The following is a 43,015-nucleotide window of genomic DNA, read 5'->3' as shown; positions in this document are numbered from 1 at the left end:
GCTCTGGCGCCAGCCTTTCAACCAGCTCGGCCTGTTGCTCGAGCCCGACGGCCAGGGACGCCGGCGCCTGAGCGTCCGGGCCGAGCAGGCCGAAGGCGAGGTGTGGTGGGGCGGTGAAGGCCCGGTCCGGGCCGAGCTGGCACGGTTGTGGCTGAACCCGGCGCCAGGTGACGAGCGGCTGGGCCGGCAGGCCGACGGCATCAGCCCGGGACAACTGCCGGCGCTTGAGGTCGACTGCCGGGACTGCCGCTGGCGCGAGTTGGCCCTGGGCCGGCTGAGCTTCCGGCTCGAGCCTCTGTCCGGGCAGAACGGGGTGCAGTTGCACGAGCTGAGCCTGGAGGGCCCGCTGTTGCAGGCCAGTGCCCATGGCCAGTGGCTGCAGCACCAGAGCGGTAACCTGAGCCGGCTGGAATGGCAGGGGGCGACGCCCTCCCTGCAGCGGCTGTGGCAGGGGCTGGGCCTGGACTCCCCTTTCAGCGAGACCCGGGCCAGCCTGGCTGGGCAACTGCGCTGGCTGGATCTGCCCTGGCGCCCGGACCGGGCCAGCCTGAGCGGCAGCCTTCAGGCCGAGACCGGGGCCGGGGTATTGACCGAACTGAGCGACAAGGGGGCCGGCCTGCTGTCGGTGCTCAGCATGGAGTCGGTGCTGCGCCGGCTGCGCCTGGATTTCCGCGATGTGTTCGAGCAGGGATTCTACTTCGATCGCATCAGTGCCAGCGCCGAGCTGCGGGACGGGGTGCTGCACAACGAGGATTTGCTGCTGAACGGGGCGGCCGGCGATTTGCGTGGCCGGGGGCGGGTCGACCTGGTGGCGGAGGAGCTGGACTACCGGCTCGATTTCACCCCCAACCTGACCGGCAACCTGCCGGTGCTGGCGGCCTTCGCGGTCACCCCCGTCACCGGTCTTTACGTCTTTGCCCTGTCCAAGGTGCTGGGTCCCGTGGTAGATGTATTCACTCGTATCCGTTATCGGGTCAGCGGTTCCCTGGCCCAGCCGCAAATCCAGGAGCTGGGACGGGAGCAGGAGCGCATGGAGCTGCCTGGCAATGGCGAATAATGAAGAATAAGGAGAACACCATGGAACTGGTGGCGATACAATTGAATGCCGGTCCCGAGTGGCCGGCCAACCAGGCCAGGCTGGAAACACTGCTGCGGCAACTGCCGCCGAGCCGCCCGCTCCTGGTGCAACTGCCGGAAAACGCCGTGGTGTTCGGCGGTCGGGAAGCGGCCTGGCAAGTGGCGGAACCCCTGGGCGCGGGGCCGGTGCAGGAGACCTTTTCCCGCTGGGCCCGTGAGCTGGGGATCTGGCTGGTGGTGGGCTCCATACCGACCCGGATCGAGGGCAGCGACAAGCTGCACTCCACCAGCCTGGTCTATAACGATAAAGGGGAGCGGGTGGGCCACTACCACAAGGTGCACCTGTTCGACGTGGAGGTGGCCGATGGCCACGGCCGTTATCAGGAGTCGGCCACCTATGCCTCCGGCGATGCGCTGTGCCTGATCGACAGCCCCTTCGGCCGCCTGGGGCTGTCCATCTGCTATGATGTGCGCTTTCCCGAGTTGTACCGGGCCCTGCGCGAACAGGGCGCCGAGATCCTGATGGTGCCCGCGGCCTTTACCCGGGTCACCGGCCAGGCCCACTGGCTGCCCCTGCTGCAGGCCAGGGCCATCGAGAACCAGTGCTATGTGCTGGCGGCGGCCCAGTACGGGGAGCACAGCGGCGGCCGCCAGACCTGGGGGCACTCCCTGATCCTGGACCCCTGGGGGGAAATCCAGGCCTGCCTGCCCAAGGGCGAAGGACTGATCGTCGCCCCCCTGGACCCGCAACGGCTGGCCAGGATCCGCAGCCAGATGCCGGTGGCCCAACATGCCCGCCTGAGCGCGGTTTGGAGAAACAAAGCATGAGTATTGAACAGATCAACCGCAACCTGCTGGCCCCCAACGACCTGGACATGGCTCTGCTGGATGCCCAGCTGGCTCGCTTGTGCCGGCACCAGATCGACTTTGCCGATCTTTACTTCCAGAACAGTGTGCACGAGTCCTGGGTGCTGGAAGACGGCATCGTCAAGGACGGCAGCTACAACATCGAGCAAGGCGTGGGAGTCAGGGCCGTCAGCGGCGAGAAGACCGGGTTTGCCTATTCGGACGAGCTGACCGCCGCCGCCCTGAGCCAGGCGGTGAGTGCCGCCCGCGGCATCGCCGAGCACGGTGGCGACGGTCGTTTCCAGATTGGCCGGGAGCAGCCGGTGACGGCCCGCTACCTGGGGCTCAATCCCCTCGACAGCCTGGGGCGGGAGCAGAAGATCGCCCTGTTGCAGCAGATGGACGCCTTCGCCCGCAGCCTGGATCCGGCGGTGACCCAGGTGATCGCCTCCATCTCGGGGGTCTACGAGGAGATACTGGTGCTGGCCACCGACGGCACCCTGGCCACGGATCTGCGGCCCCTGGTGCGGCTCAACTGCTCGGTGCTGGCGGAACGCAACGGCCGGCGGGAGCGGGGTGGCAGCGGTGGCGGCGGCCGGGTCGGCTACGACTATTTTCTGGAGGAGGTGGACGGTCAGCCCCGCGCCCTGGGCTATGTGAAGGAGGCGGTGCGCCAGGCTCTGGTCAACCTGGAGGCGGTGGACGCCCCCGCCGGCACCATGCCGGTGGTGCTGGGCGCCGGCTGGCCCGGGGTGCTGCTGCACGAGGCGGTGGGCCACGGCCTGGAAGGGGACTTCAACCGCAAGGGCTCCTCCGCCTATGCCGGCCGCATCGGGGAGCGGGTGGCCTCGCCGCTGTGCACCATAGTGGACGACGGCACCCTGGCCAACCGGCGGGGCTCGCTCTCCATCGACGACGAGGGCACCGCCAGCGGCTACAACGTGCTGATCGAGAACGGCATCCTCAAGGGCTACATGCAGGACAAGCTCAACGCCCGGCTGATGAAGATGGCGCCCACCGGCAACGGCCGGCGCGAATCCTATGCCCACCTGCCGATGCCGCGCATGACCAACACCTACATGCTGCCCGGCGAGACACCACCGGAAGAGATCATCAAGAGTGTGAAGAAGGGCATCTATGCGCCCAATTTCGGCGGCGGTCAGGTCGACATCACCTCCGGGCGCTTCGTGTTCTCCGCCTCTGAAGCCTATCTGATCGAGGACGGCAAACTGACCGCCCCGATCAAGGGCGCGACCCTGATCGGCAACGGCCCCGAGGCCATGAGCCAGGTGTCCATGGTGGGCAATGATCTGGCCCTGGATACCGGGGTTGGCGTCTGCGGCAAGGACGGCCAGAGCGTGCCGGTGGGGGTGGGGCAGCCGACCCTCAAGCTGGACCGGATGACCGTCGGGGGCACCCAGTAACCGGGCTGGTTAATTGTTAACCAGTGGTGAAAAGCCTTTTTCTGTGCGATTCGGGCGGGGGCAAGGGTCTAATCATTGTTGCCGCAGGTGCGGCAGCGGAATGGGAGGCCATAAAGATGAAAACCTTGCTATCGATAGCCTTTGCCTCTGTTCTTGGGTTGATGTTGATGCCGGCGCAGGCCGGAGTAGTGCTGGATATGCAGCAGCCCGTAGTGCAGGAAATGGCAACAAGGGGCGACGGTGTAGATAACCGTGAATGTGCAATACAGAAACGAATGGGTAAAAAACCGGCGGATATGTGTTTCTAGGCGCTGATGTTACCCGGTAACGTTCAACGGGAGCCGCGGCTCCCGTTGTGTTGTTCAGGGTTCCAGCTGCTGCTTGAGGTACTGGAACAGTTCCCGGTAGGCCTTGGGCGGTAGCCCGGCGGCCAGTTCCTTCCGGCCCTGGCGTGCCAGCTGGCGCAGTTTCTGCCTATCCAGCTCCCGGTATTCCGCCAGCAGGGCATCCACGCCCTTGTCCCCTTCCTTGATCAGCCGGTCCCGCCACAGCTCCAGCTTGTGGAAATGGGCATTGGCCACGGCGCTCTTGTGGTCGAAGGCGGCCAGGGCCTCCTGAATGGCGGACACGTCCCGGCTGCGCATCAGCTTGCCGATAAACTGCAGGTGCCGGCGCAGGGCTTCCCGCTTATTGCCGAGCCTGTGTGCCAGGGCGATGGCGTCCTGCAGTTCTTCGTCCAGGGGTACCTTGGCCAGCTCGCTGGGTTTGAGTTTAACCAGGGACTCGCCCAGTTGCTGCAGGGCGTGGCTTTCCCGCTTCATTTCGCTCTTGCTGACCCATTCGATCTCGTCGTCGTGATCGGGGTGCTCGTCGTGGTGGCGCATGGCGTTTCCGTTTCAACAAAGATTTACATATATAGTACCAGCTTCTCCCAAGGGGCGCAGGGGTCTGTTATGCTAACTCCAAACAGAGCCAGCGATTTCATTATGACCCCCGAAGAGATTCAAACCGAACAGAGCCAGCTCGAACTGGCGGTAGAGCAAGCCCTGGATGCGGCCAAGCGGCTCGGGGCCGAGTCGGCGGAAGTATCCATCAGCAAGCAGACCGGCCTGTCGGTCAATACCCGCAACGGCGAGCTGGAAAACATCGAGTTCAACAAGGACGGCGCCCTCGGCATCGCCGTTTACCGGGGCGGCCGCAAGGGCTCGGCCTCCACTTCGGACCTGCGTCCCGACGCCATCGCCCGCACCGTGGCGGCGGCCCTGGATATCTCCCGCTACACCACGGCCGATCCCTTCGCCGGCATCGCCGAGGCCGCGGAACTGGCCTGGGACGCTCCGGAGCTGGCGCTGTGCTTTCCCCATCCCCTGGAACCGGCGGACGGCATCGAGCTGGCGCTGCGCTGCGAGCAGCATGCCCTGGGCCGGGACAGCCGCATCAAGCAGTCGGACGGCGCCAGTTTTTCCAGCAACCTCGGCATCAAGGTGTACGGCAACAGCCATGGCTTCGTCAAAGGCTATGCGGGCAGCCGCTTCGGCCTGAGCTGCGTGCTGATCGGCGAGCAGGACGGCGACATGCAGCGCGAGTACGGCTACACCTCGGCGCGCAGCTTCGAGGATCTCTGGACCCCGGAACGGGTGGCGGACGAGGCGGTCAGCCGCACCCTGGGCCGGCTGGGCGGGCGCAAAATCGGCACCACCCAGGCGCCGGTGCTGTTCCATCCGGACGTGGCCTCGGGCCTGTTCGGCCACCTGGTGATGGGGATCAGCGGCGGCAACCTTTACCGCAAGTCCTCCTTTTTGCTCGATGCCCTGGGCACTCGCATCTTCCCGGACTGGCTCGACATCCACGAGCAGCCGCACCTGGACAAGGGCCTGGCCAGTGCTCCCTTCGACAACGAGGGCGTACGCACCCACGACCGTCATATCATCGAAGGGGGCGAACTCAAGAGCTACCTGCTGACCAGCTACTCGGCGCGCAAGCTGGGGCTGCCGCTCACCGGCCACGCCGGCGGCATCCACAACTGGCGGGTGTCGAGCAGCGGCCAGAGCCTGGAGCAACTGCTTAAGCTGATGGGCACCGGCCTGCTGGTGACCGAGATGATGGGCCAGGGGGTCAATATCGTCACCGGCGACTATTCCCGCGGCGCCGCCGGCTTCTGGGTGGAGAACGGCGAAATCGCCTACCCGGTGGAGGAGATCACCATCGCCGGCAACCTGAAGCAGATGTTTGCCGGTATCCAGGCCATCGGCACCGACGTGGAAACCCGCTCCAGCCTGCAGACCGGCTCGGTGCTGGTCGACAACATGAAGATCGCAGGGCAGTAAAGAAAGCCGGAAGCGAGAAGCTGGAAGCTATAAGAAAGGGCCTATGCGGCCCTTTGTCGTCCCTATTGCCCGCAGCTGCCTGCTGGTATCACCCTCAGATGGCATCGGGGCTGGAAAGAGGCTACAGGGATCGCCTCCGCCGACCGTCACCTGCCAGGGGGCGCGAAGCGCCTTGCTCCGCCGCCAGCATCGCGAAGCGATGATACGGCGGTTTCCGCGACATTCGGCAGGTGCGAGCCTACATGGACGTACTTGCGGCGTGTCGGCGGAGGTGGCCCTGTTGCCTCTTCTCTACGTCAAATCAGGCAGCCAGACCTTGTGACTAAAAGCCAGGCTTCCAGCATCCAGCTTTAGTTCAGCAGGATCAGCGTCGCAAGGCCCAGAAACGACAGCAGGCCGACGATATCGGTGATGGTGGTCAGGGCCATGGAGCCGGCCAGGGCCGGGTCTATGTTGAGCTTGCGCATGGCCAGGGGGATCATGGCGCCGGCCATGCCCGCCACCGACAGGTTGATGAACATGGCCGCCGCTATCACCAGGCCTATCTGCCAGCTGTCTTTCCACAGGCTGACCACCACCGCTATCATCAGCGCCCACAGCATGCCGTTGATCAACCCCACCATGGCCTCCTTGGTCAGCAGCCAGCGGGCGTTGCTGTCGCCGATGTGGCCCACCGCCATGCCGCGGATCACCAGGGCCAGGGTCTGGTTGCCGGCGATGCCGCCCATGGACGGCACTATGGTCATCAGGATGGCCAGGGTGGCCAGCTGGTCCAGGGTGGCCTCGAACATGTTGGACACGCTGGCGGCGGCCAGGGCGGTGCCCAGGTTGACGGTCAGCCAGACCGAACGGCGGCGGGCGCTGGTCAGCACGGGCGCGAAGGTGTCTTCATCGTCGGCCATCTTGGCCATGCCCATCATGGAGTGTTCCCCTTCCTCCCGGATGATGTCCACCACGTCGTCGATGGTGATGCGGCCCAGCAGGCGGCGTTCCTCGTCCACCACCGGCGCCGACAGCCAGTCGTGGCGTTCGAACAGGTTGGCCACCTCGGTGTCGGACATGGTCAGCGGAATGGCTTCCACCGAGGTGTCCATCACTTCCGCCACGGTGGCGGTGGGCGCCTGCACCACCAGGCTGGCCAGGGGCATGTCCCCCAGCAGGCGGTTGTGCTGATCCACCACATAGAGGGTATCGGTGCCGTCGGGCAGTTCGCTGTGGCGGCGCAGGTAGCGCAGTACCACGTCGATGGTCACGTCCGGGCGCAGGGTGATGAACTCGGTGTTCATCAGCGAGCCGGCGGTGTCTTCCGCATAGGACAGGGCCTGCTCGGCCCGCTGCCGGTCCTGCTCGTCCATCCGGTCCAGCACCTGGCTGAACAGCTGCTCGGGCAGATCCCGCAGCACATAGGCCAGATCGTCCGACTCCATGTCCTCCAGGGCGATGGCCAGCTTGTCCGGATCCATCAGCCGGATGATGCCGTCCCGCACTTCTTCCGACAGCTCTTCCAGGATCTCGCCGTAGTCGTCGGGATCGATCAGCTGCCACAGTACCTTGCGGCTGGGGGAGGGGGAGGATTCGAGCAGCCAGGCCACGTCGCCCGGGCGCATCTGCTGCAGCATGCGCCGTACGTGCACGAACATGCCGCTGTTCAGCGCCTGGGTGATGCTGTCCAGCTGATCCGGTGTCCTGGGGTGGTCTAATGGCTCGGTCATCCGGGCTCCGGGGCGAGGGGAGGAGGGGGTTATTCGGATTCGTTGAAGCGGTCGGCCACCAGCCGGGCCACGGCCTCCATCGCCGCCTCCGCGTCCGGGCCTTCGGCCACCACCCGGATGGCGTGACCCTGGGCGGTCTCCAGCATCAGCAGGCCCATGACGCTGTTGGCCGGCGCCTGTTTGTCCTGGTTGCAGACGGTGACGGTGGCGTCGAACTGCTGCGTCAGTTGCACCAGCTGGATGGCGGCCCGGGCGTGCAGCCCCAGCTTGTTGACGATTTCCAGATCCCGTTCAATTCTCGGCATTGCGTTTTTCCAGTGTTCTGTGTCGAAGTTGCACACTCTTGCCCATCTGCCGGAATACCCGGGCCAGCTGTTCGGCGAGGAACACCGAGCGGTGCTGGCCGCCGGTACAGCCGATGGCCACGGTGACGTAGCTGCGGTTGTTGCGCTCCAGGTGCGGCATCCAGGTGATCAGCAGGTTTTCTATCTGCCACAGGTATTTCATCACCTCGGGCTGGCCGGCCAGGTAGTCGGCCACCGGCTCGTCGCGGCCGGTGAAGGGGCGAAGCTCGGCAATCCAGTGGGGATTGGGCAGGAAGCGGGCGTCGAACACGAAGTCGGCGTCCTTGGACACCCCGTACTTGTAGCCGAAGGATTCGAACACCCAGTTCAGCTCCTTTTCCTTCTTGCCGAGGATGCGCTCGCGGATGATCTCGCTCAGATCGTGGATGCTTAAGGCCGAGGTATCGATGCGCAGATCCGCGTCCGAGGACAGGGGCGCCAGCAGGTGGGTCTCCTCCCGGATGGCCTCGTCCAGGGTCAGGCTGTGGCGGGACAGGGGGTGCAGCCGGCGAGTGTCGCCGAAACGGCGGATCAGCGCCGCGTTGTCGGCATCGATAAAGATGCTGGAGAGGGAAACGCCTTCCATGGCCCTGACTTCGGCCAGGCAGGCTTCCAGTTTGTCGGGGCTGTCGGGCAGGTTGCGCACGTCGATGCTGACCGCCACCTCGCCCGGCCTGTGCCGGCGCATCTGCACCAGATCCGGCAGCAGTTCGACGGGCAGGTTGTCGACGCAGTAATAGCCCAGGTCCTCGAGTACCCGCAGGGCCACGGTTTTACCCGAGCCGGAGCGACCGCTGACGATCACCAGTTGCATGGCGCTTGTCCTCAGGCGGAGATCATGATCTGATAGAGTTCGTCATCGCTGCCGGCCTGGCGCAACTGCTTGCATACCTGCTTGTTGCTGAGCTTTTCGGCGATCAATGACAGTGTCTTGAGGTGCTGTTTGCACTCCTGCTCGGGGACCAGCAGGGCAAAAACCAGGCCGACCGGCTGGTTGTCGATGGCATCGAACTCCACCGGCTCGGCGAAAGTGAGTAATACGGCGGTCGCCTTGTTGTCATCGCTGATACGGCCGTGGGGAATGGCGATGCCATTGCCGATGCCGGTGCTGCCCATCTTTTCCCGGGCCAGCAGGCAATCGAACAGCTGCTGGCTGCTGATGTTCAGGTGCTGGGCGGCCAGCTCGCTGATGATTTCCAGGGCACGTTTCTTGCTCGTGCAGGGAACTGCACTGCGGGTGCAGTCCCTGCTCAGTATGTCGGCGACTTCCATGGTTATTTTTGCTTGAGCTTCTCTTTGTGTTTGATGATCTGGCGATCCAGCTTGTCGATCAAGCCGTCGATGGCCGCATACATGTCTTCGTGCTGGGAGTTGGCGAAGACTTCGCCGCCGCTGACGTTCAGCTTGGCTTCGGCGATCTGCTGCAGTTTTTCCACGTTGAGGATGACGTGCGCATTGGTAATGTGGTCGAAGTGACGCTCCAGCTTGGAAAATTTGCTGTTCACATAGTCACGCAGTGAGTCTGTGATTTCCACATGGTGTCCAGTCAGGTTTATTTGCATAACGTCTTCCTTCTTGGTCTGCCTTTAAACCAGGCGTTTACGCTGATTGGAAGGGGGGATGGCCAGTGACTCCCTGTACTTGGCGATGGTCCGCCTGGCCACCTGTATCCCCTGTTCGGCCAGCAACTGGGCGATCTTGCTGTCGCTCAGCGGCTTGGCCGGGTTTTCCGCCCCGACCAGTTTCTTGATCAGGGCGCGAATCGCCGTCGAGGAGCACTCCCCGCCGTCGTCGGTTCCCACGTGGCTGGAGAAAAAATACTTCAGCTCGAACACCCCCCGGGGGGTGTGCAGGAACTTCTGGGTGGTCACCCGCGAGATGGTGGACTCGTGCATTTCCACCGCCTCGGCCACATGGTTCAGCACCATGGGCTTCATGGCTTCCTCGCCATACTCAAAGAATGCCTGTTGTTGCTCGACAATACAATTGGCAACCTTGAGCAGGGTCTCATTTCGGCTTTCCAGGCTCTTGAGAAACCACTTGGCGTCCTGCAGGTGGTTGCGGATGAACTGGCCGTCCTCGCTGTTGCGCGGCTGCCGGGCCATGGCGGCATAGGTCTGGTTGAGGCGGACCTTGGGCATGGCCTCGGGGTTGAGCTCCGCCACCCAGGCGCCGTTGCGCTTGGTTACCACCACGTCCGGGATCACGTATTCGGAACTGCTCTGGATGACGGTGTGGCCGGGCCTGGGCTCCAGCTGCTGGATCAGCGCCAGCACCTCCTTGAGTTCCTCCTCCTTGAGCCTGGCCTTGCGCTGCAGGGTGCGGTAGTCCCGGTTGCCGAGCAGATCCATGTGCTGGTTGATCACCTCCCGGGCCTGCTGCAGCCAGGGGGTCTCGGGCGGGAACTGCTCCAGCTGGATGCGCAGGCATTCCTGGACGTTGCGGGCCGCCACCCCGATGGGATCGAAGTGCTGGATGCGCTTGAGCACCGCTTCCACCTCGTCCGCCTCGATCTCCAGCTCGTCGCCGGCCACCGCCTCCAGGATATCGGGGACGTCTATGGTGAGGTAACCGGCCTCGTCGATGGCATCGATGATGGCCAGGGCGATGGCCTGGTCGGTATCGCTGAAGGGGGTGAGGCGCATCTGCCACAGCAGGTAGTCCTGCAGGGTTTCGGTGGTCTCGCCCTGGTAGACGGTGTCCTCGGCGCCTTCGGGCAGGCCGCCGCCGGCGCCCGGGGAAGCGGTATAAAGCTCCTCCCAGTTGGTGTCCATGGGCAGGTCATCGGACAGCTGGCTCTGCTCCATGGCGGTGTCGGCGGCCAGCTGTTCTTCGTGGCGGGGCTCGGCCACATCGATGCTTTCCGGCTCATCCTGCTCCAGTAACGGATTGCTCTCCAGGGCTTGCTGGATCTCCTGCTGCAGTTCCAGGCTGGAAAGTTGCAGCAGGCGGATCGCCTGCTGCAACTGGGGCGTCATGGTCAGCTGCTGGCCCAAACGTAACTGAAGAGTTGGCTTCATCTTTTAAAAAAGTCCTTCTATATCGACCGCACTGTCATGATGCGGGGCCTGCTCAGAGGCTGAATTGTTCACCCAGATAGACTTTCTTGACCTGCTCGTCGGCGAGGATCTCGGCCGGGGTGCCGGCGGCGATGCGGTGGCCGTGGCTGACGATATAGGCCCGTTCGCACACATCCAGGGTTTCCCGTACATTGTGATCGGTAATTAGCACGCCGAGGCCCCGATCGCGCAGGTGCAGTATGATTTTCTTGATGTCGATCACCGAAATCGGATCCACCCCGGCGAACGGCTCGTCCAGCAGGATGAAGCGGGGGTCGGCCGCCAGGGCCCGGGCGATCTCCACCCGCCGCCGCTCGCCGCCGGACAGGCTCATCCCCAGGCTGTCGCGGATATGGGTAATATTAAACTCTTCCAGCAATTGCTCCATTTTCTCGCCGCGGCCGGCGGCGTCCAGATCCTTGCGGGTTTCCAGCACCGCCATCAGGTTGTCGGCCACGCTCAGGCGACGAAAGATCGAGGCCTCCTGGGGCAGGTAGCCGATGCCGGCCCGGGCCCGCAGGTGCATGGGCTGGAGGCTGATGTCCTGGTCGTCGATGGTGATGCTGCCCGCGTCCCGCTGCACCAGCCCCACTATCATGTAGAAGGAGGTGGTCTTGCCGGCGCCGTTGGGGCCGAGCAGGCCGACGATCTGACCGGTGTTGACGGTCAGGCTGACGTCGGCGACCACCTGGCGTCCCTTGTAGCTTTTCTGCAGGCCCCGTGCTTTCAGTGTCGCCATGGTTCAGTCCTGGCCCTGCTCGTTCAGGTTCTGCAACTGCTCGGGCAGGAAGATGGTGGTCACCCTGTCCTGGCCACCCTGGCTTTCCGCCTCCATCTGCTCCCGGTCGATGTGGTAGCGGATGCGGTAGCCGGTGACGATGTTGTCGTTCTGGGTAAGCTTGGCATCCTGCAGCAGGGTGATGGTGCGGGCGCGGATGTCGTAGTGGATCTCCCGGGCCTCGGCGTGCACCGGCTGGCCGTTGTCCAGGATCTGCTGGTAGGTGGCCGGGCTGCCCTGGGCGGTCATCGACTGCAGGCCCTGTTCGGTGCGGATCACCACCAGGCGGTCGGCACGCACGTCTATGGTGCCCTGCTTGACCACCACCCGGTCGCTGAAGGTGACCTTGTTCTCGGCCAGTTCCACCAGCTGGCGGCCGGCGTCTATGGTCACCGGCTGGCGGAAGTCCGACTCCCTGGCCTCGGCCAGGCCCAGGCCCAGGGCCAGCAGGCCGCCCATGCTAAGGATTGAAGTAAGTTGCCCGGGTTTCATGCAGTAGTTCCACCGTTTGTTGATCAAGGATGCCCAGCAGGCCCTGGCCCTGGGCCTGGTAGTGCGGGCTGCTCAGCTGGACGTCCCGGTTGGAGCGCAGCTGGTTGTTGATGAAGTCCAGTTCCAGGTATTCGGTGGTCAGGGTTTCCACCAGGGCATCCGGAAGCAGCCCCCGGCCGACCACGTTGCCGACCATCACCGCGTTGTCGCCGGTGTTGATGATGCCTTCATCCCCCTGCAACCGCCACTGGGGCTGGCCGTCGGGCGAATAGAGCAAGATAACAGGTTTTTCCATCAGGGTCATGGACAGCGGGTCGTAGTACTCGGCGTAGTCCGCTTCCAGCCCCCGGTAGGGCAGCCCGAGCCGGTTGTACTGGATGCTGGCCAGCCCCCGGGCCACGAAATCCGGCTGGTAATCCTGTTCGCCGAGCGGGCCCGGGCCCGCGGGTCTGAGCCACTGCCAGGCGATCAGGGCGGCGAGGAAGAGGCCGCCGAACAGCCAGCTCTGGCGGCTCATAGGCTCATACCCCTGGCGTTGGCCAGTTCGCCGCGGGCTTCCAGGATCAGATCGCAAACTTCGCGCACGGCGCCATGGCCGCCATGGATGCGGGTGACGTAGTCGGCGCCCCGCAGCACCAGGGGATGGGCGTCACAGACCGCCACGCCCAGGCCGCAATCGCGCATCACCGGCAGATCGACCACGTCGTCGCCGATATAGGCCACCTGTTCCGGCGCGAGCTTGAGGGTGTCGAGCAGGGCCTTGTAGCTGTGCATCTTGTCGCCCTGGCCCTGGTAGACGTGGCGCACCCCGAGGGAGGCCATGCGCTCGCTGACGATGCGCGAGTCCCGCCCGGTGATCACCGCCACCTGGATGCCGGCGTTGAGCAGCGCCTTGATGCCGAAGCCGTCCTTGGTGCAGAAGCTCTTGTATTCCTCGCCCTGGTTGCCCAGGTAGATCATGCCGTCGGACAGCACCCCGTCCACGTCGCAGATCAGCAGGCGGATCCCGGCCAGCCGCTGCCAGACGGCGTCGGCGACGGGACCGTAAAGGCTCTGTTGCTCCATCAGATCACCCCCGCCCGTAACAGGTCATGCATGTTGAAGGCACCCACCGGCCGGTTTTCTTCGTCCACCACCAGCAGGCCGCTGATTTTTTTCTCTTCCATCAGTTTGACCGCTTCGGCCGCCAGCATCTGGGCCCTGGCGGTGGTGCAGCGGCGGGTCATGACCTGCTCTATGGTGGTGTGGTGCACATCTATCTTGTGATCCAGGGTGCGGCGCAGGTCACCGTCAGTATAGATGCCGACCAGTCGCTCCTGCTCGTCGACCACGGCGGTGAAGCCGAGCCCGGTGCGGCCGATCTCCAGCAGCGCCTCGATGATCAGGGTATGGGGGCGAACCCTGGGCACCCGGTCGTCCTTGTGCATCAGGTCGCCGACCCGCAGCAGCAGGCGCTTGCCCAGGGCGCCGCCGGGGTGGCTCAGGGCGAAGTCGTCGGCGGTGAAGCCCCGGGCTTCGAGCAGGGCCACCGCCAGGGCATCGCCCATCACCAGGGCGGCGGTGGTGCTGGCGGTGGGGGCCAGGCCGAGCGGGCAGGCTTCCTGCTCCACCCGGGTGCACAGGTGCACGTCGGCCTCCCGCGCCATGGTGGAGCCGGGATTGCCGGTCAGGCAGATGAGCTTGAGGCCGCGGCGCTTGAGCACCGGCAGCAGGGACAGGATCTCGTCGCTTTCGCCGGAATTGGACAGGGCCAGTACCACGTCGCCCTGGCCTATCATGCCCAGGTCGCCATGACTGGCCTCGCCGGGATGGACGAAAAAGGCCGGGGTGCCGGTACTGGCCAGGGTGGCGGCAATCTTGTTGGCGATATGCCCCGACTTGCCCATGCCGGTAACGATGACCTTGCCCTGGCAGCGAAACATCAGCCGGCAGGCGGCATCGAAATCCTGATCAAGATATTGATAAAGGCCGTCGATGGCCGCCTTTTCAATATCCAGCACGCGACGGGCGGTTTTACGGTAATCAAATTCGGCTGACATAGCTCTCTCCACACCTTAGGCGGCGCCATTATAGAAAAGCTCGGGCCGATAAGCGACTGGTGCGGCGAGGATTCTGGCCCCCTGGCGGCCTGGCCGGCCCTTCCCGGACAGGGGGTGGCGCAGTTCCCCAGGAAAAAGCGCCGGCTCGGTTGCCCATCCCTCGGGGAACCCATACAATTCTTTCTTTTTTTCGGGGGATCAGTTTGAGCCAGAGCCTTGTCGAGATACGGGATCTTTGTTTCAGCCATGGAGAGCGCACCCTGTACGAGCGGATCAGCCTGCGGATCCCGCGCGGCAAGATCACCGCCATCATGGGACCGAGCGGCATCGGCAAGACCACGCTGCTGCGCCTGATCGGTGGCCAGATCAAACCCGACAGCGGCGAGGTGCTGTTCGACGGCGAGTCCATTCCGTCCCTGAGCCGCTCCCGGCTGTACCGGGTACGCCGGCGTATGGGCATGCTGTTCCAGAGCGGGGCCCTGTTCACCGGCCTGTCGGTGTTCGATAACGTGGCCTTTCCGCTGCGTGAGCACAGCGGCCTGCCCGAGGCCATCATCCGTACCCTGGTGCTGATGAAGCTGGAGGCGGTGGGGCTGCGCGGCGCGGCGCGCCTGTATCCGGCCGAACTGTCCGGCGGCATGGCCCGGCGGGCCGCCCTGGCCCGGGCCATCGCCCTGGATCCGGACCTCATCATGTACGACGAGCCTTTCGCCGGTCAGGATCCCATCAGCATGGGCGTGCTGGTCAAGCTGATCTCGGAGCTGAACAAGGCCCAGGGGCTGACTTCCATCATCGTCACCCACGACGTGGACGAAGTGATGAGCATCGCCGACTACGCCTATATCATCGCCAACCGGCAGGTGGTCGCGGCGGGCACGCCGGCCGAGCTGCAGCAACACCGGGACCCCCAGGTTGTCCAGTTTTTGCAAGGCCAGGCGGACGGGCCCGTTCCTTTTCACTACCCGGCCCCCTCATTCAGAGAGTCGTTGAAGCTATGTTGATTGAATTGATCGGGCGGCTGGGGCAGCAGGGCGTGACCGCCGTGACCGCCCTGGGGCGGGCCGGCTTTATGCTGTTGCATGCCCTGCTGGGCCGTCCCCAGCCGAAGAAGCATTTTCCGCTGCTGGTGCAGCAACTGCAGGTGGTGGGCGTGCAGTCGGTGGCCATTATCCTGGTGTCCGGCCTCTTCATCGGCATGGTGCTGGCCCTGCAGGGCTACAACGTGCTGGTGGACTTCGGTGCCGAGGGCAGCCTGGGGCCCCTGGTGTCGCTGTCGTTGCTGCGCGAGCTGGGCCCGGTGGTGACCGCCCTGCTGTTCGCCGGCCGGGCCGGTTCGGCCCTGACCGCGGAGCTGGGGCTGATGAAGGCCACCGAGCAGCTCTCCAGCCTGGAAATGATGGGCATAGATCCCCTGCGGCGGGTGGTGGCACCGCGCTTCTGGGCCGGTTTCATCAGCATGCCGCTGCTGGCCTTCATGTTCAGCATCGTCGGCATCTGGGGCGCCAAGCTGGTGGGTGTCGACTGGCTGGGGGTGGACGAGGGCGGTTTCTGGTCGGCCATGCAGGCCGCGGTGGACTGGCAGGAAGACATCATGCAGGGCTTTGTCAAGAGCCTGGTGTTCGCCCTGGTGGTGACCTGGATTGCCCTGTTCAACGGTTTCGATGCCCGTCCCACGGCGGCGGGCATCAGTCAAGCGACCACCAAGACAGTGGTGCATTCATCTTTGGCGGTGCTGGGGCTCGATTTCGTGCTGACCGCCGTCATGTTCGGGTAGACAATAATGAAATACAGCAAACTGGAATTCAGCGTCGGCTGCTTTATGCTGGCCGGGATAGGTGCCCTGCTGCTGCTGGCGTTCAAGGTGGCAGGGGTGAGCCTCAACCACCAGGGGGAAACCTATACCCTCTATGCCAAATTCGATAATATCGGCGGCCTCAAGGTCCGCTCTCCGGTCAAGGTGGGCGGCGTGGTGGTGGGCCGGGTCAGCCAGATTGGCCTGGATCCCCGGGATCAGGTGCCGGTGGTGACCCTGGTGCTGAACAGGGAGGCCGGCGAATTCGCCGAGAGCAGCACCGCCTCCATCCTCACTTCCGGGCTGCTGGGCGAGCAGTACCTGGGGCTGAACCCCGGTTTTGCCGACGAGGAGATGGGCATCGGCATGCTGCGGGACGGCGACACCATAGCCCATACCCAGTCGGCGCTGGTGCTGGAAGAGCTGATCGGCAAGTTTATCTATTCCATCGGTAACAACTGATCCGTGGGACAATCCTGAGGAGTGATGATGAAGAAGATACTGATTTCCTGGCTGCTGGCCCTGGGCACCCTGTGGGCCCCCCTGACCGCCTCGGCCACCTTTTCCGACCCCTACACCCTGATGAGCGAAGTGGCCCAGAACACCTTCGATCGCCTTAACCGGGAGCAGGCCCAGATCAAGGCCAATCCCGAGCACCTGCGCACCATAGTGCGGGAGGAGATGCTGCCGGCGGTGGACGTACGCTTTTCCGCCTTCCGGGTGATCGGCAACCAGCTCAACAACACCACCCCGGAGCAACGCGAGCGCTTCGTGGACGCCTTCAGCGACTACCTGGTGGTGACCTATGCGGACGCCCTGGCGGCCTATAACGACCAGACCCTGGACATCGGCCGCGGCCGGGTAGCGGAAGGCGAGCGCCTGGTGACGGTGCCGGTGAAGGTGTTGGAGCCGAACAAGCCGGACATCATGGTGGAATTCAAACTGCGTCAGAACACCCGCACCGGCGAGTGGCGGGTATTTGACATGGTGGCCGAGGGCATCAGCCTGCTGTCCGCCAAGCAGACCGAACTGAGCGGCCTTATCCGCCAGAATGGCATCGATGCGGTAACCCGCCAGTTGCAGGACCACACCAAGAAGCCGGTCACGCCGCTGGAACGGCCTCAATGAGGCTGGAACGCGCCCTGACCCGGGACGAGCTGCCAGCCTACTGGGCGGAGCGGCGCTCCCTGTTCACCCTGGAGCGGGTGGAACTGAGCGCGGTGGAACAACTGGATTCGGTGGGCCTGGCCTTCCTGGTGCAATGGAGCCAGGCCCTGGCCGCCGAGGGCAAGACCCTGACCCTGTCGTCGCCACCGGCCAGTTTCTACCCCCTTGCCGATTTATACGGGGTCGGTTCCCTGTTCGAACTGACCGACAACCCTTGCGGGAGCAAAAATGGATCTGAATAACGAAGTCGAGCGGCTGTTGCGGGAAGCCCTGTCCCTGGACGAGCTTTATGTCAAAAGCGAAGGCAGCCATTTCGAAGTGATTGCCGTATCTGCGGATTTTGCCGACATGAGCCGGCTCAAGCGCCAGCAGGCGATCAACGGTCCCTTGATGGAGCTGATCGCCCAGAACGCCATCCACGCACTGACCATCAAAACCTTTACTCCCGAGCAGTGGGCCCGGGAGCGAAAATTTATCATGCCGTCCTGACGTAGGAGCCGAGATGGACAAATTCAAGATTCAGGGACCTTGCCGCCTGGCGGGTGAGGTCACCATATCCGGCGCCAAGAACGCGGCCCTGCCGATACTGTTCGGGACCCTGCTGTGCGACGAGGCGGTGCACCTGACCAATGTACCCCGGCTGAAGGACGTGGATACCACCCTGCAGCTGCTGGCCTCCATGGGGGTGACCGTCAGCGTCAACGGTGACGTCACCGTGCTGGCCGGGGCCGTCAACAGCCATGTGGCACCCTACGAACTGGTGCGCACCATGCGCGCCTCGATCCTGGCCCTGGGCCCCCTGGTGGCCCGCTTCGGCAAGGCGGATGTGTCCCTGCCCGGCGGCTGTGCCATCGGTGCCCGTCCGGTCAACCTGCATATCCATGGCCTGGAGCAGATGGGCGCGCGCATCCGGGTGGAGGACGGCTACATCAAGGCGCGGGTCGACGGCCGCCTGAAAGGCGCTCATATCCTGATGGACATGGTCAGCGTCACCGGCACCGAAAACCTGATGATGGCGGCGGTGCTGGCCGAGGGCCGCACCATTATCGAAAACGCGGCGCGCGAGCCGGAGGTGGTGGATCTGGCCCACTTCCTCAACGCCCTGGGCGCAAAAATCCAGGGCATCGGCCAGGATACCCTGATCATCGATGGGGTCGAGGCCCTGCACGGCGGCGATTACCGGATCCAGCCGGACCGGATCGAAACCGGCACCTTCCTGGTGGGCGCGGCCATCACCGGCGGCGACATCACCTGCCGCAACACGGATCCCCACCTGCTGGAAGCGGTGCTGGTCAAGCTGAAGGACGCGGGCGCCCTGGTGGAAACCGGCGAGGACTGGATCCGCCTCGACATGACCAACCGGGTGCTCAAGCCGGTGGACATCAAGACCGCGCCCTACCCGGCCTTTCCCACCGACATGCAGGCCCAGTTCACCGTGCTCAACGCCGTGGCCAAGGGGGTGGGGCGGGTCACCGAAACCATCTTCGAGAACCGCTTTATGCACGTGCCCGAGCTCAACCGCATGGGCGCCAATATCGAACTCAACGGCAACCTGGCCATCTGCGGCGACACCGAGCAGCTGACCGGTGCCACCGTCATGGCCACGGATCTGCGCGCCTCCGCCAGCCTGGTGCTGGCCGGTTTCGTCGCCCAGGGCACCACCATAGTGGACCGCATCTACCATATCGACCGGGGCTACGAGGACATCGAGGCCAAGCTGTCCGGCCTGGGCGGCAAGATAGAGCGGATCAAAGGCAACTAAAGCCGTAAGCTAGAAGCGATCAACTGCCCGAGTGGGCTGTTGAACAAGTAAAAAGGGAAGACAATCTTTGTCTTCCCTTTTTTGTATGTTCAGTCTGCAATAATGGGCTTCCAGCTTCCAGCTTCCAGCTTCCAGCTTCCAGCTTCCAGCGCTCGCGTCAGCGCAGCCGCTGGAAGCGGCTGTCTTCCTCTATGTTCACCTTCAGGGTCAGGCTCTGCCCGGCCCGCAACAGGGTGACGTCGATCTGGGTGCCGGGGCGGGTCTCGGCCACCAGATCCATGGCGTGGCGGGCATTGACGATGGCCTTGCCGTCGATCTCCAGCAGCACGTCCCCGGCCTGTATGCCGGCCTGCTCCGCCGGCCCGCCCGCATTCACCGCATCCACATAGATGCCGGAGCGCTCGCCCAGGTTGAGCAACTGGGCCATCACCAGTGGAATATCGGCACCGCCGATGCCCAGGTAGCCGCGGATCACCCGGCCGTGCAGGATCAACTCCTGCATGATGCGATGGGCCAGGGCGTAGGGAATGGCGAAGTTGATGCCGTAGCTTTCCTGGTGGGCCAGGCTCTGGAAGGAGGCGGTATTGATGCCCACCATCTCGCCGTAGACGTTGACCAGGGCCCCCCCCGAGTTGCCGGCGTTGATGGCGGCGTCGGTCTGCAGCAGGTCCTGGCGGCCATTGCTGTCCGGCCCCATGCTGGACAGGCCGGTGCGGCCGGTGGCGCTGATGATGCCCTGGGTGATGGTCTGGCCGACGTTGTAGGGGTTGCCGATGGCCAGCACGATGTCCCCGACCTTGGGGTTGAGGTTGGGATCCTGGGGGATCACCGGCAGCTGGTTGGCTTCTATCTTCAATACCGCCAGATCCGTGGGCACGTCGAAACCGGTGACCTCCCCGGCGATGATGCGGCCATCCTGCAAGGCCACCACCACCTGATCCGCATCGGCGATGACGTGGTAGTTGGTGAGCACATAGCCCTGCTCCGACATGATCACACCGGAGCCCAGGCCGGTGGCGCTGAGCTCGGGCGCCTCGGTGCCGCGCTGGAAGCTGCGGGTGTAGATATTGACCACGGCGGGCCCGGCCCGGCCGGCGGCATAGGAGAAGCTGGACACGCCCACCTGCTGGTTGCGCCACCAGTGCTCGAAGGGTTGGGTACGCAGCTGAGGAAACAGCAGCAGCAGCAGCACGGCCATCAACACCCCGGTAAGGGTGGACTGGAGCAGGAATTTGAACAAGGAGGCTGACCGCATGGGCTGACGTGATGGCCGTAGAATGACCCCAGCATAACATAAAGCGCCGGGGTTGGGAGTCTGCACCTGGGCAGACTCCCTTCGGCATCAAGCGGTTACCTGAGCACCAGGTAGATGGAGGAGTTGCCGCGCTGGATATTGAGCGCGATCACCGCAGGCTTGCCCTGGATGATCTGGCGCAAATCATTGAGGTTGCGCACCCGCTGGCGGTTGACTCCGATGATGATGTCGTCCTTCTCCAGTCCGGACAGGGCCGCCGGGGAACGGGCCGTGACCTCGGTGATCTTGACCCCCTGCACCGGGTCGCCGCTGCCGGTATTGGCCAGGGCCGCTCCTTCCAGGGACTCGTGCAGGGTGTTGGCCTGGATATTGGCTTCGTCGGCCCGGGTCAGGGTCACATCCACCTTCTGCTCCTTGCCGTCCCGGAACAGGCCCAGGCTCACCGTCTTGTCCGCGCCCATGGTGGCGACCTTGGCCCTCAGTTCGCTGAAGGAGCGGATCGGCTGGCCATCCAGGCTGATGATGATGTCGCCGGCCTGCAGCCCGGCCTTGGCGGCGGCGGAGTTTTCCAGCACCTGGCTGACGAAGGCGCCATGCTGGCTGCGGTAGCCGAAGGTGCGGGCCAGCTCGGAAGTGAGTTCGCCGCCCATCACCCCCAGGACGCCACGGCGTACCTCGCCGTATTCGAGGATCTGCTCGGCCAGGTTCTTGACCATGTTGGCGGGAATGGCGAAACCGATACCGATATTGCCCCCGCCCGGCCCCAGGATGGCGGTGTTGATGCCGACCAGCCGGCCTTCCAGATCGAGCAGGGCTCCGCCGGAGTTGCCGGAGTTGATGGCGGCATCGGTCTGGATGAAGTTTTCCAGGTTTTCCACGTTGAGGCCGGAGCGTCCCAGGGCGCTGATCACGCCGGTGGTGACGGTCTGGCCCAGTCCGAAGGGGTTGCCGATGGCGATGGCGAAGTCGCCGACCCGCAGGCGATCGGAATCGGCGAATTCGATCTCCACCAGATCCTTGGCGTCCACCTTGAGCAGGGCGATATCGGACTGCTTGTCGGCACCGATCAGCTCAGCCTCATACTCCTGGCCATCGATCAGGGTGATCAAGATCTTGTCGGCATCTTCGATCACGTGGTTGTTGGTGATCACATAACCCTGTTTCGCATCGATGATGACGCCGGAGCCCAGGGCCTGGAAGGGCCTTTCCTGGATCTGTTCGTCCGGCATGTTGGGGCCGAAGAAGAAACGGAAGGGCTCGGGCAGTACCTGGCGGCTGACCTTGCTGCCGGAAACCGAGATGTTGACCACGCCGGGGCTGACCTTTTCCACCACCGGGGCCAGGCTGTTGATGTTGGAGCCGGCCCCGAAGGGCAGGGCGGCCTGGGCGACAGGCAGTACCGCCAGCCCCAGGGCGAGGGCCAAGGCGGAAACAAGGGGGAGACGACCTTTCATGTGCATGCTCCTAACTCGAGAGGGTATTCAGGGAAATTGTTCAATCTGACCGGGACAGGGCGGCAAGAGTTCCGGTATGGCCACAATTACTTATCACCATTAATTGTGCCTTTTGCATGGAAGATCAAGCCTCTGCCGCCGGCTGGGGCTTGCCCGGCGGGGGACAGGGCATTTACACTGAGTCCCCCTGTCGTTTTTGTATACCCTAATGACCCCGAGCGAAAAATACCAGGCAGATCTCAGCCGTACCGATTTTGTCCGCGATGCCGCCCAGGCCATGGCCGTGTCCCACCTGCAGCGGCTGTTCGATGAGCTGAACCGGCCCCGGGAGGAGCCCAGACTCAGCCTGTGGCAGAAACTGACCGGCAAGCAGGTGCCGCAGCAGGCGATCAGGGGGCTTTACTTCTGGGGCGGCGTCGGCCGCGGCAAGACCTACCTGGTGGACACCTTCTACGATTGCCTGCCGTTCGACAACAAGCTCCGGGTCCATTTCCACCGCTTCATGGGGCGGGTGCACGACGAGCTGAAAACCCTCAAGGGTCAGTCCGATCCGCTCAAGGTGGTGGCCGAGCGGCTGGCCCGGGAAGCGAGGGTGATCTGCTTCGACGAGTTCTTCGTGTCCGATATCACCGATGCCATGATACTGGGAACCCTGTTCCAGTACCTGTTCGGCCATGGGGTCATACTGGTGGCCACCTCCAATATCCCGCCGGACGAGCTCTACCGCAACGGCCTGCAGCGCGCCCGTTTCCTGCCGGCGATAGCGCTGATCAAGGAGCACTGCGAGGTGGTCAACGTCGATTCGGGCGTGGACTACCGCCTGCGTACCCTGGAGCAGGCGGAGATTTATCATTCGCCCCTGGACGCCCAGGCCAAGACCAACCTGGAGCAGTATTTCGCCCGCCTGACCAACGAGCCGGGCAGTTGGGGGGGGAGCATCGACATCAACCACCGCCGGCTGAAGACCATAGCGGAAGGGGACGGGGTGCTCTATATCGATTTCCAGGAGTTGTGCTGCACGGCCCGCTCCCAACTCGACTATATCGAGCTGGCGCGCTGCTACCATTCGGTGCTGCTGGCCAACGTCATGCCCATGGGGCTGGACAGCGACGATGCCGCCCGGCGTTTTATCGCCATGGTCGACGAATTCTACGAACGCCACGTCAAGCTGATCATCTCGGCGGCGGTGCCGATGGAGCAGCTCTACGGCCAGGGCCGGCTCAATTTCGAGTTCAAACGCTGCCTTTCCCGGCTCACCGAAATGCAATCCCATGAATATCTTGCCAGGGAGCACCTTCCTTAGTCACAATATGCGCCCCCGTGATCCGGGCATGATCGCGGGGAAGGGGCGGGCGGGCCGGCTAATTTCAATGGGCATTGAAATTAGCAGGTGATTTTTAAGGCAACTTTACCTATAATCGCCCGGCCCACGTTACACAGCCACCGATAAGGTGGCATCACAGTAAGCAGACTGGTGCTCGAAGGGGTGCAGGTCTGGTCGTGTTTTGCGCATCTGCGCAAGTGTAGGATTCATTATTCAGTAATTTGGGTTCATCCATGAAAACTTTTGTTGCTAAGCCAGAAACCGTAAAGCGTGACTGGTATGTTGTTGATGCAGAGGGCAAAACTCTGGGTCGTCTGGCCACCGAGATAGCTCGCCGCCTGCGTGGTAAGCACAAGCCGGAATTTACTCCCCACGTTGACTGCGGTGACTACATCATCGTGATCAACGCCGAGAAAGTTCAGGTAACCGGCAATAAAGCCGAAGACAAGATCTACTACTCTCACTCCGGTTTCCCCGGTGGTATCAAGTCCATCAGCTTCGAGAAGCTGATCGACCGCAAGCCCGAGATGGTCATCGAGTCTGCCGTTCGCGGCATGCTGCCCCGTGGCCCGCTGGGTCGTGCCATGTTCCGCAAGATGAAAGTCTTCGCGGGCAGCCAGCACAACCACGCTGCGCAACAACCTCAAGTACTGGACATCTAAGACGGGATTAGGCAAATGGCAGAAACTCAATACTACGGTACCGGTCGTCGCAAGAGCTCCACTGCGCGCGTATTCGTAAAGCCGGGCAGCGGTAACATCGTTATCAACAAGCGCTCACTGGATCAGTATTTCGGTCGTGAAACCGCCCGCATGGTGGTACGTCAGCCGCTGGAACTGGTCGAGATGACCGAGAAACTGGACCTGTACATCACCGTTGCCGGTGGTGGCATCTCCGGTCAGGCCGGCGCTATCCGTCACGGCATTACCCGTGCCCTGATGCAATACGACGAAACCCTGCGCGGCGCCCTGCGCAAGGCTGGCTTCGTGACTCGCGACGCCCGTCGCGTCGAGCGTAAGAAAGTCGGTCTGCACAAAGCGCGTAAGCGTCCCCAGTTCTCCAAGCGTTAATTGGGATTGCAGTTTTGTATATCAAAAGCCCGGGTTCACCCGGGCTTTTCTGTATTGGGTGCCATGGGTCGAATTCACCAATAATCTGTTGTTTTACAACAAATTATCTTGCTAAATAACAACTTTTCGGCCCTTTCCCCGTCCTTGTAAAAGACAGCGCTTTTCTTTAGAATTTCGGGGTTTTTTTGTGGCAATTGAAACCATAATATCCGCCGCGGTTGTCACAAGCACGCTCAATGCATGGAACGAACAATAAACGCGCGGAGACCAAATGGGAGAGTTTTTGGATGAGCAATGCGCCAGTTGATACCGGCCGTCGCAGATTTCTGACCTGGTCCACCACAGCCGTGGGTGGGGTCGGAGCTGTCTTTGCCGCAGTGCCCTTTATCGCATCGTGGAACCCCAGTGCCAAGGCGAAAGCGGCCGGGGCTCCGGTAGAAGTAGACGTCAGCAAGATGGAACCCGGTCAGTTGATCCGGGTGGAGTGGCGAGGCAACCCGGTATGGGTCGTGCGCCGGACCCAGGAGATCCTGGATGGCCTGCCCAAGCACGACAACCAGCTGCGGGATCCCAATTCCGACGAGCCGCAGCAGCCGGAATACGCCCAGAACGCGTATCGCTCAATCAAGCCGGAACTGTTCGTGGCCGTGGGCCTGTGCACCCACCTGGGCTGTTCGCCGACCTACCTGCCCAACACCTTCGGTGAGCAGGTACAGGGCGTGAGCGCCGGTTTCTTCTGCCCCTGCCACGGCTCCAAGTTCGACATGGCCGGACGAGTGTTCCAGGGCGTTCCCGCCCCGCTGAACCTGGTCATCCCCCCCTATTACTATGTCAACGATACCACCATCCTGGTCGGTGAAGACAAGGAAGGAGCCTAACCATGCTGGGTAAACTCGTAGCCTGGATCGACGAGCGCATTCCGATGACAGCGACCTACAACAAGCATGTAGGTCAATATCCCGCGCCGAAAAACTTCAACTTCTGGTACTTCTTCGGCTCCCTGGCCATGCTGGTCCTGGTCAACCAGATCCTGACCGGCATCTGGCTGACCATGAACTACAACCCCTCCGGTGAGGGCGCCTTCGCCTCCATCGAGTACATCATGCGCGACGTGGAGTACGGCTGGCTGCTGCGTTACATGCACTCCACCGGGGCCTCCGCCTTCTTCGTGGTGGTCTACCTGCACATGTTCCGCGGCCTGATCTACGGTTCCTACCAGAAGCCGCGCGAGCTGCTGTGGATCTTCGGCATGCTGATCTTCCTGGTGCTGATGGCGGAAGCCTTCATGGGCTACCTGCTGCCCTGGGGCCAGATGTCCTTCTGGGGGGCCCAGGTCATCATCTCCCTGTTCGGGGCCATCCCGGTGATCGGCGACGATCTGACCCTGTGGATCCGCGGTGACTACGTTATCTCCGGCGCCACCCTGAACCGCTTCTTCGCGCTGCACGTCATCGCCCTGCCGCTGGTGCTGGTGCTGCTGGTGTTCCTGCACATCGTCGCCCTGCACGAAGTGGGTTCCAACAACCCCGACGGCATCGACATCAAGAAGAACAAGGACGAGAACGGCTGGCCGAAAGACGCCATCCCCTTCCACCCCTACTACACCGTCAAGGACGTGGTGGGCGTGGCCGGCTTCCTGTTCATCTTCGCCTTCGTGATCTTCTTCATGCCGGAAGGCGGCGGCTACTTCCTCGAGGCGCCCAACTTCGAGGCGGCCAATGGCCTGAAGACGCCCGAGCACATCGCGCCGGTGTGGTACTTCACCCCCTTCTACGCCATCCTGCGGGCCGTGCCCGACAAGCTGATGGGCGTTATCCTGATGGGGCTGTCCATTGCCGTGCTGTTCGTGCTGCCCTGGCTGGATCGCTGCAAGGTGCGCTCCTTCCGCTACCGCAGCAAGCTGCACCTGCTGAACATCGTGCAGTTCGTCATCTGCTTCATCATTCTGGGTATCCTGGGCGCGCTGCCGTCCACGCCGGCACTGACCCTGCTTGCCCAGGTGTGTTCGTTCGGCTATTTCGCCTTCTTCGTCCTGTTGTTCTTCTACAGCAAAAACGAGAAAACCAAGCCGCTGCCAGAGAGGGTTACGTTCAAATGAAGAAGTTAATCATCGCCGTCTTTGCCCTGCTGCCCTCGCTGGTGATGGCCGCCGGCGCCAGCGTACCGCTGGACAAGGCCAACTACGATCTGCGCGACCAGGCTTCGCTGCAGAATGGGGCCAAGCTGTTCATGAACTATTGCGCCGGTTGTCACAACACCCAGTACCAGCGCTACAACCGGGTGGCCGAGGATCTGGGTATCCCGGAAGACATCATGCAGGCCAACCTGATCTTTACCGGTGCGCCCATCGGTGAGTTGATGCGCAGCGCCATTCCCGAACAGGATGCCGCCAACTGGTTCGGTGCGCCGCCGCCCGACCTGACCCTGGTGGCCCGGGTGCGTGGTGCCGACTGGCTCTATACTTACCTGCGTTCCTTCTACAAGGACGACAGCCGTCCCTTCGGTGTGAACAACCTGGTGTTCCCGTCCGTGGGCATGCCTCACGTGCTGGAACCGCTGCAGGGCAGCGCCCGGCTGGAAACCGTGACCCGCATGGTCGATGGCCATGAGGTGGAAACCCCGGTCGGCATCAAGGCCGATGGCAACGGCGAGATGACGGCGGAAGAATACGATCACGCCGTGCTGGATATCGTCAACTTCCTGGTGTACTCCGGCGAGCCGATGAAACTGGAACGTCAGCGCCTGGGCTACTGGGTGCTGGGTTTCCTGGCCATCTTCTTCGTCTTTGCGTATCTGCTGAAGAAAGAATATTGGCGTGACGTACACTGATTAGACATTGTCTAAGCTAAACAGGGGAGCGGCAATGGGGCTAACATGCTTCCATTGCCGTTCCCATTTATGATCTGCGGAGGATTCAATGGCAGTTGCGGCCAACAAGCGTTCCATCATGACGTTGTTTTCAGGTGCTGACGACATCTACAGCCACCAGGCGCGTATCGTCCTGGCGGAGAAAGGGGTCAGTGTGGAGATCAGCCAGGTCGAGCCTGGCAGCCTGCCCGAGGACATGCTGGAGCTGAACCCCTACGGCACAGTGCCGACCCTGGTCGATCGGGAACTGGTGCTTTACGAGTCTCGCATTATCATGGAGTACCTGGACGAGCGCTTTCCCCATCCGCCCCTGATGCCGGTGTATCCGGTGGCCAGGGGCAACAGCCGGTTGATGATGCATCGCATCGAGCAGGACTGGTATTCCCTGGTCGAGCGCATCCAGCGCGGCGATCGGGCGGAAGAGGCCCGCAAGGAGCTGCGCGAGGCGCTGCTGGCCATCGCCCCGGTGTTCGCCGAGTATCCCTACTTCATGAGCGAGGAGTTCAGCCTGGTGGATTGCTACATGGCGCCCCTGCTGTGGCGGCTGCCCTCCCTGGGGATAGAGCTGTCCGGGCGCGGCGCCAAGGAAATCAAGGCCTACATGATCCGGTTGTTCGAGCGGGAGTCCTTCCAGGCGTCCCTGACCGAGGCCGAGCGCGATATCGGCGGCAAGGTATAACCATGGACCAGATGACGCCCAGCCGGCCCTATCTGCTGCGTGCCTTCTATGACTGGCTGCTGGACAACGAGCTGACGCCGCACCTGCTGGTGAATGCGGAGGTGCCCCACACCATGGTGCCCCGGCAGTATGTCAAGGACGGTCAGATAGTGCTGAGTATCGCCCCGCAGGCGGTGGTGGGGCTGCAGATGGACAACGAGGCGGTCAGTTTCAATGCCCGCTTCGGCGGTTCTCCCTTCCAGGTCTATATTCCGCTGGCGGCCATCGTCGCCATCCAGGCCCGGGAAAACGGCGCCGGCACCTTTTTCCCGCCGGAGCCGGCCTATGAGGAATGGCTGGCCGCGGCCAGCGCCCCCCAGGAGGACGAAGCCACCCCGCCGGAAATGGGGGAGGCCCAGCCATCCAGTGGCAAGAAGGGCAAGCCCAACCTTCGGGTGATCAAATAAAAAAACGCAGCCATCAGGCTGCGTTTTTTTACCGGGGCCGATATCAGGGCGCGGCCTGGATAAATTCGAAGACGGTGATAACCCGGGCCACGCCACTGATACTGCGGGTCAGTTGCACCGCTATGTCCGCTTCCTTCTGGGTGACCAGGCCGATCAGGAAGACCTCCGAATTTTCGGTGACCACCTTGATCTTGGTGCCGTCGATGTTCTTTTCCGCCAGCAGGGTGCTCTTGACCTTGGAGGTCAGCCAGGTGTCCTGGCTCCGCGCCGCCAGCGAAAGGGGCTGCCCCAGGCGGACCTCGTTGTAGACCTCGGCCACGCCGGGCACGCCCCTGACGATCTCTTCCGCCTGGCGCCGGTATTCCTCGGTGGGCGTCTGGCCGATCATCAGGGTCTTGGCATTGGTGGTGACCACCGCCAGCCGGCTGTCGTCCCACAACGGCTTGGTTTCACCCAGGCGGTGCAGGGCGCGCATGTCGATGGCCTGGTCGCTGACCTGGGTCGATACCGGCCGGCGATCGACTGCCGCACCGACACCGGTACCGGCACCGGCCACCATGACGCCGGCACAGCCCTGCAGCAGTACGGCGGTGCCGAAGCACAGCAAGAGTCGAGCTTTCATGGTCAATCCTCCTGTTTGGGAAAGAGGGTGCGATCGATAAGATCGCACAGGCAATGCAGGGTCAGCAGGTTGACCTCGTGAATGCGGGGCGCGCGCAGGGCGGGTACCCGGATCTCCACGTCGTTGGGGCCGAGCAGGCCGGCCAGCTCGCCGCCGTCACCGCCGCTCAGGGCCACTATGGTCATGTCCCGGCTCAGGGCCGCCTCCGCCGCCTTGATCAGGTTGCGGCTGTGGCCGCTGGTGGAGATCACCACCAGCACGTCGCCGGCCTGGCCCAGGGCCCGGATCTGGCGGGCATAGGCCTCGTCGAAGTGCTGATCCACCGAGATGGCACTGATGCTGCTGGTGTCCAGGGTCAGGCAGAGGGCGGGCAGGGCCGGGCGCTCGGTTTCGTAACGGTTGATAAGCTCGCTCACGAACAGCTGGGCCAGGGCGTTGGAGCCGCCGTTGCCGCAGACCAGCAGCTTGTGGCCGTTGAGCAGGCACATCACCATCATCTGGGCGGCCGCGAGTATGTCGTCGGGCAGCGCCTCGGCGGCGGCGATCTTGGTCTGGATGCTTTCGGTAAAGCTGGCTTTGATTTCTTCCTGCATGGGACTCCTTAAAAGGCGTTGGGGATCCAGTCGATATGGCTGCCGTCGCAGGCGATCAGATCGAAACGACAGGACTGGCGGGATTCGTTCAACCCCTGAGACTGCAAGTAACTGAGGGCGGCCCGGCGCAGCCGCTGCTGCTTGGTGGCGGTGACCGAGGCGAGGGCACCGCCGTAGTGGTTGCTCCGGCGATAGCGTACCTCCACGAACACCAGGGTGGTACCGGTACGCATCACCAGATCGATTTCCCCGAGCTTGCACTGGTAGTTGCGCGCCACCAGGCAGAGCCCCTGGCCGAGCAGGAATTGCTCGGCCCGGCGCTCGAACTGCTCGCCCCGGGCCCGGCTAGTTCCCGTCGGGTAGCCAGGTGCCATTGCGGTATTCCATCCATTGCAGGCGGCGCTGCAGCACCCCCTGGGGCGACACCGACAGCTCGCCGGTCAGGGCCGGCACGGCGGGGGCTCCCTGGCGCAGCTGGGTCAACTGCGGAATCAGGGCCAGGGCATCGTAGCCGAAGGCGAACAGCCGCTGCCAACTGATGCCGGCATTGGGCCACAGGCTTTCCACCTCCTCCCTGAGTTGCGGCGCCCCATCGAAGATCCAGGGCATGTCGGCCAGTTGCAGACCGTTGAGTTCGCTCATGGGCGCCTCGTCGTCCGGCACATAGCTGCGGGAGGTGACGTAGGTGGGCAGGCGGGCGGCCCGGCTGTCGCGCACGAAATCGAAGTAGGGCAGTATCACCCGGGTTTCGGTGGCGTTGGTCACCATGAATACCGAGTCGATGGGCTCCGGCGCACCGGTCCAGGCGCCGTCGCCGAGGGGTTGGATAACACCGGCGGCGGCCGGGGGCGGGGGGCCGGTGCTGGCCAGGGCGCGGCGCACGTCCGACTCTATCGAACCCTGACCGGCGAAGTAGGCCAGAATGGCGGGGCGACCGCTCTGCTGCTGCCAGCTCTGGCCGAACTCGGTGGCGACCCGGCGGCCCAGTTCGTTGTTGGGGGCGAACACCAGGGGCTGGCGATGGCCCTGGTCCCACATGTGGCGGGCGGCCTCGGCGGCTTCCGCCTCCGGTGACAGGGCGAAGTAGTAGAAGTGCGGCAGGCCCGGCTGGTAGGCGGGCAGATTGAGGGCCAGCACCGGCATGGCCGGATCCAGCTCGAGCAGGGCCTCGACCTCTTCCTTGAGCAGGGGGCCCAGGATGAAGTCGGCGCCGGCCTGCTGCACCTGCTGGTAGAGGCCGGCCATGTCACGACCGTTGGTGTCGAAGAAGCTGAGGCGCGAGCCCTGGCCCTGGTGGGCGCTCAGGATGCCGTTGCGGATGGCGTCGGCCTGCTCCGCCAGGCGGCCCGACAGCGGCAGCAACACGGCGATATGGGCGGGCTGGTAGGCGCTGGTGGCGAGCTGCTCCGCCGGGGCGCCGGCCAGGTAGGCCTGGCCGGGATGATCCGGATAGGCGGTCCGCCAGGATTGCAGTTGCCACTGCCGTTGCGCCGGCTGCAGGTTGCTGTTGTTGAGGATGGCCATCAGCCGGAACCAGCCGTTGGCCTGGTCGCTGTTGCCCGGACCCTGGGCCTGGCGCAGGCTCTGGGGCGAAAGGGGTTGCAGCAGGCGATGGATATGCTCGCGGTTGGCCTCCCGATCCCCGCCGCCGAGCAGCTCCTGCCGCTCGATCAGCGCCTTGGCGGCTTCCAGCGGTTGTTGCCGCTGTTCCAGGGCGTTGGCTTGCAGCAGCAGGTAATAGATGGTGCCGCTGCGGGTAAGCTGGCTGCTGTCGAGGGGCCCCAGCAGCTGCAGGGCCGCTTCCGGATTATCCTGGGTCAGCGCCAGGGCGCCTTCCAGCAGCACCAGGGTGGCCTGCTGCTGGGGGGAGGCCTGGCGGCGCAGCAGGTCCAGCTGCTGGCCCGCGGTGGCGCCGTCCCCCTGCTGCAGGGCCGCGCGTATCGCCAGTACCCGCCAACTGAAGGCGTCCGGCTCGGGTGCGCGCTCGGCAAAGTCCTGATACTGGTCGGCCGGCCGGTCGACCAGGCTGAACATGTCCGGCGCCGGCGGCGGCGGTTCCTTTGGCTGCAGCATACCGCTGCCGCAGGCCATCAGGACGGAGGAAAGCACCAGGGTGCACAGCAGTCGTGTTACACTGTCGCGTTGATATTGTGTCGCCAATCCCATTTATCCCAAGCTGTGTCATTCTGGTCCTAAGTGTAATAGGGCCAGGACGGTGAAACAATTGCTTGCACAGGAGTTCCCATGAGCCAAGCGGCCGCACTTTATATTGTGCCCACCCCCATCGGCAACCTGAATGATATCAGCCAGCGCGCCCTGGAAACATTGCAACGGGTTGATCTTATCGCCTGTGAGGATACCCGCCACACCGCCAAGCTGCTGTCCCATTACCAGATTAGTACGCCGACCTGGGCGCTGCATGATCACAATGAACAGCACAAGGCGGAACAACTGGTCGGGCGCCTGCTGAATGGCCAGAGCATCGCCCTGGTGTCCGATGCGGGCACGCCGCTTATCAGCGATCCCGGTTATCACCTGGTCAACCACTGTCGCGAAGCCGGTGTCCAGGTCATCGCCCTGCCCGGACCCTGCGCGGCCATCACCGCCCTGTCGGCCGCCGGCCTGCCCACCGATCGTTTCGCGTTCGAAGGATTTCTGCCGGCCAAGGACAAGGCTCGCCTCGACAAGCTGGAAAGCCTGAGGGACGAGGGCCGTACCCTGGTGTTCTACGAGTCACCCCGTCGCCTGCTCGACACGGTCGAGGCCATCATCTCGGTGATGGGAGAGGCGCGGCGCCTGGTGGTGGCCCGCGAGCTGACCAAGACCTTCGAGAGCATCCACAGCCTGCCGGCCGGGGAGATGCTGGCGTGGCTGCGCCAGGATGACAACCGCAGCCGGGGGGAGATCGTACTGATGGTGGCAGGTCACAGGCCCGACGGCGATGCCCTGCCGGCCGAGGCCCTGCGCACCCTGGCGCTGCTGCGGGCCGAGCTGCCCCTGAAGAAGGCGGCGGCGCTGACCGCCGAGATCCACGGCGTCAAGAAGAACGCCCTGTATAAATACGGGCTGGATCACCTGGAATAAGGCTGCTGGCATCGGTGCGGGGACTGGTGTACACTCCGCCCCGGAGTTGGCCGGGTAATCGCTGCTCCGTCGTTGTGCCTCCGGGCAGACGGGCGGAGGGGAGGAAAGTCCGGGCTCCACAGGGCAGGGTGCCAGGTAACGCCTGGGGGGCGCGAGCCCACGACCAGTGCAACAGAGAGCAGACCGCCGATGGCCCGCAAGGGATCAGGTAAGGGTGAAAGGGTGCGGTAAGAGCGCACCGCGCGACTGGCAACAGTTCGTGGCACGGTAAACTCCACCCGGAGCAAGACCAAATAGGCCTCCTACAGGCGCGGCCCGCGCTGGAGGCGGGTAGGTTGCTTGAGCCAGTGAGCGATTGCTGGCCTAGAGGAATGATTACCGACCGAGCTTGCTCGGTACAGAACCCGGCTTACAGGCCGACTCCATTATTTTTTAAAAAAACGCAGCCCGGGCTGCGTTTTTTTGTTGCGGCCTGCGGCGGTGCCACTTTATTTGCACATTTCCTGATAAAGCCGCCGACTAATCCCCCGGATGCATATCTTTGTCTTCCTTTGTCGCCAACTTCCATTTCCTCGCTTGAAAAGCTTGAGTCCCCTCCTTACACTTGAGCGTGGTGGGAAAAAGTGGATTTTTGTGGAATAAAATAGATTTCAAGGACTCAGAATGCTGCGTGGTGCTCACGCCATCAGCCTGGATACCAAGGGCCGGTTGGCAATACCGACACGATTCCGGGACTCGTTGCGCGATGAGTGCGAGGGGATGCTGGTATGCACCATCGATATCAGCAATCCCTGCCTGCTGCTTTACCCCCTGGCCGAATGGGAACTGATAGAAAAGAAACTGCGTGTGCTGTCGAGCACCCATCCGCAGGAGCGACGCCTGCAACGGCTGTTGCTGGGCCATGCCGCCGAATGCGAACTGGATGGCCAGGGGCGTTTCCTGGTACCGGGGCCGCTCAGGCAACACGCGGGACTAGAAAAAAAAATCATGCTGGTGGGGCAGCTCAACCGCTTCGAAATCTGGGACGAAACCCGCTGGCAACAACAAATTAGCGATGATTTGCAGGCCCTTCCGCAAGAAGGCTGGGAGTCATCGGAACGATTGCGGGACTTTTCTCTGTAAATGAGTCAACAACAGGCACACATCACCGTATTGCTGGACGAAGCCGTGGCCGGCCTGAATATCAGGCCGGACGGTGTCTATGTGGACGGCACCTTCGGCCGGGGTGGTCATTCCCGCCATATCCTGTCCCAACTGGGGCCCAATGGCCGGCTGCTGGCCATCGACCGGGATCCCCAGGCCATCGCCGAAGCCCGGAAGATAGCGGATCCCCGCTTCATGATATTGCATGGCCCCTTTTCCCGCCTGGCCGAGATGGTGGATGAGCAGGGACTGACGGGACGCATCGATGGCGTCCTGCTCGATCTGGGCGTGTCGTCGCCCCAGCTCGACCAGGCCGAGCGCGGCTTCAGCTTCCAGAAGGACGGCCCGCTCGACATGCGCATGGACCCCACCAGCGGTCAGAGTGCCGCCGACTGGCTGGCCCAGGCGGACGAGGCGGACATCGCCTGGGTGCTGAAGACCTTCGGCGAGGAGAAATTCGCCCGCAAGATAGCCCGCGCCATCGTCCACGACCGGCAGCAGACCCCCTTTACCCGGACCCGCCAGCTGGCGGAGATGATCGCCCGGGTCAGCCCCAGCCGGGAGAAGAACAAGCACGCCGCCACCCGCAGCTTCCAGGCGATCCGCATCTATATCAACAGCGAGCTGGAGGAGATAGAGCTGGCCCTCAACGGCGCCCTCAGGGTGCTGGCGCCCGGCGGCCGGCTGTCGGTGATCAGCTTCCATTCCCTGGAAGACAGGCTGGTCAAGCACTTTATCCGCAAACAGGAGAAAGGCCCCGAAGTGCCGCCGGGACTGCCCCTGACCGAGGCCCAGCTTGCCGGCGGCCGCTTGTTAAAGAGTGTCGGCAAGGCGATGAAGCCCTCGGCGGCAGAAGTCGAAGCCAACCCGCGGGCACGCAGCTCGGTGCTGCGGGTGGCACAGCGGCTGGAGACGCCGGCGTGATCGAGGGACGCATCAACCTGGCGAGGGAAATCGGCCAGGATCTGTTGCGGCACAAGTGGCAACTGCTGCTGGCGGTGCTCACCCTGGTGTCGGCGCTGGCGGTGATAGTGATCACCCACGGCACCCGCCAGTTGACCGGTGAGTACAACGAACTGATGGCGGAGCAGGACCGGCTGGACATCGAGTGGCGCCACCTGCTGCTGGAGCAGAACACCCTGATGGAGCACAGCCGGGTCGAGGCCCTGGCCCGGGACAAGCTGAAGATGCACCGGCCGGCGCCGGCCCAGGAAAAACTGGTGACGCAACGATGAAGATGAAAAGGCGCAATGCCACCAAGAAAGAACCCATGCTGCTCGGCTGGCGTTTCCTGACCGTGTGCGGCGTGATCCTGTTCGCCTTCGTGGCGCTGTTCGCCCGGGCCGCCTGGATCCAGGTGGTGTCGCCGGATCGGCTGCGGATGGAGGGGGATCTGCGTTCCCTGCGCACCGCGGTCAGCAGCACGACGCGCGGCATGATCATGGATCGCAACGGCGAGGAACTGGCGGTGTCGGTGCCGGTACAGGCGGTGTGGGCCGATCCCAAGCAGATCCACGAAGAGATGAGCCTGCGCAAGGAGCAGGCCTGGCAGGCCCTGGCCGAGGTGTTGGGGGTGCCCCGCGAAACCCTGCTGGCCCGGGTGCAGGATCCCAAGCGCCGCTTCGTCTACCTGCAGCGCCAGGTGACCCCGGCGGTGGCCGAGTATATCCGCAAGCTCCGTCTGCCCGGGGTGCATTTGCGGCCGGAAGAGCGGCGCTTCTATCCCACCGGCGAGATCAACGCCCATCTGGTGGGCATGACCAATATCGACGGCGCCGGTATCGAAGGCATAGAGCGGGCCTTCAACGAATGGCTCACCGCCCAGCCCGGTGAGCGCCGGGTGCGCAAGGACAGGACCGGCCGGGTGGTGGAAGACCTGGGGGTGGTGTCGGAAGGCCGCGAGGCCAACCATATCCAGCTGACCATCGATCAGCGCATTCAGGCCCTGGCCTATCGCTCGCTCAAGCGCGCCTCCGAGTTTCACCGCGCCACCTCCGCCTCCCTGGTGATGCTGGACGTCAAGACCGGCGAAGTACTGGCCATGGTCAATACCCCCTCCTTCAACCCCAACAACCGGGGCCAGTACCAGAGCTTCCGCGCCCGCAACCGGGCGGTGACCGACACCTACGAGCCGGGCTCCACCCTGAAGCCGCTGATCGTGGTCAGCGCCCTGGAAAACGGCATCATCAGGGCGGATTCCATCATCGACACCAACCCGGGCTGGGTAAGGCTGGGCGGCAAGCGGGTGTCCGATACCCGCAACCTGGGGGCCATCAGCGTGGAGACGGTGCTGCAGCGCTCCTCCAACATGGGCATGGTGCGCATGGCGTTGCAGGAAACCCCCGAGCAGCTGCTCGATACCCTCTATCGCTTCGGCCTGGGCATCGACTCGGGCATGGGGCTGGTGGGCGAGAGCACCGGCATGGTGCCCCAGCGGCGGCGCTGGTCCGATATCGAAAAGGCGACCCTGTCGTTCGGTTACGGCGTGACCGTAACCCCGCTGCAACTGGCCCAGGCCTATGCGGTGCTGGCCAACGGCGGGGTGCGCTATCCCCTGACCATCGTCAAGCGCAGCCAGGCGCCGGCGGGCGAGCAGGTGATACCGCGCCAGCATGCGGACGACGTGCTGAAGATGATGGAAAGCGTCATCGGCCCGGGCGGCACCGCCCGCCAGGCCGCCATTCCCGGCTATCGGGTGGCGGGCAAGACCGGCACCTCGCGCAAGGCCATCGCCGGCGGTTATGGCAGCGACTATGTGGGCGTCTTTGCCGGCATGGCGCCGGTCAGCAACCCCCGCCTGGCGATGGTGGTGGTGATCAACGAGCCCCAGGGCGATGAATACTACGGCGGCCAGGTGGCCGCGCCGGTGTTCGCCGAAGTGATGAGCGGCGCCCTGCAGTTATTGAATATCCGCCCGGACGCGGCGACCGAAGAGCAGTTCCAGCTGGCAGGACAGGAGGCGAAGCGTGGCCCTCACACTTAGAGATCTGGCGGTGCCCCTGGGGCTGTCGGCCCCGGCCATTCCCATCGACGCCATCACCCTCGACAGCCGGGCGGCCGCTCCCGGTTGTCTCTTTATCGCGGTCAAGGGCCACCGGCTGGACGGCCGTCAGTTTATCGACCAGGCCCTGCGGCAGGGCGCGGCGGCGGTGTTGTTCGAGGTGGACCATCCGGAGCAGGCCGGTCTCAACCACCAGGATCATCGCCTGCTCGGGGTGTACCGGCTGTCCCGTCAGCTGTCGCTGCTGGCGGGGATTTTTTACGGCGATCCCTCCGCCGATCTGCAGCTGGTGGGAGTGACCGGTACCAACGGCAAGAGCACCGTCACCCAGCTCATCGCCAATTGGAGCTGCCTGCTGGGCACCCAGGCGGGGGTCATGGGCACCCTGGGCAACGGCCTCTACGGCCGGCTCAGGGAGGCGGTCAACACCACCGGTTCGGCGCTGGCGGTGCAGGCCGAGCTGGCCGCGCAGCTGGCGGCCGGCGCCAAACGGGTGGCGATGGAGGTGTCTTCCCACGGTTTGCATCAGCACCGGGTGGCCGCGCTGGATTTTGACGTGGCGGTGTTCACCAACCTGAGCCGGGATCACCTGGACTATCACGGCACCATGGCCGAATACGGCGAGGCCAAGCGCCAGCTGTTCGAGCTTTGCCGCCAGGCCCGGGTGATCAACGCCGACGACCCGGTGGGCCGGCGCTGGCTGCGCCTGTACCCGGATGCCATCGCCTATAGCCTGCACGGCCGGCTGGCGGATTTCGACGGGCGCCAGCTGGTGGCGGAGACGGTACATTTTTATGGCGGTGGCCTGAAAGTGACCATTAACTCCGACTGGGGGAATGGTGTATTATCCGCCCCCCTGATGGGACGTTTCAACGTGGCCAACCTGCTGGCGGCGATGGCCAGCCTGCTGGTTCTGGGTGAGTCCTTTGATGAGTTGCTGGCCTCGGCCCCCCGGCTCTCCGGGGTGGCCGGGCGGATGGAACCCTTCACCGCCCCCGGCAAGCCGCTGGTGGTGGTGGACTACGCCCATACGCCGGATGCGCTGGAGCAGGCGCTGCAGGCGCTGCGCCAGCATTGCCGGGGCCGTCTCTGGTGCCTGGTGGGCTGCGGCGGCGATCGGGACCAGGGCAAGCGGCCGCTGATGGCGGCGGCGGCGGAGGCCGGCGCCGACAGGGTCATCCTGACCGATGACAATCCCCGCACCGAGGCGCCCGAGGCCATCATCGAACAGATGCGGGCGGGATTGCTCGAGCCGGAAGCGGCCCTGGTGATCCATCAGCGGGCCGAGGCCATCCGCCAGGCCATAGCGCAGGCGGGCGTGGACGATATCATTTTGGTGGCAGGCAAGGGCCATGAGGATTATCAGATAGTGGGTACTCACAAGATGCATTACAGCGATCGGGAAACCGTGGCCGCCCTGCTGGGGACTGTCGCATGATACCGCTCAGCCTCGAGCAACTGGCCCAGGCGTCCGGCGGCGAGCTGCGTGGTGCCGACGGCACCATACTGGCCGTGACCACCGACAGCCGCCAGCCCATGGTCGCCGGCTGCCTGTTCGTGGCGCTGGCCGGCGAGCGCTTCGACGGCCATGACTTCGCCGCCCAGGCGGTGGCGCAGGGGGCCGCCGCCTTGCTGGTGGAGCGCTGGCTGGCGCTGGATCTGCCCCAGATCAAGGTGGCCGATACCCGGCTGGCGTTGGGTGTGCTGGGCGGTCTGGTGCGCGATCAGAGCCAGGCCCGCTTCCTGGCCATCACCGGCAGCTGCGGCAAGACCACGGTCAAGGAGATGGCGGCCGCCATACTGCGCCAGAAGGGCAAGGTGCTGGCCACCCGGGGCAATCTCAACAATGAGATAGGGGTACCCCTGACCCTGTGCGAACTGACCCCGGACACCGAATACGCGGTGGTGGAGCTGGGCGCCAACCACATCGGCGAAATCGCCTGGACCAGTTCGCTGACCAGGCCCCATGTCGCTCTTATCAACAATGTGGAAGCCTCCCACCTGGAAGGTTTCGGCTCCCTCGAGGGCATCGCCCGGGCCAAGGGCGAGATCTACGACGGCCTGGAGCCGGGGGGCGTGGCCATCGCCAACGGCGACAGCCCTTTCTGCGCCCTGTGGAAGGAAAAGCACCCCCTGGTTTACTTCGGCGAGCACCGGGAATACGAGGCCCGCCAAATCGGCCTGGACAAGGCGGGCTGCGCCCACTTCCGCCTGCTGACTCCAAAGGGAGAAGTGGCGGTGCAGCTGCCGGTGCCCCGCAAGCACAACGTGGCCAACGCCCTGGCTGCCGCCGCCGCCACCGAGGCGCTGGGGGCGACCCTGGAAGAGATCGCCGCCGGCCTGGCTGCCTTCGGCTCGGCCAAGGGCCGCCTGCAGGTATGGACCCGGGGCGGACTCACCCTGCTCGACGATACCTACAACGCCAGCGTCGCCTCCGTGCTGGCGGGGCTGGATACCCTGGCCAGCCTGCCCGGCCACCGCATCTTCGTGTTCGGCGACATGGCGGAGCTGGGCGACTACAGCCGTGAAATGCACACCAGGGTGGGCGAACACGCCCGCAAGCTCGGCATCGATCTGGTGCTGACCGTGGGCCGGGACAGCAAGGACACGGCGACGGCGGCCCATGGCCGCCATTTCGAGAACAAGCAGCAGCTGTGGCCGGAGCTGGCCGCGGCGCTGGCACAACACAACAAGGTGGTGGTTTTGGTCAAAGGTGCGCGCAGCGCCCGGATGGAAGAAGTGGTCCGGGCCATTCAGGAGGGTGAGGCATGCTAGTCTGGCTGGCGGAATGGCTGACCCCCCATTTCAGCTTTTTCAACGTCTTCTCCTATCTCACCTTCAGGGCGGTGGTGTCCATCCTGACCGGACTCTTCGTCTCCCTGTGGATAGGTCCGCGCCTGATCCGCCGGTTGCAGATGCTGCAAATCGGCCAGGTGGTGCGCAACGACGGCCCCGAATCCCATTTCAGCAAGGCCGGCACTCCCACCATGGGCGGCCTGATGATCCTCATCGCCATCTTCGTGTCGGTACTGCTGTGGGCGCGCCTGTCCAACCCCTATGTGTGGGTGGTGCTGTTCGTGCTGGGCGCCTTCGGCGCCATCGGTTTCGTCGACGACTACCGCAAGGTGGTGCGCAAGAACACCGACGGCCTGATCGCCCGCTGGAAGTACTTCTGGCAGTCGGCGGCGGCCCTGGCGGCGGCCGTCTTCGTCTACTGGATAGCCCGGGATCCGGCCCAGACCCAGTTGGTGGTCCCCTTCTTCAAGGACGTCATGCCCCAGCTCGGCCTGCTGTTCATCGTGCTCAGCTACTTCGTCATCGTCGGCTCCAGCAATGCGGTCAACCTGACCGACGGCCTGGACGGCCTGGCCATCATGCCCACCGTCATGGTGGCGGCCGGCTTCGCCCTGGTGGCCTGGGCTACCGGTAACGTCAACTTCGCCGCCTACCTGCACATTCCCTATGTGGCCCACGCCGGCGAACTGACGGTGGTGTGCACCGCCATGGTGGGAGCCGGCCTGGGCTTCCTCTGGTTCAATACCTTCCCGGCCCAGGTGTTCATGGGCGACGTGGGCTCCCTGGCCCTGGGCGCGGCCCTGGGCGCCATCGCCGTGCTGGTGCGCCAGGAATTCCTGCTGGTGATCATGGGGGGCATCTTCGTGATCGAGACCCTGTCGGTGATCCTGCAGGTGGGCTCCTACAAGCTGCGCGGTCAGCGGATTTTCCGCATGGCGCCCATCCACCACCATTACGAGCTGAAGGGCTGGCCCGAGCCCAGGGTGATAGTCCGCTTCTGGATCATCACCCTGATGCTGGTGCTGATCGGCCTGGCCACCCTCAAGGTGAGATAAATGATGCTGCCGGAACGCATAGTGATCATCGGGTTGGGGCAGACGGGATTTTCCTGTGTGCGCTATTGCCTGGAGCGGGGGCGCCGCCCGCTGGTGATGGACACCCGTGCCCGGCCGCCGGGGGCGGAACAACTGCCACCCGGCATCGACTGCCGCTTCGGTGCCCTCGACGCCGCCAGCCTGCTGGCGGCGGACTTGATCGTGGCAAGCCCCGGCGTGCCCCTGGCTACCCCCGAGGTGCGCCAGGCGCAGGCTGCCGGGGTGGAAATCGTGGGCGACGTGGAGCTGTTCCTGCGGGAATGCCGGGCCCCGGTCATCGCCATCACCGGCTCCAACGGCAAGAGCACCGTTACCACCCTGGTGGGCGAGATGGCGGCCGAGGCCGGCCTGGCGGTGGGGGTGGGCGGCAATATCGGCACCCCGGCGCTGGATCTGCTGGCCGGGCCGCTGGAGCTGGCGGTACTGGAGCTGTCCAGCTTTCAGCTGGAAACCACTCCCGGGCTGGCGGCGCTGGCCGCCACCGTGCTCAACATCAGCGAGGATCACCTGGATCGCTACGATTCCCTGGCCCACTACCGGGACACCAAGCTGGGTATCTACCGGGGCGCCGGCCTGTGCGTCTACAACCGGGAAGACGACCAGACCCGGCCGCCGGCCGGTAGCCCGGCGGTCGGTTTCGGCCTGGACGCACAGGAATACGGCCGGATCGAGCAGGGGGGCGAGCTTTGGCTGAGCCGCCATGGCGAGCCGGTGCTGCCGGTGTCGGCGCTGCGCATCCTCGGCGCCCACAACCAGCTCAACGCCCTGGCGGCCATGGCCCTGGCGGACCGGGCCGGTATACCGCGCCAGGCACAGCTGGCGGTGTTGCGCCGTTTCGGCGGCCTGCCCCACCGCTGCCAGTTCGTGGCCGAGAAAAACGGGGTGCGCTGGCTCAACGATTCCAAGGCCACCAATGTGGGCGCCACCCTGGCGGCCATCGCCGGGGTGGCCGAGGCGGTGCCCGGCCGGTTGTGGCTGATCGCCGGCGGCCAGGGCAAGGGTCAGGATTTCGGCCCGCTCAAGCCCCTGCTCGAACGGCGCATCGCCGGCATGGCCTGCTTCGGCCAGGACAGGGCGGCGCTGCTGCGGCTGGGCGGCAACACCCGGGAAGTGGCCGATCTGGCCGGGGCCGTGGCCTGGTGCGCCGAACGGGCGGCCCCCGGTGACTGGGTGCTGTTCGCCCCGGCCTGCGCCAGCCTGGACATGTATCCCAATTACCAGGCCCGGGGCGATCACTTCATGGCCCTGGTGGAGGCGTTATGAAGCTGTTGCCCTCCTTCGGTACCGACTGGCTGCTGCGTCCCTCCCAGGGGCTCGTCTACGATCGCCAACTGGTGGTGCTGGCGCTGTCGCTGATGGCCATCGGCCTGGTGATGGTGTCCTCCGCCTCCATCGCCGAGGGCATCAACGTCGGCAATGATCCCTTCTATTTCGTCAAGCGCCACGGCGCCTTCCTGCTGATCTGCCTGATGCTCGCCAGCCTGATGCTGCAGGTGCCCATGGCGCGCTGGCAGCAGTTCAACGCCAGCTTCCTGATCCTGGCGCTGCTGCTGCTGGTGGCGGTATTGCTGCTGGGGCGCAATATCAACGGCAGTACCCGCTGGCTGGCCCTGGGACCCATCAACGTGCAGCCGGCGGAGATCGCCAAGCTGGCCCTGTTCACCTTCCTGGCCGGCTACCTGGTGCGCAAGCAGGAGGAGGTGCGCGGCCAGTGGCGCGGCTTCCTCAAGCCCCTGGCGGTAATGGGCGTGATGTCGGTGCTGCTGCTGATGCAGCCGGATCTGGGCTCGGTGGTGGTGCTGTTCGTCACCACCATCGGCATGCTGTTCCTCGCCGGCGCCCGGCTCAGCCAGTTTGTCAGCCTGATCGTGCTGGGCGTCGGCCTGGTGGGTTTCCTGATCATCACCTCGCCCTACCGGATGCGACGGGTGACGTCCTTCCTCAACCCCTGGGAGGATCCCTTCGGCAGCGGCTATCAGCTGACCCAGTCGCTGATGGCCTTCGGCCGTGGCGGCTGGTTCGGCGAGGGCCTCGGCAACTCCATCCAGAAGCTCGAGTACCTGCCCGAGGCCCACACCGACTTCGTGTTCGCCATCCTCGGCGAGGAACTGGGCTTCAGCGGGGTGCTGCTGGTGTTGCTGCTGCAGGCCTGGCTGGCGTTCAAGGCGCTGCACATCGGGCAGAAGGTCTTGATGGGCGGCCGCCAGTACGAAGGCTACCTGGCCATGGGCATCGGCATCTGGTTCAGCTTCCAGACGGTGGTCAACGTGGGCGCGGCCTCGGGCCTGCTGCCCACCAAGGGCCTGACCCTGCCCCTGGTGAGCTACGGCGGCTCCAGCCTGCTGGTGATCAGCACCGCCGTGGCCATACTGGTGCGCATCGACTTCGAGTGGCGGCGGGACAATATGCAGGCCAGACAACGGGAGGTGGCATGAGTGCTGACAAGACCCTGCTGGTGATGGCGGGCGGCACCGGAGGCCATGTGTTCCCGGGGCTGGCGGTGGCGGATCTGCTCCGGGCCGAGGGCTGGCACATCCACTGGCTCGGCACCGCCGAGCGGATGGAAGCCCAACTGGTACCCAGGCACGGTTATCCGCTGCACACCATCGACATCGCCGGGGTGCGCGGCAACGGCCTCAAGCGGCTGCTGCTGGCGCCCTTCCAGATCCTGAAGGCGGTCTGGCAGGCGCGGCGGCGGCGGGGCCGCGGTCCGGCGGTGGGGGGGGGGGGGGGGGTCTTCTTCAACATAGTGGCGCGGGGGGGAAAA

Annotated in this window: 49 protein-coding genes and 1 other RNA gene; 32 read left to right on the top strand and 18 right to left on the bottom strand. The window is 64.3% G+C overall.

Annotated elements, in window-relative coordinates:
* The 4 genes from CGX12_RS07225 to CGX12_RS07210 all read left to right on the top strand — a co-directional run.
* On the top strand, positions 1 to 1,057 hold a 1,057-nt coding region (locus CGX12_RS07225; protein WP_303396176.1), incomplete at its 5' end, for a YhdP family phospholipid transporter.
* Positions 1,058 to 1,077: 20 nt separating this feature from the next.
* Positions 1,078 to 1,905, top strand: a complete 828-nt coding sequence (locus CGX12_RS07220; protein WP_094039222.1) for a carbon-nitrogen hydrolase family protein — start codon at positions 1,078 to 1,080, stop codon at positions 1,903 to 1,905.
* Positions 1,902 to 3,347 (top strand): metalloprotease TldD, encoded by a 1,446-nt coding sequence (gene tldD, locus CGX12_RS07215; protein WP_094039218.1) that lies wholly within the window; start codon positions 1,902 to 1,904, stop codon positions 3,345 to 3,347. The genes CGX12_RS07220 and tldD overlap by 4 nt, the downstream gene beginning before the upstream one ends.
* Before the next feature lie 116 nt (positions 3,348 to 3,463).
* Complete coding sequence (locus CGX12_RS07210; protein ID WP_142995587.1) at positions 3,464 to 3,655, top strand: hypothetical protein; 192 nt, start codon at positions 3,464 to 3,466, stop codon at positions 3,653 to 3,655.
* A 54-nt stretch (positions 3,656 to 3,709) separates the two neighbouring features.
* Here the strand turns inward: CGX12_RS07210 and yjgA are convergent, their stop codons facing one another.
* Positions 3,710 to 4,231 (bottom strand): ribosome biogenesis factor YjgA, encoded by a 522-nt coding sequence (yjgA, locus tag CGX12_RS07205; protein ID WP_094039216.1) that lies wholly within the window; start codon positions 4,229 to 4,231, stop codon positions 3,710 to 3,712.
* A 102-nt stretch (positions 4,232 to 4,333) separates the two neighbouring features.
* Between yjgA and pmbA the strand changes: the two genes are divergently transcribed.
* The gene (pmbA, locus tag CGX12_RS07200; protein WP_094039215.1) at positions 4,334 to 5,674 is read left to right on the top strand and encodes a metalloprotease PmbA; all 1,341 of its coding nucleotides are present in this window, start codon (positions 4,334 to 4,336) and stop codon (positions 5,672 to 5,674) included.
* Positions 5,675 to 6,024: 350 nt separating this feature from the next.
* On the opposite strand, the gene mgtE is transcribed toward pmbA, so the two are convergent.
* Genes mgtE through CGX12_RS07145 form a run of 11 tightly spaced genes read right to left on the bottom strand, consistent with a single transcriptional unit; the run spans position 6,025 to position 14,098 of the window.
* Complete coding sequence (gene mgtE, locus CGX12_RS07195) at positions 6,025 to 7,386, bottom strand: magnesium transporter (protein WP_094039214.1); 1,362 nt, start codon at positions 7,384 to 7,386, stop codon at positions 6,025 to 6,027.
* Between the two features lie 29 nt (positions 7,387 to 7,415).
* Complete coding sequence (locus tag CGX12_RS07190) at positions 7,416 to 7,691, bottom strand: HPr family phosphocarrier protein (RefSeq protein WP_094039213.1); 276 nt, start codon at positions 7,689 to 7,691, stop codon at positions 7,416 to 7,418.
* Complete coding sequence (gene rapZ / locus CGX12_RS07185) at positions 7,678 to 8,544, bottom strand: RNase adapter RapZ (protein WP_094039212.1); 867 nt, start codon at positions 8,542 to 8,544, stop codon at positions 7,678 to 7,680. The genes CGX12_RS07190 and rapZ overlap by 14 nt, the downstream gene beginning before the upstream one ends.
* Positions 8,545 to 8,555: 11 nt before the next feature.
* A complete protein-coding gene (gene ptsN / locus CGX12_RS07180) occupies positions 8,556 to 9,002 on the bottom strand; it encodes a PTS IIA-like nitrogen regulatory protein PtsN (RefSeq protein ID WP_094039211.1) in 447 nt (148 codons plus the stop codon).
* Between the two features lie 2 nt (positions 9,003 to 9,004).
* Complete coding sequence (gene hpf, locus CGX12_RS07175; protein ID WP_094039210.1) at positions 9,005 to 9,292, bottom strand: ribosome hibernation promoting factor; 288 nt, start codon at positions 9,290 to 9,292, stop codon at positions 9,005 to 9,007.
* A 24-nt stretch (positions 9,293 to 9,316) separates the two neighbouring features.
* Positions 9,317 to 10,750 (bottom strand): RNA polymerase factor sigma-54, encoded by a 1,434-nt coding sequence (locus CGX12_RS07170; RefSeq protein ID WP_094039209.1) that lies wholly within the window; start codon positions 10,748 to 10,750, stop codon positions 9,317 to 9,319.
* Positions 10,751 to 10,802: 52 nt separating this feature from the next.
* Positions 10,803 to 11,528 carry an LPS export ABC transporter ATP-binding protein gene (gene lptB / locus CGX12_RS07165; protein WP_094039208.1) on the bottom strand — a complete coding sequence of 242 codons (726 nt, stop codon included), beginning with the start codon at positions 11,526 to 11,528 and terminating at the stop codon, positions 10,803 to 10,805.
* A 3-nt stretch (positions 11,529 to 11,531) separates the two neighbouring features.
* Positions 11,532 to 12,026, bottom strand: a complete 495-nt coding sequence (gene lptA / locus CGX12_RS07160; RefSeq protein WP_232513340.1) for a lipopolysaccharide transport periplasmic protein LptA — start codon at positions 12,024 to 12,026, stop codon at positions 11,532 to 11,534.
* 1 nt (position 12,027) lies between these two features.
* On the bottom strand, positions 12,028 to 12,576 hold the full coding sequence (gene lptC / locus CGX12_RS07155) for an LPS export ABC transporter periplasmic protein LptC (RefSeq protein ID WP_094039206.1): 549 nt from the start codon (positions 12,574 to 12,576) through the stop codon (positions 12,028 to 12,030).
* Positions 12,573 to 13,127, bottom strand: a complete 555-nt coding sequence (gene kdsC, locus CGX12_RS07150) for a 3-deoxy-manno-octulosonate-8-phosphatase KdsC (protein ID WP_438273032.1) — start codon at positions 13,125 to 13,127, stop codon at positions 12,573 to 12,575. Before kdsC ends, lptC begins: the two co-directional genes overlap by 4 nt.
* A complete protein-coding gene (locus tag CGX12_RS07145; RefSeq protein ID WP_094039204.1) occupies positions 13,124 to 14,098 on the bottom strand; it encodes a KpsF/GutQ family sugar-phosphate isomerase in 975 nt (324 codons plus the stop codon). Before CGX12_RS07145 ends, kdsC begins: the two co-directional genes overlap by 4 nt.
* A 203-nt stretch (positions 14,099 to 14,301) precedes the next feature.
* Here CGX12_RS07145 and mlaF point away from each other — a divergent pair, with 203 nt between their 5' ends.
* The 7 genes from mlaF to murA are packed head-to-tail and all read left to right on the top strand — an operon-like array spanning position 14,302 to position 18,819.
* On the top strand, positions 14,302 to 15,099 hold the full coding sequence (gene mlaF / locus CGX12_RS07140) for a phospholipid ABC transporter ATP-binding protein MlaF (protein ID WP_094039203.1): 798 nt from the start codon (positions 14,302 to 14,304) through the stop codon (positions 15,097 to 15,099).
* The gene (gene mlaE / locus CGX12_RS07135; RefSeq protein WP_094039202.1) at positions 15,093 to 15,872 is read left to right on the top strand and encodes a lipid asymmetry maintenance ABC transporter permease subunit MlaE; all 780 of its coding nucleotides are present in this window, start codon (positions 15,093 to 15,095) and stop codon (positions 15,870 to 15,872) included. The genes mlaF and mlaE overlap by 7 nt, the downstream gene beginning before the upstream one ends.
* Positions 15,873 to 15,878: 6 nt before the next feature.
* Entirely contained in the window at positions 15,879 to 16,352 is a 474-nt protein-coding gene (gene mlaD / locus CGX12_RS07130) for an outer membrane lipid asymmetry maintenance protein MlaD (RefSeq protein WP_094039201.1), read from the top strand.
* Between the two features lie 24 nt (positions 16,353 to 16,376).
* Positions 16,377 to 17,018 (top strand): phospholipid-binding protein MlaC, encoded by a 642-nt coding sequence (gene mlaC, locus CGX12_RS07125; RefSeq protein ID WP_176442021.1) that lies wholly within the window; start codon positions 16,377 to 16,379, stop codon positions 17,016 to 17,018.
* Positions 17,015 to 17,299 carry an STAS domain-containing protein gene (locus tag CGX12_RS07120; RefSeq protein WP_094039199.1) on the top strand — a complete coding sequence of 95 codons (285 nt, stop codon included), beginning with the start codon at positions 17,015 to 17,017 and terminating at the stop codon, positions 17,297 to 17,299. The genes mlaC and CGX12_RS07120 overlap by 4 nt, the downstream gene beginning before the upstream one ends.
* Positions 17,286 to 17,546 carry a BolA family protein gene (locus CGX12_RS07115; protein ID WP_094039198.1) on the top strand — a complete coding sequence of 87 codons (261 nt, stop codon included), beginning with the start codon at positions 17,286 to 17,288 and terminating at the stop codon, positions 17,544 to 17,546. The genes CGX12_RS07120 and CGX12_RS07115 overlap by 14 nt, the downstream gene beginning before the upstream one ends.
* A gap of 13 nt (positions 17,547 to 17,559) precedes the next feature.
* Entirely contained in the window at positions 17,560 to 18,819 is a 1,260-nt protein-coding gene (gene murA, locus CGX12_RS07110; RefSeq protein WP_094039197.1) for a UDP-N-acetylglucosamine 1-carboxyvinyltransferase, read from the top strand.
* Positions 18,820 to 18,976: 157 nt separating this feature from the next.
* Here the strand turns inward: murA and degS are convergent, their stop codons facing one another.
* Both degS and CGX12_RS07100 read right to left on the bottom strand, forming a co-directional pair.
* Positions 18,977 to 20,074, bottom strand: a complete 1,098-nt coding sequence (gene degS / locus CGX12_RS07105) for an outer membrane-stress sensor serine endopeptidase DegS (protein WP_094039196.1) — start codon at positions 20,072 to 20,074, stop codon at positions 18,977 to 18,979.
* A 95-nt stretch (positions 20,075 to 20,169) separates the two neighbouring features.
* Positions 20,170 to 21,528, bottom strand: coding sequence for a DegQ family serine endoprotease (locus tag CGX12_RS07100; RefSeq protein WP_094039195.1), 1,359 nt, complete (start codon positions 21,526 to 21,528; stop codon positions 20,170 to 20,172).
* A gap of 208 nt (positions 21,529 to 21,736) precedes the next feature.
* Here CGX12_RS07100 and zapE point away from each other — a divergent pair, with 208 nt between their 5' ends.
* The 8 genes from zapE (at position 21,737) to CGX12_RS07060 (ending at position 27,915) form a co-directional block, all read left to right on the top strand.
* Positions 21,737 to 22,831 (top strand): cell division protein ZapE, encoded by a 1,095-nt coding sequence (zapE, locus tag CGX12_RS07095; RefSeq protein WP_094039194.1) that lies wholly within the window; start codon positions 21,737 to 21,739, stop codon positions 22,829 to 22,831.
* A 254-nt stretch (positions 22,832 to 23,085) separates the two neighbouring features.
* Positions 23,086 to 23,514, top strand: coding sequence for a 50S ribosomal protein L13 (rplM, locus tag CGX12_RS07090; RefSeq protein ID WP_094039193.1), 429 nt, complete (start codon positions 23,086 to 23,088; stop codon positions 23,512 to 23,514).
* A gap of 15 nt (positions 23,515 to 23,529) precedes the next feature.
* A complete protein-coding gene (gene rpsI, locus CGX12_RS07085; protein ID WP_094039192.1) occupies positions 23,530 to 23,922 on the top strand; it encodes a 30S ribosomal protein S9 in 393 nt (130 codons plus the stop codon).
* Positions 23,923 to 24,209: 287 nt separating this feature from the next.
* On the top strand, positions 24,210 to 24,800 hold the full coding sequence (gene petA / locus CGX12_RS07080; protein ID WP_094039191.1) for a ubiquinol-cytochrome c reductase iron-sulfur subunit: 591 nt from the start codon (positions 24,210 to 24,212) through the stop codon (positions 24,798 to 24,800).
* Between the two features lie 2 nt (positions 24,801 to 24,802).
* A complete protein-coding gene (locus CGX12_RS07075) occupies positions 24,803 to 26,020 on the top strand; it encodes a cytochrome b (protein ID WP_094039190.1) in 1,218 nt (405 codons plus the stop codon).
* Positions 26,017 to 26,751 carry a cytochrome c1 gene (locus CGX12_RS07070; protein ID WP_094039189.1) on the top strand — a complete coding sequence of 245 codons (735 nt, stop codon included), beginning with the start codon at positions 26,017 to 26,019 and terminating at the stop codon, positions 26,749 to 26,751. The genes CGX12_RS07075 and CGX12_RS07070 overlap by 4 nt, the downstream gene beginning before the upstream one ends.
* Before the next feature lie 88 nt (positions 26,752 to 26,839).
* A complete protein-coding gene (sspA, locus tag CGX12_RS07065) occupies positions 26,840 to 27,469 on the top strand; it encodes a stringent starvation protein SspA (RefSeq protein WP_094039188.1) in 630 nt (209 codons plus the stop codon).
* A gap of 11 nt (positions 27,470 to 27,480) precedes the next feature.
* Positions 27,481 to 27,915 (top strand): ClpXP protease specificity-enhancing factor, encoded by a 435-nt coding sequence (locus CGX12_RS07060; RefSeq protein ID WP_176442022.1) that lies wholly within the window; start codon positions 27,481 to 27,483, stop codon positions 27,913 to 27,915.
* A 43-nt stretch (positions 27,916 to 27,958) separates the two neighbouring features.
* Here CGX12_RS07060 and dolP read toward each other — a convergent pair whose 3' ends face one another.
* The 4 genes from dolP to CGX12_RS07040 are packed head-to-tail and all read right to left on the bottom strand — an operon-like array spanning position 27,959 to position 31,296.
* On the bottom strand, positions 27,959 to 28,537 hold the full coding sequence (dolP, locus tag CGX12_RS07055) for a division/outer membrane stress-associated lipid-binding lipoprotein (protein WP_094039186.1): 579 nt from the start codon (positions 28,535 to 28,537) through the stop codon (positions 27,959 to 27,961).
* Positions 28,538 to 28,539: 2 nt separating this feature from the next.
* The gene (locus CGX12_RS07050; RefSeq protein ID WP_094039185.1) at positions 28,540 to 29,130 is read right to left on the bottom strand and encodes a D-sedoheptulose-7-phosphate isomerase; all 591 of its coding nucleotides are present in this window, start codon (positions 29,128 to 29,130) and stop codon (positions 28,540 to 28,542) included.
* A gap of 8 nt (positions 29,131 to 29,138) precedes the next feature.
* Positions 29,139 to 29,504: a YraN family protein gene (locus CGX12_RS07045; protein WP_094039184.1), complete on the bottom strand. Its 366-nt coding sequence runs from the start codon at positions 29,502 to 29,504 to the stop codon at positions 29,139 to 29,141.
* Positions 29,476 to 31,296, bottom strand: coding sequence for a penicillin-binding protein activator (locus CGX12_RS07040; protein ID WP_094039183.1), 1,821 nt, complete (start codon positions 31,294 to 31,296; stop codon positions 29,476 to 29,478). The genes CGX12_RS07045 and CGX12_RS07040 overlap by 29 nt, the downstream gene beginning before the upstream one ends.
* A 78-nt stretch (positions 31,297 to 31,374) precedes the next feature.
* Here CGX12_RS07040 and rsmI point away from each other — a divergent pair, with 78 nt between their 5' ends.
* From rsmI to CGX12_RS06980, 12 genes are all read left to right on the top strand, one after another.
* Complete coding sequence (rsmI, locus tag CGX12_RS07035) at positions 31,375 to 32,214, top strand: 16S rRNA (cytidine(1402)-2'-O)-methyltransferase (protein WP_094039182.1); 840 nt, start codon at positions 31,375 to 31,377, stop codon at positions 32,212 to 32,214.
* A 42-nt stretch (positions 32,215 to 32,256) separates the two neighbouring features.
* An RNA gene (rnpB, locus tag CGX12_RS07030) (RNase P RNA component class A) lies at positions 32,257 to 32,642 on the top strand.
* Positions 32,643 to 32,877: 235 nt separating this feature from the next.
* Positions 32,878 to 33,336 carry a division/cell wall cluster transcriptional repressor MraZ gene (mraZ, locus tag CGX12_RS07025; protein ID WP_094039181.1) on the top strand — a complete coding sequence of 153 codons (459 nt, stop codon included), beginning with the start codon at positions 32,878 to 32,880 and terminating at the stop codon, positions 33,334 to 33,336.
* Positions 33,337 to 34,281, top strand: a complete 945-nt coding sequence (gene rsmH / locus CGX12_RS07020) for a 16S rRNA (cytosine(1402)-N(4))-methyltransferase RsmH (RefSeq protein WP_094039180.1) — start codon at positions 33,337 to 33,339, stop codon at positions 34,279 to 34,281.
* On the top strand, positions 34,278 to 34,592 hold the full coding sequence (gene ftsL / locus CGX12_RS07015; protein WP_176442019.1) for a cell division protein FtsL: 315 nt from the start codon (positions 34,278 to 34,280) through the stop codon (positions 34,590 to 34,592). Before rsmH ends, ftsL begins: the two co-directional genes overlap by 4 nt.
* Positions 34,593 to 34,594: 2 nt before the next feature.
* Entirely contained in the window at positions 34,595 to 36,340 is a 1,746-nt protein-coding gene (locus CGX12_RS07010; RefSeq protein ID WP_094039220.1) for a penicillin-binding transpeptidase domain-containing protein, read from the top strand.
* A complete protein-coding gene (gene murE / locus CGX12_RS07005; protein WP_094039179.1) occupies positions 36,324 to 37,796 on the top strand; it encodes a UDP-N-acetylmuramoyl-L-alanyl-D-glutamate--2,6-diaminopimelate ligase in 1,473 nt (490 codons plus the stop codon). The genes CGX12_RS07010 and murE overlap by 17 nt, the downstream gene beginning before the upstream one ends.
* Positions 37,793 to 39,133, top strand: coding sequence for a UDP-N-acetylmuramoyl-tripeptide--D-alanyl-D-alanine ligase (locus tag CGX12_RS07000; RefSeq protein WP_094039178.1), 1,341 nt, complete (start codon positions 37,793 to 37,795; stop codon positions 39,131 to 39,133). Before murE ends, CGX12_RS07000 begins: the two co-directional genes overlap by 4 nt.
* On the top strand, positions 39,127 to 40,209 hold the full coding sequence (gene mraY, locus CGX12_RS06995) for a phospho-N-acetylmuramoyl-pentapeptide-transferase (RefSeq protein WP_094039177.1): 1,083 nt from the start codon (positions 39,127 to 39,129) through the stop codon (positions 40,207 to 40,209). The genes CGX12_RS07000 and mraY overlap by 7 nt, the downstream gene beginning before the upstream one ends.
* 3 nt (positions 40,210 to 40,212) lie before the next feature.
* On the top strand, positions 40,213 to 41,511 hold the full coding sequence (gene murD, locus CGX12_RS06990) for a UDP-N-acetylmuramoyl-L-alanine--D-glutamate ligase (protein WP_094039219.1): 1,299 nt from the start codon (positions 40,213 to 40,215) through the stop codon (positions 41,509 to 41,511).
* A complete protein-coding gene (gene ftsW / locus CGX12_RS06985; RefSeq protein WP_094039176.1) occupies positions 41,508 to 42,683 on the top strand; it encodes a cell division protein FtsW in 1,176 nt (391 codons plus the stop codon). The genes murD and ftsW overlap by 4 nt, the downstream gene beginning before the upstream one ends.
* Positions 42,680 to 43,015 (top strand): glycosyltransferase (locus CGX12_RS06980; protein ID WP_176442018.1); only part of this gene is annotated, 336 nt, incomplete at its 3' end. The genes ftsW and CGX12_RS06980, both read left to right, overlap by 4 nt.

Origin of the sequence: Zobellella denitrificans (assembly GCF_002237365.1) — a bacterium.
GTDB classification, from domain to species: domain Bacteria; phylum Pseudomonadota; class Gammaproteobacteria; order Enterobacterales; family Aeromonadaceae; genus Oceanimonas; species Oceanimonas denitrificans.
This window is presented reverse-complemented; position numbering and strand designations above follow the sequence as displayed.

What these genes read in the sequence shown, in the direction of transcription:
- CGX12_RS07220 (WP_094039222.1), top strand. Translation starts at nt 1,078, where the DNA reads ATGGAACTGGTGGCGATACAATTGAATGCCGGTCCCGAGTGGCCGGCC.
- tldD (WP_094039218.1), top strand. Translation starts at nt 1,902, where the DNA reads ATGAGTATTGAACAGATCAACCGCAACCTGCTGGCCCCCAACGACCTG.
- CGX12_RS07210 (WP_142995587.1), top strand. Translation starts at nt 3,464, where the DNA reads ATGAAAACCTTGCTATCGATAGCCTTTGCCTCTGTTCTTGGGTTGATG.
- yjgA (WP_094039216.1), bottom strand. Translation starts at nt 4,231, where the DNA reads ATGCGCCACCACGACGAGCACCCCGATCACGACGACGAGATCGAATGG.
- pmbA (WP_094039215.1), top strand. Translation starts at nt 4,334, where the DNA reads ATGACCCCCGAAGAGATTCAAACCGAACAGAGCCAGCTCGAACTGGCG.
- mgtE (WP_094039214.1), bottom strand. Translation starts at nt 7,386, where the DNA reads ATGACCGAGCCATTAGACCACCCCAGGACACCGGATCAGCTGGACAGC.
- CGX12_RS07190 (WP_094039213.1), bottom strand. Translation starts at nt 7,691, where the DNA reads ATGCCGAGAATTGAACGGGATCTGGAAATCGTCAACAAGCTGGGGCTG.
- rapZ (WP_094039212.1), bottom strand. Translation starts at nt 8,544, where the DNA reads ATGCAACTGGTGATCGTCAGCGGTCGCTCCGGCTCGGGTAAAACCGTG.
- ptsN (WP_094039211.1), bottom strand. Translation starts at nt 9,002, where the DNA reads ATGGAAGTCGCCGACATACTGAGCAGGGACTGCACCCGCAGTGCAGTT.
- hpf (WP_094039210.1), bottom strand. Translation starts at nt 9,292, where the DNA reads ATGCAAATAAACCTGACTGGACACCATGTGGAAATCACAGACTCACTG.
- CGX12_RS07170 (WP_094039209.1), bottom strand. Translation starts at nt 10,750, where the DNA reads ATGAAGCCAACTCTTCAGTTACGTTTGGGCCAGCAGCTGACCATGACG.
- lptB (WP_094039208.1), bottom strand. Translation starts at nt 11,528, where the DNA reads ATGGCGACACTGAAAGCACGGGGCCTGCAGAAAAGCTACAAGGGACGC.
- lptA (WP_232513340.1), bottom strand. Translation starts at nt 12,026, where the DNA reads ATGGGCGGCCTGCTGGCCCTGGGCCTGGGCCTGGCCGAGGCCAGGGAG.
- lptC (WP_094039206.1), bottom strand. Translation starts at nt 12,576, where the DNA reads ATGAGCCGCCAGAGCTGGCTGTTCGGCGGCCTCTTCCTCGCCGCCCTG.
- CGX12_RS07145 (WP_094039204.1), bottom strand. Translation starts at nt 14,098, where the DNA reads ATGTCAGCCGAATTTGATTACCGTAAAACCGCCCGTCGCGTGCTGGAT.
- mlaE (WP_094039202.1), top strand. Translation starts at nt 15,093, where the DNA reads ATGTTGATTGAATTGATCGGGCGGCTGGGGCAGCAGGGCGTGACCGCC.
- mlaD (WP_094039201.1), top strand. Translation starts at nt 15,879, where the DNA reads ATGAAATACAGCAAACTGGAATTCAGCGTCGGCTGCTTTATGCTGGCC.
- mlaC (WP_176442021.1), top strand. Translation starts at nt 16,377, where the DNA reads ATGATGAAGAAGATACTGATTTCCTGGCTGCTGGCCCTGGGCACCCTG.
- CGX12_RS07120 (WP_094039199.1), top strand. Translation starts at nt 17,015, where the DNA reads ATGAGGCTGGAACGCGCCCTGACCCGGGACGAGCTGCCAGCCTACTGG.
- CGX12_RS07115 (WP_094039198.1), top strand. Translation starts at nt 17,286, where the DNA reads ATGGATCTGAATAACGAAGTCGAGCGGCTGTTGCGGGAAGCCCTGTCC.
- murA (WP_094039197.1), top strand. Translation starts at nt 17,560, where the DNA reads ATGGACAAATTCAAGATTCAGGGACCTTGCCGCCTGGCGGGTGAGGTC.
- degS (WP_094039196.1), bottom strand. Translation starts at nt 20,074, where the DNA reads ATGCGGTCAGCCTCCTTGTTCAAATTCCTGCTCCAGTCCACCCTTACC.
- CGX12_RS07100 (WP_094039195.1), bottom strand. Translation starts at nt 21,528, where the DNA reads ATGAAAGGTCGTCTCCCCCTTGTTTCCGCCTTGGCCCTCGCCCTGGGG.
- zapE (WP_094039194.1), top strand. Translation starts at nt 21,737, where the DNA reads ATGACCCCGAGCGAAAAATACCAGGCAGATCTCAGCCGTACCGATTTT.
- rplM (WP_094039193.1), top strand. Translation starts at nt 23,086, where the DNA reads ATGAAAACTTTTGTTGCTAAGCCAGAAACCGTAAAGCGTGACTGGTAT.
- rpsI (WP_094039192.1), top strand. Translation starts at nt 23,530, where the DNA reads ATGGCAGAAACTCAATACTACGGTACCGGTCGTCGCAAGAGCTCCACT.
- petA (WP_094039191.1), top strand. Translation starts at nt 24,210, where the DNA reads ATGAGCAATGCGCCAGTTGATACCGGCCGTCGCAGATTTCTGACCTGG.
- CGX12_RS07075 (WP_094039190.1), top strand. Translation starts at nt 24,803, where the DNA reads ATGCTGGGTAAACTCGTAGCCTGGATCGACGAGCGCATTCCGATGACA.
- CGX12_RS07070 (WP_094039189.1), top strand. Translation starts at nt 26,017, where the DNA reads ATGAAGAAGTTAATCATCGCCGTCTTTGCCCTGCTGCCCTCGCTGGTG.
- sspA (WP_094039188.1), top strand. Translation starts at nt 26,840, where the DNA reads ATGGCAGTTGCGGCCAACAAGCGTTCCATCATGACGTTGTTTTCAGGT.
- CGX12_RS07060 (WP_176442022.1), top strand. Translation starts at nt 27,481, where the DNA reads ATGACGCCCAGCCGGCCCTATCTGCTGCGTGCCTTCTATGACTGGCTG.
- dolP (WP_094039186.1), bottom strand. Translation starts at nt 28,537, where the DNA reads ATGAAAGCTCGACTCTTGCTGTGCTTCGGCACCGCCGTACTGCTGCAG.
- CGX12_RS07050 (WP_094039185.1), bottom strand. Translation starts at nt 29,130, where the DNA reads ATGCAGGAAGAAATCAAAGCCAGCTTTACCGAAAGCATCCAGACCAAG.
- CGX12_RS07045 (WP_094039184.1), bottom strand. Translation starts at nt 29,504, where the DNA reads ATGGCACCTGGCTACCCGACGGGAACTAGCCGGGCCCGGGGCGAGCAG.
- CGX12_RS07040 (WP_094039183.1), bottom strand. Translation starts at nt 31,296, where the DNA reads ATGGGATTGGCGACACAATATCAACGCGACAGTGTAACACGACTGCTG.
- rsmI (WP_094039182.1), top strand. Translation starts at nt 31,375, where the DNA reads ATGAGCCAAGCGGCCGCACTTTATATTGTGCCCACCCCCATCGGCAAC.
- mraZ (WP_094039181.1), top strand. Translation starts at nt 32,878, where the DNA reads ATGCTGCGTGGTGCTCACGCCATCAGCCTGGATACCAAGGGCCGGTTG.
- rsmH (WP_094039180.1), top strand. Translation starts at nt 33,337, where the DNA reads ATGAGTCAACAACAGGCACACATCACCGTATTGCTGGACGAAGCCGTG.
- CGX12_RS07010 (WP_094039220.1), top strand. Translation starts at nt 34,595, where the DNA reads ATGAAAAGGCGCAATGCCACCAAGAAAGAACCCATGCTGCTCGGCTGG.
- CGX12_RS07000 (WP_094039178.1), top strand. Translation starts at nt 37,793, where the DNA reads ATGATACCGCTCAGCCTCGAGCAACTGGCCCAGGCGTCCGGCGGCGAG.
- mraY (WP_094039177.1), top strand. Translation starts at nt 39,127, where the DNA reads ATGCTAGTCTGGCTGGCGGAATGGCTGACCCCCCATTTCAGCTTTTTC.
- murD (WP_094039219.1), top strand. Translation starts at nt 40,213, where the DNA reads ATGCTGCCGGAACGCATAGTGATCATCGGGTTGGGGCAGACGGGATTT.
- ftsW (WP_094039176.1), top strand. Translation starts at nt 41,508, where the DNA reads ATGAAGCTGTTGCCCTCCTTCGGTACCGACTGGCTGCTGCGTCCCTCC.